Raw genomic sequence first — 53,350 nt, forward strand, 5'->3', positions numbered from 1 at the left:
GAACGCAGCGTCAGCTTGTTGCCGCTGGACCAGTTGATCTTGCCATTGGCGTTGAGATCGCCTTGGGTGCTGACCAGTTCGATATGGGTGTTGGCCAGGTTGCGCGAGACGGTGTCGCTGTAGAGGCCGCTGGACACCGGGGTGGAGGCGGCGGGGCTGAGGTCCAACTGCTCGGCGCTGACTTTCCAGGTGCCGGTACGGCCGTTGCTGGCGGCGGTGGTGACGTTGGCGGCCAGCGCCACGGTCACCGCCTTGCCTTTGACCTCGATCTGGCCGCCGTCGCCCAGGTAGCTGCCTTGGGCGCTGGCGTTGAGCGTGCCGGCCACGTTGACGCGCTGGTTGGCGCCGGCGTCCAGCACGATCTTGCCCGCGCGGTTTTGCAGGGTGCGGGCTTCAATCACGCCGGTGTTGTTGACCACGTTGCGCAGGAAGGTGTCGCTGGCGCGGGCGGTCATCAATACTTCCCCGCCGTCGGCGCGCATCAGGTTGCCGTTGCTCACCTGGGCGTTCACCGCGGCTTCGTCCACTTGCAGGTTCAAGAGGCCGGAGCCGTCGAAGTTCAAGGTGAAGGCCTTGCCGCCGGCCAGGGCCACTTTGCCCAGATTGGCCTGGATCACGCCGGTATTGCTGACGCGCGCGCCCAGCAGCGCCACCGCGCCGCCATTTTGGGCGACGAGGGCGCCCTGGTTGGAGACTTCGGCCGCGGAGCTGCCTTCAAAACGGAAGTTGCCGGCCATGAAGCGATCCACCGAGAGGTCCTGGGTGGAGGCGACCAGGCCGCCCACGTTGACTTGCGCGGTTTTGCCGAACAACACGCCATTGGGGTTGACCAGGAAGACGCGGCCGTTGGCGTTCAGCTGGCCCATGATATTGCTGCCGTCCACACCCACCACACGGTTGAGGGCGATGGAGCTGCTGTTGGGCTGATTGAAGGTGACTTTGTTGCCGTTGCCGATGTTGAAGCTGTTCCAGTCGATCGCCAGCTTGTCGCTGGACTGATTGACGGACATTTGCTTGCCGTTGTCGAACACCAGAATGTTGCCGTTGCCGGCCTTGATGCTGCCGCCGTCAGGCAAGCCGGCCGCCTGGACTTGCGCTGTCAGCAACAGAGCCAGAGCCGGCAGGCCGCGCGCCAGCAGGCGGCTGCCGCTGCCCGGCTTGCCGCGCGCGCGGCTCAGTTCGCTGCCAACGCTCCAGCACTGGCGCAGGGAATTCCAAATCAGGGCGTAATTCTTATTCATGACAACTCCATCTTGTTGTTTAGCGAAATGCAGGTTCCCTTGGTGGGAGGGTGTATCCAGCGCAGCGACGTTAAAGTTGCCAGGTCGTTTGCGCCCAGATGCCGGGGGTGCGCGTGTCCTGGCCGCCGTCGTCGCCGACGCGCCAGGCCGCGCTCACATTCAGTCTCAGGCTGCCGCGCAGCCAGTTCAGGCCCAGCCCGGCCGCGGCGCGGCTCAGGACGGGGTTGCGATAGCCCCAATCGCGCTTGTTGGCGCGGGTTTGGCCATAGTCGTAAAACAAGGCGGTTTCCACGCCGGGCCAGGCGGCGTAGCGCAGCTCCAGGTTGCCTATCCAGCCTTGGTCGCCGCTGGCGTCTCCAGCCGGATAGGCGCGCACCGCGTAGGGGCCGCCCAAGCTGATTTTTTCCGAGGAATCCAGATTGCGGTCCGCCCATTGGCCGTTGAATTGGGCGTAGAGGCTGAAGCGTTGGCTGAGCCGTTGCAGGCGGACGGCGCTGAGGCTGAGCTTGCCGAAATGGCCTTGGGTATCGGCGGTCAGCCGGTCGTGACGCCGCGCGTTTGGGTCGTCAATGCCGAGCCGGCCGTAGCCGTAGGCCAGCGAGGCCTGGCTGATGCCGCCGCCGCCCCAGCCGTCCTGGCCGTTGGCGCTGAGCATGGCGGTCCATGAGCGCACGCGTTTGGCGCTGCGGCTGCCTAGCCAGTCGATGTCGTCTTTGAGGCGTTTGTCCTCATACATCAGTTGGGCATGGGCGCTGGCGTTCCGGCCGCGCCACAGCGCTTGGGAGAGAAAACCGCTCTGGATGCGCGCGTTGCCATGGGCTTCCAGGTCGCTGAAGTCCCGGCCCAGCCGGTATTCCATATTGGAATAAGCGGCGCCCACCCGTGTCAGCCAGGGGCCGACCGGCAGTTGATAGGACAGGCGCTGGTATTGCTGACGGCCGTCGCTGCCCATCGCCCGCAGGCTGAGCTGGTCGCCCAGGCCCAGCGGGCTGTTGAGATTGAGGTTGCCGCCCAAGCGATATTCGCCGGTGTATTTGCCGCCGTAATTGTCGAGCTCGATGCCGCCGCTCAGCCGCTCTCCAGGCAGAGCCTGCACCAGCAGATCGGAGCTGCCGGCCTGAGTGCCGGGCCGCAGTGTGGAGCGCACGCTGACGCCGGGCAGGTCGTTCAAGCGCAATAGCGCGCTATCCAGCGCGTCGCGCTCCACCAGCTGGCCCTCCAGCGCGCGCAGCGGCGTTTGCAGCACGCTATCGCGGGTCTTGGATTCGTTGTCCAGCGTCACTTGGCCATAGCGGCCTTCCTGAATCTCGATGCGCACCCAGCCGTCTTCGATTTCCTGAGGCGGCAGATACGCCTGGGCCAACAGGTAGCCGTGCTGCTGATAGAAGCGCGCGATGCCGGCGGCGGCGGCGCGCAGTTCGGCCAGGCTGAGTTCCCGGCCTTACCAGTCTTGCAGCTGCCGGGTCAGGACGGCCTCGTTGAAAGCGGTATTGCCGTGCAAGCGAAAACCGACGACCGATAAGCGGGGGCCTTCGTCCGGCGCGGATGTCGGGGGCGGAGTGGCTGGCGTGGCCAGTTCCAGTTCCGGCCCGGCGGATGGCGCCAATTGCGGCCGCGTCGATTCGATATCGCGCAGGGATTGGCCGGCGTCCGGCCGTTGCGCCAGGCAGGGAACGCACCATGCCAGGCTCAGGCCGGCGAGCAGCAGGCTGTGGGCGCGCAAGCGCATGATGGGCGCGCGGGATCTGGGGCGGGGTTTGATGTTCATGCTTTTGTCATTATTGAGAGGAGGTGGCGGCCGCGGCCGGCGTTTGCGGCAGGCAAGGCGCTTGCAGCAGGTCATAGCGCTGTTGGCGTTTGGCGCCCGACGTCGGGAGTGTGTAATCGATACGGCATTGTTGCCCCGCCGCGGCGCCCCACTCGACGATGACCCAGCCGCTGGGCTCCAGGCCTTTGGCGAAGAGCCGGCCGCCCTGTCCCACCACGCCGACCTTGTCGCCCTGGGGGTTGCGCGCGGTGGCGCCGAAGGGCAGCGGCTTGTCGCCGGGCAAGCGGCTGTCGATCAGGGTGGCGCGCGCGACTTCGGTGGCGTAGGACAGCATCACCACGGCGCCGGCGCGCGGGGCCAGGCCTTTGCCGGCGGACTGTTTCAGTTCCACGTCCAGCGGCATGCCCTTGGGGTTCACTTCTATGGTGTTGAGGTGGTAAGGCGTCAGGCTGGGCACCACGGCGTAGCCGCGAGCGTCCACTCGCGAGCGGGTGGTGCCGACCAAGGCGCCTTCGGCGTCCGGCACCCGCACCACGGCCAGGGTTTCGCCCAGGGTCTGCGCCAGGGTCACGCCGCCGGGGTGAGCCACCAGTGCGCCGGCGGCGCTGGCGGAGTACTGACTGTAGCCGCGGCCGGCGCTGATGCTGGCGTTGACTTGCGCGTAAGGCAGTTGATAGCCGATGCCGGCGCTGCCGCTGCTCCCGCCGCGTTCGGAATGGCTGGCGGAAACGGAGTAGTTGCCGCGGTTGTCCGCATCCAGCACACCGGACAAGGTGGTCGTGGTTTGCCGCCCGCTGCTGGAGTCATCCGAGACAAAGCCGCTTAGCGTGGGCAGCCGCCGGCTGTCTCCCAGCGGCATGCTCAGTGTCAGCGCATAGGTGGTCCGGCTGCGTTCTTGAGCGCTTAGACCCTGAGCCAGGTTGCGCGAGCGCTGGATGGACAGGTTGTAGCTGGCGGCGCGCACATTGCCGCCGTAGCCAACCGAGAAGTTGACCTCCTTGCTGTCGCGCCCCCAGAACTGCTGCATGGAGCCATTGGCGTACAGGGAGCCGCCGGCCAGTTGTTGGTTGATGTTCACATCGAAGCGATGACGCTGTCGCACCACGGAGTCCAGCGGCTGCTGGCGCTTGAGCCGATCTTCCGCGGCGATGCGGTCGATCAGGCTCATGAAGCCGGAGGTGGAGTAACGGTAAGCCAGCAGGGAGAAGTTGGTGCCGGTGGACGTCAGGTTTTTGCTGAAGGATAGCCGCAGGCTGTTGCCCTGGATGCGTTGGTCGCCGAACAGGCGGCTTTCGGCCCGGGTCAGATCGGCGGCGAACGCGCCGGCGCGGGTGTTGGCCGCCACGCCCAGCAGCGCCGCCGCGTAGCCGTCGGACAGCACCGCGCCGGTATAAGCGGTCCACATGCCGTTCAGGCCGCGCTTGTAGATGGCTTGGGCAAACAGGGGGGTGTCGGTCACGCCGGGCTGTTTGATCTGGCCGGCGGTCAGGCTGTAGCGCTGGACCCCGCCGCGCAGCAGTTGCGGGGTAGAGGCATAGGGCACGACGCTGCTGTACTCCTGGCCGTCGGCCTCGGTGATCTTGACCAGCAGGTCGCCGCCATCGCCGCTGGCTTGCAGGTCGTTGATGGTGAACAGGCCGGGCGCCACCGTGGTTTCATAGATCAGGTAGCCGCGCTGGGTCACGCTGACTTTGGCGTTGGTCCTGGCGGTGCCCTGGATCACCGGCGCGTAATGACGCTGGGTGTCAGGCATCATGCGCTCGTCGCTGCTGAGCTGGAGGCCGCGGAAAGACAGGCTGTCGAACAGCTCGCCGCTGCTGGAGGCTTCGCCCAGCACCAGTTGCGAGCGCCAGGCCGGCACATCGGTTTGCAGATAGATTGATCCGCTTTGATAGCGGGCGGCGCGTCCTGTCCCCCAAGACAAGGAACCGTTGTGGCGCAGCCGCCACGCGCCCAGGTTGAGGCCGCCGTTGAGGCCAAGATAGCCGCTGGTGGAGCGCGCGCCCCGGCTCTCGCTGTTGTACAGGTTGGCGTTGTAGTTGATCAGGCCGGCGGTGACGCCGCTTTCCCACTTTTCCGGACCGACATAATTGCTAGGGGTGGCAAAGTGCACAAAGAGGGCCGGTACTTGCAGGGACAGCTTTTGCTCGGCCATATCCACATTGACGCTGGCGCCCTGGATATATTGCGCCAGATCCCCGCAGAACAGCGCTTCCGGCATGGCGTTGGGCTCGCCCTCGCCGCTTTGTCCGCGCGCGGCTTTGTCCATGTCGATGCCCAGGGCTTCCAATTGCGTTCTCCGGAAGCAGGGCCGAGCGCCCGTGCCGGGCGTGGCTTCGGAAAACTGGATGTCCTGCATGCCTTGCCAGCGGCCGTTGACGCTGATTTCGAGGCGGTAAGCGCCCGGCGGAATCTTGCCTTCCCCTTCAAAGCGGCTGAGGTCCGGCGGCGGTTCTCCCGCTCCGGTAAACAGATAGGTGGCGTCGAACACCAGGTCGCGGCCAGCGGCTGGGGCCAGTTGGCCGGCAGGCTGCCGCGTGGGCGGCTGGGCGGTGACAAGCGGGGGGCTGCGGGTCTCCGCGGTGTCGGACAAATCGGTGGCCGGCTTAGTCGACGCGTTGGCTGACGGGGCTGCGCCGGCCAGCACGCCGCCAAACACGCTCGCCACCCACCAAGCCAAGGGCTTGGCTTTGGGCGCACGCGCCCAGGCTTTGTCGCTTCCGCTTAAGCCATTCATGAATTGCCTCGCTGTGTGCTGTGACGCGGCGGCAAGGGCCTGCCCTTGTCGGCTGTCGGGAATGAAACGCTTGGGGCTGGATGCAAGCCGCGCTTATTGCAGCCGCGCCTCCGCATCTATGGTTCCGCCAAAATCGCTGACCGCCTGAAATTGCAGCAGAGCGCCGGCTTTGAAGGCCTGGGCTTGCTGTTTGACGGGAAAGCGCTCGGAGGAGAAAGGCTTGACCATGTTGACCGCCACCTCGACCGGCTTGCCGCCGTCGATCACCAGCCTTGCCTGGAACAGGGAGACGAAGAACGGCGTAGGATTACGCGCTTCCAGATACCGCTGTCCGCCTTCCGTCACCACCGCCCACTGCATTTTTTGCGGAGCGAGCCCGGGCTCGTCGGTCAGGGACTGAGGCCGGAAAAAGACTTTTAGCCGCGTGCGGTAAGTAAATTGCAGGTAGTTGGCGCCTGCCGCCTTGGGCGGCACTTCCAGGAAATTGATCCAGAACACTGACTCGCGGTCTTGCGGCAGCGCGTTGCCGCCATAAATCATGCGCATCACCTGACGCTTGTCTCCGTCCATGCGGAAAATCGGCGGCGAGAGGGTGAACGGCACTTGAATATCGCTGGGCGCGACGGAGGCGTCGCCCAGGTCTAGCCAGGACTGCACCAGAATCGGATCCTGGCCCTTGTTTTCCAGCGGAATGCTCACTTCCCGCTCCTGGGCGGGATAAATGATCCGCGTACCCCGGATCACGAGCCCCGCTTCCGCGACGCTCGTCCAGCAAAAAGCCGCCACCGCACACACAGCCGCCACTCCCGCATACTTGCGCGCCATCCATGCCATGGCCGCTCCTCCCTAGCTGACAGTCAGAAAAACACGCTGATTACTGGTAGGCCAGCACGTAGTCGATCTGGCTGAATACCGCACCGCTGCCCGGTACTGTGCCGGTGTTGACGCGCTGCAGCTTGGCCGACAAGGGGATATTGGCGGAACGTTCCACCACGGGGTCGCCCACTCCCGGCACTGGCAGATTAAAGTCGGCGCTCGGCATATGCGCGCTATTGGTGGAGCCCAGCGGGATCTTGACCGCGCTGCTGCCAGAGCCGTTGTACAGTTCGATTTCCAGGTTGGACGCCGCGCTCGGCCCGCTCAGCTTCAAGCGGCCGGTTTCCTTGTTCACGTTCTGGTTATTGGGGTTGAAGGCGATCTGCACGCGAGAGGCGTTGCACACATCGGACTGGCCGGAAACCTTCAGGCTGAACGGCACTTCAGGGCTGCCGGTGGCATCGATTTGATCCGGTGTCAGGTTGTTGAAGTCCACCACTTTGTAGCCGTCTTCCTGACCATCGATCAGGCAAGTGCTGGTAGCCACGCTGCCCTTGAATACGATTTCACCGCGGTTGGCGGCAAAAGCCTGGGATGCCACGCCTACCGCCAAGGCCAGAGAAACCATCATTGCCAGCTTATTCATAAAGTGCTCCACATTTAATTAAGTTAAACCCTTAGCCGTGACCATGTTTTTCTGACCACTGCCGACTAGACACGCCGCAGATCACGTCTTCACGGCCTGCCGCCAATGGCGAAAGCCTCCGCCAATCAGCTCAAGCATTATCAATGGCCGCTCCATTTCATTGAATAAGGTATTTCTTAAAACTTAGTAATAATTAGCAAATTAAGAAATTACTTAATAGAAAAATAATAAAATATTGAGATGAAGATTCAGGTATTACTTATAGCCGAAACTTAGCTATCGCGGTCGAGATGCTTGATGAGCAGGGTGCTGTGGTGGAGTTTGGGCGTGACGCGGGCTTTATCCGCTAGCTGCGTGGATGAAAGGGTGGGAGGACGCCGACATTCCAATGTACGAGCAGGCGGATAAACCGTGCGACCGTCTCATGCTGAGCGAGGCGCATGGGGGAGCTTGAGTGGTCTTGGCCTGAACTGGCGAGGCGGCCGGGGGAGGCATCGGAGCACTGGAGCCGCACGGCGCCAGTCCAGCGAGGCTTGCCGTATTGAGATGGAGCAGTGGAAGTCATGAGGCATGTTGAGAAGCGGTGCTAGCTCCTCAGGATCTGCTCAAAGCCTGCTGCGCTTCGCGAAACGCGACACGGTGAGTACCGCATTCAAATGATCATATACCGTATGTACATTCCGCTTCTTCAGCTGTTTTCGCCTAGTCTCGCCTTTGCTCGCGAGACTTTGAACAGATTATCTGGCGGGGGCCGTCATCGCCGGAATCATCAGTCCCACGGTTCTAAGCATTGGATAGACTTCAAACGTTTTCGGTCCACATATGGGGAATATCGCCTTGTCGAGTACTGATTTTGAATCGCGGGAAGGCTGATGCAGTGAACCATTTGGATGCCTAAATAAGAATTATGAAAATATAAACGTTCCTCAAGAAGCAAAACCTTAGATGTGCTTACTGAGGTTTTTACTTTGGGATGCGGTTTCAAAAAGCAGATGCTTTAGCGGAATAGTCCCGTTTCTAAGCATAGGGTAATCAACTCTTGATCGCTGCGGGCTCCCAGCTTTCGCATGCCGGAAACTTTCTGAGCACTGATGGTTTTTTCGCTTCGGCTCAGCATTTTTGCTATCTCATTTAATGACATCCCTGTTACGAAGTGACGTAAAACTTCAAACTCTCTAGCAGACAGTTTGTTGACCTTGCCTCCTATCTTACCCTCGGGGGCATGGCTTATATTGGGGAGGGGAAGAATAGTCTTTCTGTTCACCACCTGTTCTAGCGTTCGACGTAACTCTGATAGGGGTTGGTTTTTCAGTACCACTGCCGTGACGCCGAGATCTTGTAGACTTGAAATAATCAAGTGATTGGAAACCATTGTATAAATGATGAACCTCACATTGGTGAAATGACGCAGTAAATACTCCATTAGCTTCATTCCGTCGCCATAATTGGTGTCGCCTGGCATGCTGTAATCAGCGATCACGATATGAGGCAATTCATTTTTCTTCCGAAAATTAATCAGCATTTCTACCAATTCAGTGGAGTTGTGCGCTTCTCCTACTACTTCCAATAGCGTATTGCGCTCCACCTCTTCGCGAATGCCCATCAAAACAATAGGATGGTCGTCGGCTATCAGTACTTTTATCTTGCTCATGGTGTTTCCAGTCGATTTAATTTCAATGCCTATTGCTTGATCAGCGGATGGTTTATAGATTGAAGAACCCGTTGTTCTTTAATGGTTTGTCAGCGCTTGCAAGGAGCTTTCCAAGCGCATTTGGAATTTTTCCAATTTTAAAATATCTTCTTGATTTAATTCATGTAAACCTGTGAAATGTGTTTCTAATATCTGGCCGTCAACCATCAGCGTTTTTGCGTTGACCACAGCTAGAGCGCCATTAATGCGGTGCAATATGGTGGCGACTTTATGTGGGTTTCGAGTCTTTGACGCTGCGCATAGCACGTCTAGATCGGTTCGCATGGTGCGCAAAAAGAGTTCTCGCATGGAAATGGGCACCATCAATTCATCTTGGATAGGAAAAAATGGCGGAGAGTGGGGAGCGGGGCTTTTTAATACTTTGCTCGTAAACCGGGTTAATACGGCACGCAGGCCGTACAGGCTGATGGGTTTAACCAGCCAAGCATCCATGCCTGAGCGTAGACACGCCTCTTCCTCAACGCGCATGGCGTTGGCCGTGACGCCGATGATAGGTATGTCCACGCCTTGACCCCGGAGCGTCATGGCTAGTTCGTATCCATTCATCAACGGCATATTGACATCTGTCATTACCAGGTCGTATGGACGCATATTCCAGTGCTTCAAGGCTTCGTGGCCATTGTTCGCCACACAGGTGCGACAGCCTAGCATTTCCAACTGTTCCTTCAAGATCAGTTGGTTGATGGGGTTATCCTCTGCGATCAGCACACTCAGTCCAAGCGCCGAAGTGTCGGCAACCGGCTCCGTCTGAGTCTCCCCGGGAAGTCCGTGTTTTGCCAGCCATACCGCTTGCAGAATGCCTTTGATATGGTGAGCGTTCACTAACCAACGATCATTTTGTAGCTGCGCTTGCAGCGGTCCTTCTGGAATGGCGATTACATGGGTGCTGAGCGGGTTTCGCGGCCATGCTTCCGCGGGGTCCAGATCCAATAGAATGAGTTCGGGGTCTTCCGGCGCAGGTTCCGTCGGGCTTAGCCAGCGGGTGTTGGCGCCCTGCCGGGTCAGCCAGCGTATCAGACTCTCGCCTTGCTCCTTAAGATGGGCGCGCAACAACACCGTAGTCTGGCTTAGCGGATACTCCGTTATCGTGGAGGCCGGCATCTGTTGTGCCAGTTCCAACGATAGAGTGAAGCTGCTGCCCAGTCCCAGATCGCTGACGACGCGAAGCGAACCGCCCATTAATTGACTGAGCTGCCGGCAGATCGATAAGCCCAGCCCTGTTCCTGCAATCAAACCAGGCAGGGCTTGCGCCTGATAGAAGGGTTCAAACAACTTGGCTTGTTGCTCTTGAGTGATGCCAATACCCGTATCTGCCACCTGCCAGCTTAAATTGACGCTGCCGTTTGGCATGAGGGTGGTTTTCAGGCGCAGTACAATCCAGCCGGACTCGGTGAATTTGATGCTGTTGCTAAGTAGATTGTTTAAAATCTGTCGGATGCGCGTGGCATCCCCCAATACCTGTTCCGGGGCATTTTCATCCAGATTGGCATAGAGTCGCAGCTTCTTGTTTTTAGCCATGGCGGCAAAGGCTCGTATTACCTCCTCGGAAAGATCTATCGGCGAGAATGACTGAGATTCCAGCGCCATTTGCCTGGACTCGATTTTGGAAATATCCAGTACATTGCTGATCAACTGTAGCAATAGCGAGGAAGAGTCTTGCATGGTGCTGAGGTAGACACGTTGACGTGGGCTGAGTGGCGTCATGTCAAGCATTTCTACTGTGCCTAGCAGACCATACAGCGGCGTACGAATTTCATGGCTGATGGTGGTTAGAAAATGGGTTTTGGCCTCATTCGCGCTATCTGAGGCCCGCTTTGCCGCCTCCAGCGCCATTGCGCTCGCCTTGTAATGAGAAATATCGCTGAAAGAACATAAGACGGCGCTTTTTCCACGGTGACGGGCTGGCGCAAAGCTGGCTTGCAGATAGCGTTCTCCAACACGAAGACAAGCGGTGCGCTTAGAAACGTCTTTTTCGTCAATTATTTCGCGCCAGAATGAGATTAGCTGAGGATAGTCTCTCTCTTGGTCAAACCATTCCTGTGCCAGAGGGTTGACTACCAAGGGTTGGAGAAGCGGTAATTCAAGAACAAACAAGGCGGATGGCGCGGTTTGAGTGACGACGCGATTGAATGCCTCACTTTCCAGCACCGCCTGATGTGAAGCTTGCGCCGGAGCCAGCACTCGGCGCCGATACCAACGCACTGCCAGGATGCCGCTCAGCGCCAGCAAGAGCGCGCTGATCATGAAGACTTGCGCATGCCAGTTTGTCAGAGCCAGTAAACGGCTATATTTCACTAGATATACTGCGGACCACTTCTGGGTGTCTTGGGCTGGAAAATAAAATAGCAAGCCGCCTTGGCTGAAATTTAGCCCCGCCTTTAACGTGGGTAATAAATCGGTATCGCCTTGCAATATCCGTCCATCCGGCGAGATCAAACGGACATCGTCAAATATTCGATGTTTGCTAGCGCCTCCCCAGCAGACATTTTTTATATCCAGCGCAGAAACTGCCATAATTCTGGAGCGATTGCCATTTTTCCAAAATTTTTCACTGATATAAGCGGGTATGTATGCAAAAAGAGTTTTTGATTCTGGGCCGTTAATACTTTTTCCGCTTATCCAATGCACCTTGGTCGAGTCATACCTTTGCCGCAGCAATGACTGCCGGATGGCGGTGGCAGTCGTTTGAAGATTGGTATGCGTCAGTGTCATTTCGGCCGTGGTATTGTCCACGGTTGGTACAATGAGGCTGGTCTCATCATCCAATGCCAGCAGGAAGCTTTGAGGAGCATCCGTTTTCGCCAACGACCAGTAGGCGCTATAGTAATCTGCGCTCAAGGCTCCCAAGGCGAACAGGCTGCTTGGCGGTTCTGGCCATTGATCTGCACGATAGCCCAGAGTAAACGGCATGGAGTATGGTGAACTACGCCCTTCCACAATGATGTAATTGCCATTCCGCGCAATAGGAGCACGGGTCGTGTCCAATAATTTGCCTAGTCTTTTGCCCATGAGGTCGGAGTTGCGCCGCGCGCCACGGCTTAGAAAGGCTTCATGTTCACGGATACCATTGGCAATGCATCTGAAGTGCGCCTGAGCCATATTCTGTTTTTCATCCAGCAGTAGCGACGCGGCCCAATAGCCGGCGGTTAATGCAAGTAGAACCAAGGACAGGACCAAGATCAGGCTCACATTGAGCTGTAAAGATGTTCTGATCAACTTACCGATGGATTGCGTATTATTTTCCATGACTCCGTTTCATTTACACGCTTTGAGCGGGTCCATTCTTTGGAGTGGCACGTAATTCCTGGCACCGTTGCGCCGTAGAACAGCAAGCGGCCACTAAGTTTGCATTGTTGTCCGGGGTATCGTTGTGTCGCCTGAGGCGTGCCGCATCCCCGGGTAAGGGATTCAGGCTACGCATTTTGGTATTGGCCGCGCGCGAAGCTGCGGATACAGTTTTCGACAGGCTGGGCAGTTTGCCTGCACCTGCGTCAAATCTTCGCTCCTGAGTCGATGGGTCTGGCTGCGCTATTGGGAGAGAGAGACTCTGGGGAGGAAAGTTCGCCATGCGCCTTCCTCCGCGTCAACGAGCTTAAGCACTGAAACAGCTTGGACAGACTGACTGGTTTTATGATCACGGCGGCTAGCCCTGCCTCACGTGCTAGTTGAGCCTCTTCTTTTAACGTGCTCGCCGTGGTTCCCACAACCAGAAAGCTAGGTGCTTGCTGGTGAATTCTGCGAGTCAATTCTCGACCGTTCATCCGCGGCATGCTGATATCTGTCAGCACCAGATCAAAGTCGTGGACACTCCATCGCTGCAGCGCTTCCTGGCCATCGGTCGCCAACTGCACGCGGCAGCCCAAGGCTTCTAATTGTTCCTTCAAAACCAGCCGGTTGATGTCGTTGTCTTCCACCGCCAAGACGCTCAGGTTCAATCTGCCGAATGCCGCGGTTCCGCTCCCCGTCGCAGGATGTTTGGGGAGCCCTAAGGTTGAGAGCACCGCATTCAAGATTAGCGTTGGGGCGTATAGGGAGATCCATTCGGCGGTGGATCGCGACACTTCACCGCCATGCCATATTCGCACTCCGGGCCAGTTGGCGCGCTGGCGCGGGTCAATGTTCAAGCGTATCTCTAAGCACAGTTTGTCGCGCGGCAAGTCTTCTATTGCGCAGGCTAGCGCCCTGCCGCCGAGAAAGTTCAACCAGTCGCACAGGCTATCGGCCAGTTCCCGTGCAGGGGCACTGATGTAAATCGGCTCTTGAGTCAAAGGTCGCGGTTGCGAACGGCTGTCCGCTAACGGTTTCAGAGGCAGCCACAGAGTAAAACTGCTGCCCAAGCCCGGTTCGCTCACTACCGTGATGTCGCCTCCCATCAGGGCGGCGAGCTGTTGACAGATAGGCAGGCCCAGACCGGTGCCGTTCGCTCTGCGACGGCCTTCGCCCACCTGGAAAAACAGCTTGAACAAAGAAGCTTGGTCCTCCGGGGCAATACCGATGCCGGTATCGGCGATCTGGATGGAGGCCTGGGCGCTGCCATCGCGTCCGTTGACCAAGCCGCAACGCATGACGATACGTCCATTGTCGGTGAACTTCACCGCGTTGCTGAGGAGATTGCTCAGAATCTGTCGTACTTTGCGCGGATCGCCCTGTAGTGGCAGGCTCAAGCGCGGATCGACGCAGGCGTAGATCAAGACGCCTTTGTTTAGAGCGGAGGCAGCATAGCCATGGACGACTTCATGAGCGAGTTCAAACAGATTGAATGTCTCTATCTCCAACTGCAACTGGCCCGCTTCTATTCTGGAAAGATCCAGAGCGTCGTTGATCAGCCCCAATAGCGCGGTAGAGGAGCTTTGGATCGCCTGCACATAGCCTTGTTGCTGGGGATCGAGTTGGGTGTGTTTGAAGAGTTCCAGATTGCCGAACACTCCGTATAGAGGGGTGCGGATTTCGTGGCTCATCGTGGCGATAAACGCGGTCTTGGCTTCATTGGCGGCATCGGAGAGTTGTTTGGCATGCTTCAGCGCCAGCTCGGCCTGCTTGCGCAAACTAATATTGCTCAATGCGCACAGGAGTACTTCCTCCCCATGGTAACGAGTGGGCACCAAACTGGCGAAGAAGTGGCGACCATCGAGAGTGGCCAGCTCTTCAGTGATATCCCCGACTTGCTGTAAACGGGTTCGTAAAAAGACCCGCTCCACCCATTCCGCGGATCTCCAGTCCTGGTCGATTGCGGGCAGCCAGTCGCGAGCCAGCTGATTTTCCAATACCGCCTGACCATCCCTGCGTCGCAGGACACAAAGCGCCACTGGGGCCGCGTCGAATACCGAGCGTAGAAATATCTCTGCTTCGGCATGTTGCTGCAGCCGCTGCAGAGCGGGCCGCACAAATCTGCGCAGCACACAGAGGCCGCCTAGGAGCAAGCCGGCGATAACGCCGCTTAAGATGACCAGGCTCTTTAGCAAAGCATCGCGCATATCATTGAGGAGGGCCGATTCCGGGTAGCGATAGGTCAACATCCAGTCAGGGCCAACCGGGAACTGGGCTTGGGAACTGAGCACAATAGGTAAAATATTAAGAAACGGCTGCCACGTTTTTTGTAGTGCCTCCAGGGTGGGCGCCGATGAGGCCGTCACCGTGTTGCCGTCGGAGTCCTGCAAGGCAAACTCATAGCCCGCAAAGGGGGCCTGGCTGCTCAGTACATCCCGTCCCAGGAACTCGAGAGCGAGCCAAGCGGGCTGTCCCTTGTTTCGCTGAGTTGGAGAGAGGAAAGGCCGTGCCATGTAAATGCGGCGCTGCGGATCTTGGGGGTCGAACAACCATACCATCCTGCCCTGCCACATGAGGGCCGCACTGTCATTCAATTGCCGGAGCACGGTGGCGGGAACCTCCGTGGTGACTGGAAAGCCGTTCTCCAGTCTGCTGACGGTCAATTGAGTTTGTCCCTGCAACAACAGCACATTGGTACGTAAGTCGGTCGCCTGGCTTTGATCGTCCAAGGACAATGTCAGGCTGCGTTGCGGTGGCTGTTCGCGTATCTGGCGGAGAGGGCTTGACTGGGCGGGAGGACGACGTTGATTGGTCGCGACGAGCTTATCTATTTTTTTTAGAAAGTCCGCACGAAGATTGAAATAATTCTTTGCGGCATAGGCCGCTTCATTCATGGAGAGGCGTTGGATTGCAATATGGTGGTTTAGTTGGAGATTCAAATAAATAGTCAAAATGCATATGGCGCACAAAAGCAGCGTCCCAGCCAATAACCACACAACACTTGTGGCCACAGACCGCCGAAATGGCCAGGGGCGAAGCACTAAGCACTTGATATCCATTGGAATATCGTAATTGCGAGTGCGGCAAGAAAAAATAAGTAATTTCTGAAAGCAATAAAATTTTTTCTAGTGGAAAAAATCATAAGCAGAGGATATGACTCACATGTCATTCTTGTGTTATTAATAATGTAAATTATATCGGCGTTCCAATGTAAATCATTGATATTTCATCAGATGAAAGTTGCAATCCGGTCAGGAAAATTTGAGGGTCGTGCTCTATGATTTACATTTCATCAGAATTTTATTTGCTTAGAGAGTTTTAATTTCCAACTTTAAGAGGGTTCGTGAAGTGATTATTTTTATAGTAAGCAAAGTGGGCGCGATATTACGAAAGAAGCTAATCAATATTAACGTGCCAAGTGTGTTTTTCGCCTTTGACATCAAGAGGCGCTATTCACGAAAAGCGCTTAGCTAGCAGGCTGATTTCAAATGAGAAAGCCACAGACCAAGCCGTTGCAGGGTCACTAAAATGGTCAGGATAGTCCAGGCTTTTCAGTCTATTGATGCTTTACGCCGGGTTTGGAACTAAATAGCTCTGGAGAGTGTGTAAGCTCGCCTGCTGGTTTCAATACTGAGTTTGTAAATGTGGGGGCCTGCGGATAGCAGAGCTGCTCAGTATTGTGGATAAGGTCCGCGGCATCCGTGCGCATTCGAATGCATTACGTAATATCACAAACCGCATAGGCTTCCGGGCGCGGATGTCTCAATTATGCCACCCCCTGCCGTGCGAAAAATCGCGCCGGCGAATCGCCGAAAGCGCGTCGGAACATCGCGATGAAGTTGCTGGGCGAGGCATAGCCCAAGTCGTCGGCCACCACGGCCACGGCGACGCCGCGCGCCAGCATTTCCATGCCGCGTATCAGCAGCGCCTGTTGCCGCCATTGTCCAAAACTCATGCCGGTCTGCGCCTGAATGTGGCGGCGCAAGGTGCGCGGCGACATCGCCGCCGCGTCCGCGCAGTCGGCCAGCGCGTGTTTGCCGGCGGGCTCGGTCAGCAGGCGATGGGCCAGTTCCGCGAGGCGCGGATGTTCCGGTATCGGCAGGCAGAGCGCCTGCTGCGGCGCTTGCCGCAGCTCGTCCAGCAGCACCGCGGCGATGCGTTCCTGCTCCGGCCGCCATTGCGCGTAATCCGTCCAGGTCACCGCGCGGCGCACCGCGGCGCGCATCAGTTCGGTGATCGCCAGCACCTGCGGCTGCGGATTCAGCGTCCGGCTCCAGTCCGGGCTCAGCAGTAGGCTCCAGCCGGTCAGCGCGCCGCTGACGCGCACACGGTGCGGGACGCCGGGCGGAATCCAGCCGGCGCGGTGCGGCGGCAGCACCCAGGCGCCGCGCGGGGTGCGGATCTGGATCAGGCCGGTTTCCACGCATAGCAGCTGTCCGCGCGCATGGCTGTGCCAGTCGTATTCGCGGCTGCCCAGCCGGTAATCGCTGTCTTCCCGGTCGTTGCCGGGGACGGCGATCAGCGGCGGGCCGCCGGTCCATTCGCTGAGGTCCGGCGCGTCTTCCGGCGGCGTGACGTCGATCTTGGCCATTTTTCACCATTTGTTGGCAAAACAGCGTTATAGCAGCTTTGGCGGAGGCGCACACAATCGTCGGCAAGGGTCGGGATGGCCGCCGGCGCGGCGGCGGTCCTGACCGGGTTTCCTCCTGATGAGCAAAGGACAAGCTATGCAATCTCTACGCATTGGCATCGTCGGCGCCGGCCTGGGCGGGCTGTGCCTGGCCCAGGGCCTGGCGCGCGCCGGCGTCGCCGCCACGCTGTTTGAACGCGACCAGGCCGCCGACAGCCGCTGGCAGGGTTATCGGCTGCGCATCGACGGCGATGGTCAGCAGGCCTTGCGGCAGGTCTTGACGCCGCGGCTGTTCGAGTTGTTCCGGCAAAGCTGCTCGCTGGGCGGCGACGATTGTTTCGTCGATCCGCAACTGCGCGCCTGGTCGGAACGCAAGCCGGCGCATTGGCGGCCGTCGGCGCAGGACGAGGACGCGGCGGAGCGCGATCTCAGCGCCAACCGCCAGACACTGCGGGAAATCCTGAGCAGCGGCTTGGAGGACCGGATCCGCTGGGGGCACGCGCTGCGCGGTTTCAGGGAGACGTCCGGCGGCTTCTTGCTGGATTTCCAGGACCGGCCTGAGTTCGAGGTGGATGTGCTGATCGCCGCGGACGGGGTGGCGTCGACGGTGCGCCGGCAGTTGGCGCCGGACGGAGATCCGGCGGACGAGGGCGCGGTGGTGCTTTACGGCCTTACGCCGCGGGACGCGCTGCCGTCCGAGGTGTTGACGCCGGAGTTGGGTCAGGGCGTGTGCGTGGTGTTCGGCGACGGTCTGACGGCGGTCATTGAGGCGATGCGTTTTCGCGCGCCCTTGCCGGAGTTGGCGCGGCGGCTGGCGCCGGAGGCGGCGCTGAGCCCGATGCAGGATTACTGGTATTGGGCCTGCGTGGCGCGGGCCGAGGATTTGGGCGGGGCTTTGCAGGCGGAGCGTTTGAGCGGCGATGCGCTGCGGGCGCGGGTGTTGCGGGCGACGCGCGGCTGGCATCCGCGTTTGCAGGCCGTTTTCGCCCATGGCGATCCGCAGTGCCTGGGCGCGCGCGCCATCCGCATGGCGGCCGAGGTGCCGGCCTGGCGGGGCGAGCGGGTGGCCTTGCTGGGCGACGCGGCGCACGCGATGAGCCCGGCCGGCGGGCTGGGCGCCAATACCGCGCTCTGCGACGGCGCGGAACTGGCGCGGGCTTTGGCGCCGGCGGGCACGGCGGCCGAGGCGGCGGCGGCGCTGCGCGTTTGGGAGCGGGACATGCGGCGTCGAGCCGAGCGCGCGCTGCGGGCCTCGCGCGAGGGCAGCGCGCGCTTGCTGCAAAGAACGGCCTTGTGAGACGCGGCCGCCGCCATGGCTTGGCGGCGGCGGGCCTTACTTGCCGTTTTTGATGATGTGCTCGATATTGCGCTCGGCCAACGCGGAGATGGTCAAGGAGGGGTTGACCGCGCCGGCGCTGCCGGGGAGCAGCGCGCCGTCCATCACGTACAGGCCGGGATGGCCGATGACGCGGCCCCAGGCGTCGGTGGCCTTGCCTATCACCGCGCCGTCCAGCGGATGCGCGGTCCAGTTCATGCCGGTGACGCCGGCTATGATTCCTGGAAAGCCCGGGACGGTGCCGGTGGCCGCGGCCACGCTGTCGCGGTTGCCGTTCTTCGGCCAGCCCGGCCGCCGCAGCGGCGCGGACCGGCTCGCCAAACCGTTTAGGCCGTGGCTTCAAACGCCGGAGGGTAGCTGACGCTGCCGGAAGGCAGCGGCGCGCCCAAGCTTTGCGCCATGAAGTATTCGGCCGGCACGCCCGGCAAAATCAGGCCTGGCCGCGCTTGGAAGCCGAAGCGCGCGTAGTAGCCGGGATCGCCCAACACCACGCAGCCCGACGCGCCCAGCTCGCGCAGCGCGGCCAGCGCCTGTTTCATCAGCAGGCTGCCTATGCCCTGGCCCTGTCGCTCCGGATGCACGGACAGCGGGCCGATGCCGTGCCAGCCGGCGGCGCCGGAGGAGACGAGCACCGGCGAGGCGGCGATGTGGCCCAGCAGACGTTCGCCGTCCAGCGCCACGATGGAAAGCGTGAGCTGGCCGCTGCGGCGCAGCGCGTTGACGATGAAGTGCTCGGTGTGGCTGGAGTGTTCTTCGGCGAGGAAGGCGGCCCGGGTCAGTTCGAAAATGGCGTCGATGTCGCGGTCTTGTTCGTTTCTCAGCATGAGAGTCATAGCGTTCTCCTGGCGCGCCAGCGCGGCCGCCGCTTTTGCGCGGCTGCGCGGCGGCGGTGGTCATTGGTTGTCGAGTTGGCCGCGCACGGCGCGCAGGCCGGCCTTATTGATTTGGTAAGGCTGGCCGTTCTTGGAGCTGATCAGGCGTTTGGTCCTGAGCTTCTGGAACACGAGCAGGGTGCAGTCGGACAGCAGATACCCTTCACGGGTATAGCATTCCACGGTGAAGATACGGCCCGCGTCGTCGCGCAGGTGCGCGATGCGGCCGCCTTTGGCCAGGACGTGCAACGTCCTTTGCTCCGGCTTGGAGATATTCATATTGGATGATCGTTCGGCAATCAAATGCGAAAACGGGCAGCCGCCGCGATGCGGGCGCTACCAGCTAGGGGGCATTTTGATAACGGCCAGCCGGGAAACCGGGCGGCGTTATCGGATTGCTGCAATCTCCAACATGCAAAGCCTTTGCGAGGAAAAGAAGGGCGCTCATCAAGATGAGCAGGTCAAAATTCTAAGCGGATAGCTAAGTAAAATCAACAGTCTGCGCGCTCAGCGCCAATTCCAGCTGACAATCGAAAGGCTCCAGCGCCAGTTGCGGCGCGTGCAGCCAGCGAGCGGGCGCGCAGCCGCAGGCTTCGTAGAAGTCGACGGTTTCAACGGCGGAGTGCGAGGAGATGTAGAGCGCGTCCGCGCCCAGCGCCCGGCCGGCGGCGGCCGCCGCCGCCAGCAACGCCCGCCCCAGCCCTCGGCCGCGCCAGCGGCGGTCCACTTGCAGTTCTTTCAATTGCCGGTAGCCGCCGTCCGGGCCCAGCGCTTGCGGGTCGATGGCGGCGAAGCCGGCCAGGCCGCCGTCCATGTCCAGCGCCAACACCGCGCCGTCGGCGGCGATGCGCGCCAGTTCCCGCGTCAGCTCGCGTCGTTCCGCTGGGGACCAGTCGTCGATGAAGGGCTCGGCCACGCATTGCCGGCCATCGGCTCCGGCGCGATAGACCAGATCAACATCCTGACGGCGCTGGAAGGCGTCCAGCCAGTTGGCGGGGATGTCGCGCGGGCTCAGCCGGCGGATGGGCGGTGCAGACGGGCGGATGGACATGGCGCGGATGAGGGTGGCAAGAACGGAATTATCTCAGAAGCTGTTCAAAGTCCGCTGCGCTTTGTGAGATGCGGCGCGGCGAGCGCGCTGGGGCCGGATGGTTTTGGCGCCGGCTCCGGAAGCGCGGCGTGTAAGCCACTGATATTCTATTTGAATTTTATCTATCAATCATGCGTATTGATAGATAAAACGAATTAATCGATTCAATTATTTCAATTTTCACAGATATTAACAGAATGTTAGGATTCATAAAAATCAAAGGCATAGCGTAGACCAGCCGCGCCGAATAAGGGTTTGCAAGAGCTTGCCCTGTTCGAGCGCGGCGTGTCGCGAGCGGAGTGCCTGAATGCAGTGACAAGCCAGCGCCGCCGGCGGAGCCGCGTCGCGCCCCTGGACCGAACCGCGGCCGGCCATGGGTTTTCGGCGGGAATGCGCGTCTTCGCGTTTATCCCGCCCTAAGCCTGGAGCCGGCGGCGGGCTTGCCTGCAAAGACTTGCCTTACGTGAATTCCATCAATCTGAAGAATGTGGTCTGTGAAATGAGTAATAAAGCATCTGAAGCAAAGCGTTTGTCCTCGCCCTCTCTGGCCTTGAGCGCATTGAGCCTGGCCGTGGCCTGTTCCTGGTCCGCCTTGGCGAGCGCCGACACGATCTCCAGCGTCGGCAGCAATAATGTCTACGGCGCGGGTTCGGTGGACCCGGCGGTGGCGAGCAACAGCAATAACTCCATCTATGGCGTGGGCGCCGGCAGCAATATGAACGGCACCAACAACTCGGCCTTTGGCGCCGCCGCCGGCGTGAATGTGACGGGGAGTTACAACACCTCGATCGGTCAGAACGCGGGCACCAATGTGCAGGGCAACAATAACGCTTTCATGGGCAACGACTCCGGCTACAACGTGACCGGCGACGCCAACGTGGGCACCGGCATCAACACCATCCGCAACGTCACCGGCACCGGCAACACCGGCAGCGGGGCCAATGCGGCCCAAGACATCCAGGGCGATTTCAACGCCGGCCTGGGCAACAACTCCAACCGCAACGTCACCGGCAGCTACAACACCAGCAGCGGCACCTTCTCCGGCTGGAACATCAAGGGCAGCAACAATACCGCCAACGGCGCGAATGCCGGCAGCAATGTCACGGGGGACAACAATACCGCGGTGGGCAGCTATGCCGGGCGCGGCGTGACCGGCAGCGGCAACTTCGCCGCCGGCAACCAGGCCGGCCAGAATGTGTCCGGCAGCAATAATGTGGCCATCGGCAATCATGCCGGTTCCAACACCAATGCCAGCAATGCGGTGGCGGTGGGCGACAATGCCGCCGCCAACGCCAACAATGCGCTGGCGCTGGGCAGCAACGCCCAGGCCAGCAACGTCAACGACGTCGCCTTGGGCGCCAACAGCCGGACCGCGGCGGCCAATCCCACCGCCAGCGGCGTGGTGGACGGCGTAACCTACAGCTACGCCGGCGCGGCCCCTTCCAGCGTGGTGAGCGTGGGCAGCGCGGGCAATGAGCGTCAAATCAGCAATGTCGCCGCCGGCCGGGTGAGCGGGACCAGCACCGACGCGGTGAACGGCAGCCAGCTGAACGCGACCAACCTGGCGGTGCAGCGGGTGAGCGCCAAGGTGGACAACGCCGGCGCCGGAACCGCGGCGGCCTTGGGCGGCGGCGCGTCCTACAACGCTCAGACCGGCGCGGTGAACGGTCCGAACTACACCGTTTACGGCAATACCGTGAACAATGTCGGCGATGCGATCGACCGGCTGCAGAAAAGCGGGCCGGTGCAGTATTCCGATCCCAGCGGCCGGACGACGACGACAAGCGCCGGCAACGACGTCACCCTGGTGGGCGGGGACGGCGGCAGGCCGGTGACCATCCACAATGTGGCGGCGGGCGCGCAGGGCACGGACGCGGTGAACGTGGACCAGCTGAATGCGGCCAACTTCAACAATCAGCAGCAATTCAAGCAGCTCAGGTCCGATCTGTCCGATACGCGCCGCGACGCGCTGGGCGCGGCGGCCGGCGCGATGGCGATGGCCGGCCTGCCGCAGGCATTCCTGCCCGGCAAGAGCATGTTGGCCGTGGCCACGGCCACCACCGGCGGCGAGTCCGCCATCGCGGTGGGCTTGTCCTCGCTGTCCGACAACGGCCGCTGGGTGGTGAAGTTCTCCGGCTCCACCAATACCCGCGGTCAGGGCGGCGCCAGCCTGGGCGCGGGCTTTCAGTGGTAAGCGGCAGGCAAGATCAATCAGTTGATAGTGAATGAGAGAGATGATGAAACAAGCGATATTCGGCGGCGCTTTCCGCTGCCTGCTGCTGGCGGCCGCCGGCGCGGCCTTGATGGGTTGCGGCAGCAGCCGCCTGAGCAAGATCACCGACGACGGCCGTCTGGCCGAACAGGCCAGTCCGGTCTGGCCCGGCATTGAGGACAACCGCTGGCAGCCGGAAGGCAGCGTGCCCAATCCGGACAATCTGGCCAAGGTGCAGCCGGGCCTGAGCAAGGAACAGGTTTACGGCCTGATCGGCCGCCCGCATTTCGCCGAAGGGATGATCGATGTGCGGGAGTGGGATTATGTGCTGAATCTGAGCCCCAAGGACGGCGGGCAAGCCCGGGCTTGTCAGTACAAGCTGCTGTTCGACAAGCGGATGAAGCTGGCTTCGGTGATCTGGCGGCAGGAAGCCTGCGCCAAGATCGCATCCTAAAGTCTGATCCGACGCCGGAACCACGAAACGAAGCGCCTTGACCGGCGTTTCGTTTTTTTTTGCGCACAGTCCTTGCTGAGCGCGGCGCAAAAAAACGCGCGGCCCAGAGGCCGCGCGTTGCTTGCAGGGACGAACCGCGCTTATTTCAGATCGAAGCGGTCCAGATTCATCACCTTGTTCCAGGCGGCGACGAAGTCGCGGACAAACTTCTGCTGCGCATCGTTTTGAGCGTAGACCTCGGCCAGCGCCCGCAGCTGCGAGTTAGAGCCGAACACCAGGTCCACCCGGCTGCCGGTCCACTTGAGCGCGCCGGTTTTGCGGTCGCGGCCTTCGTACAGCTCATTGGCGCTGGAAGCCGGCTGCCAGGCCACGTTCATATCGAGCAGGTTGACGAAGAAGTCGTTGCTCAATACGCCCGGACGAGCGGTGAACACGCCGTGCGGCGCCTGATCCGCATTGGCGCCCAGCACGCGCAGGCCGCCCACCAGCACGGTCATTTCCGGCGCGCTCAGCGTCAGCAGCTGGGCTTTGTCCACCAGCAGCGCCTCCGCGGGCAAGGAATAAGCCTGTTTCTGATAATTGCGGAAACCGTCCGCCTGCGGCTCCAGCACGCTGAAGGATTCCACGTCGGTCTGTTCCTGGCTGGCGTCGGTCCGGCCCGGCGCAAACGGCACGCTGACCTTGTGGCCGCCGGCCTGGGCGGCCGCTTCCACCGCCGCGCCGCCGGCCAGTACGATCAGGTCGGCCAGCGACACTTGCTTGCCGCCGCTCTGCGCGGCGTTGAAGTCCTGGCGGATGGCTTCCAGCGCTTTCAGCACGCGGGCCAATTGCGCCGGCTGGTTCACCGCCCAGTCTTTTTGCGGGGCCAGGCGGATGCGGGCGCCGTTGGCGCCGCCGCGCTTGTCCGATCCGCGGAAGCTGGAGGCGGAGGCCCAGGCGGTGGCCACCAGTTCGCTGACCGACAGGCCGGAGGCCAACACCTTGGCCTTGAGCGCGGCGATGTCCGCGTCGTTGATCAGCGGTTGACAGGCCGCCGGCAGCGGGTCTTGCCAGATCAGGTCTTCGGCCGGCACTTCCGGCCCCAGGTAGCGGGCCTTGGGGCCCATGTCGCGGTGGGTCAGCTTGAACCAGGCGCGGGCGAAGGCGTCGGCGAAGGCGGCCGGGTTTTGATGGAAGCGGCGGGCGATGGGCTCGTAGATCGGGTCGAAGCGCAGCGACAGATCGGCGGTGGTCATCATCGGCGGGTGTTTCTTCGCCGGGTTGTGAGCGTCCGGGATCAGGTGTTCCGGTTTGACGTTCTTGGCCACCCACTGATGGGCGCCGGCCGGGCTCTTGGTCAGCTCCCAGTCGTAGCCGAACAAGGTGTCGAAATAGCCGTTGTCCCACTGCGTCGGATTGGGTTTCCATGCGCCCTCGATGCCGCTGGTGGTGGTGTATTCGCCCTTGCCGTCGCCCAAGCGGTTGATCCAGCCCAGGCCTTGCGCTTCCAGCGGCGCGGCCTCCGGCTCCGGGCCCACCAAGGCCGGATCGCCGGCGCCGTGGGCTTTACCGAAGGTATGGCCGCCGGCCACCAGGGCCACGGTTTCTTCATCGTTCATCGCCATGCGGGCGAAGGTTTCGCGCACGTCGCGGCCGGAAGCCAGCGGATCCGGATTGCCGTCCGGGCCTTCCGGGTTCACGTAGATCAAGCCCATCTGCACCGCGGCCAGCGGGTTGTCCAGCTGGCGGTCGCCGGAGTAGCGGCTGTTGGCCTCGGCGCTGGTGGCCAGCCATTTGGTTTCCGCGCCCCAGTAAACGTCTTCTTCCGGCTGCCAGATGTCCTGACGGCCGCCGCCGAAACCAAAGGTTTTGAAGCCCATGGATTCCAGCGCCACGTTGCCGGCCAGGATCATCAGGTCGGCCCAGGAAATTTGCTTGCCGTATTTTTGCTTGATCGGCCACAGCAGACGGCGCGCCTTGTCCAGGTTGCCGTTGTCCGGCCAGCTGTTGAGCGGAGCGAAGCGCTGATTGCCGGTGCCGGCGCCGCCGCGGCCGTCGGCGGTGCGGTAGGTGCCGGCGTCGTGCCAGGCCATGCGGATGAACAGGCCGCCGTAATGGCCCCAGTCGGCCGGCCACCAGTCCTGAGAGGTGGTCATCAGCGCCTTGAGGTCGTTTTTCAGCGTGGGGTAGTCCAGCTGTTGGAAGGCGGTGGGGTAGTCGAAGTCCGGGTCCAGCGGATTGGAGGCCGGGGCGTGCTGGTGCAGGATGTTGAGGTTGAGCTGGTTGGGCCACCAGTCGCGGTTGGATTGGGCGTTGACCACGGCCGGATTGCCGGTGGCGTGATGGAACGGGCACTTGGACGCGCTGCTCATGACAGACTCCTTAGGTCAAGGTGTTCAATGACTTGCTGGGATCAGCTTAGTGAAGCTTGCCGCGGGAAGCCATTGAGCAATTTCAATCAGCTCTATGGCTTCCGTCAATCAATCATGCTTTGGCGATAGTTAGTTCATTGGGCGCGCCGCATAGTTCCTGGGCTTGGGAATTAAGGCGCGGCTTCAACGCCCTTGTCTACAATCCCGCGGAAGTACAGCGGACCCTGAGCAGGCTCTCCGAGCCTGTTTAAAGTCTCGCGAGCAAGGGCGAGACAAGGCGAAAACAGCTGAGGAAGCGGAATGTACGCGTGGTACATGAGCATTTCGAAGGTGTTTTCAACGTCGAATCGCTGAAGCGCAGCAGACTTTGAACAGGTTCTAAGGGTGTGAAAGGCGTGGGCGGATGGTTAGAGGACGCGCTCGCGCTCGTGCGCCAGGAGCCAGGCCTTGCGCTCCAGCCCCCCGCCGTAGCCGGTGAGCGCGCCGTCTTTGCCCAGCACGCGGTGGCAGGGGACGATGATGGAGAGGCGGTTGGCGCCGTTGGCGGCGGCCACGGCGCGGACGGATTGCGGGCGGCCCAGCCTTGCGGCCTGTTCCTGATAGCTGCGGGTGCGGCCGTAGGGCACGCTCAGCAGCAATCGCCAGACCGCCTGCTGGAAGGCGGTGCCGGGCAGGTGCAGCGCCACGTCGAAATCGCGGCGCGAGCCGGCGAAGTACTCGCCGATCTCGCGTTCGGCCTGGCGCAATAGCGGGCTGTCGCCGTCGGCGATCTCGGCGGACAGCAGGCGGCGCAGCGCCGCCAGCTCCGCGTCCACGATGGGCCGGTCGGTGAATTCCAGCAGGCACAGGCCATCCTGGCTGGCGCAGGCGATCATGGCGCCGAGCGGGGTGTCGAAGCGGCGCAAGAGCAGCGGCCCGGCCTGGCGGGCGGCATGGACGTGAATCGCTTGGGGCATGGTTAAGCCGGCTTACTCGCCGTTGCCGGCCGCGTCCGGCTCGGCCGGCACCAGCTGCAGCAAGTCGCCCGGCTGGCAGTCCAGATACAGACAGATCGCCTCCAGGGTGGAGAGCCGGAAGCCCTTGACCTTGCCTTGCTTCAGCAGCGACAGGTTTTGCTCGGTGATGCCGATGGCCTGGGCCAGGTCCTTGGATTTGACCTTGCGCTGGACGAGCAGCATGTCCAGATGGATTTTGATGGGCATGTGTCGCTTTCAGATGAATTGCTTATTTTCGCACGCCAGCGCAATGCCTTCTCGCTGAATGCGCGCAATGATCATGACCACGGCGGCAATGAACAGGCTTTCCAGGTTTTCGGTGTGGAAGCTGACGGCGATCAGCCGCTGTCCCTCCGGCCGCATCATGGTCAGCCAGGCGCTGATCATCGGTTGGGAGACGAGGTCCGCCAGCACCCAGAGCGCCACGCTGGAGCCCACCTTGGATAATAAGGACGCGGAGCGTTCCGTAAAGTATTCCCTGCGCGCATAGAGCTTGAACAAGCGGTGCAAGGCATACAGGCCTTGGGCCAGGATCAGCAGCGGGATGCAAGACAGGACCGCGCCGCCGGCGCGTTGCCACAGCGGCAAGCTAGGGAGATCGAACTCGCTTGAGCCGTAAAACCCTCTGACGGTGTCAACCGTGACGGTCAAGCCGGCGTCGATGATGGACTTGGGAAAGAGCCAGAACAGGATGTCCAGCAGCAGCATGGCGCCAATGCCCAAGACGGTGATGTAGGCCATGGCGGCGCAATAGCGGCTCAATCGCGTGGAGTTCATGAGGGTTCCTTGTGACGGGTTGGAAAGACAATGAGGGCGGAATTGCGAAAGTATCGCGAAACAATTATTTTTTATTGTAAAACGATCATTTTTTGCTGTGCAAGTTTGATTTGCATGCTGTTGCGGCAAGCACACGGCTCGGGCCCGCCGCCGTGCGGCGCGCGGTGAGCCCTCAAGCCTGGCTGGGCGCGGCTTTTGGATTGTTTGGAGGCGTGTTGCGTAGCAGATACATATGGAACGACAAATTATTATCGTTTAACAATAATTAGTTTATGTAATACAGTCATCGTCTTTTGCGCGGAGGCGGACCGCCCTCGCGCGCTGTCTCAAACCCTGCCCAGCGTGTTTAGGCGCCGGAGCAAAGAAAGAGCCTGGACGATGAGCGATGCAAATCAAGCGAGCGGCGCGCCGGAGCCCCCGCCTGGGCGGGCGGCCGCATGGCCGGCGCCGGCCCGTGTTTAAGACCTTGGGCCGCGGCCGGCGCGCGCGCCTGCTGTGCGTCTTGCTGGTGTGGGGGCTGGCGGCCTGCAGAGGAGAGGGCGCCGGCTTGAGAGCGGCGATGTCGCGGCCGTTTCAGGCCTTGACCGCGCTGGCGCGCGGGCCGGCGGGTTCAGCGGTCTATCCGCGTGGTCATCAGGATGGCGGTGCTGGTGCGCTCCACGCCGTCCAGCGCGCCGATGCGGTCGATCAGCCCGTCCAGCTCGGCCACGCCGGCGGCCTCCACGCCGGCGATGAAGTCGTGGACGCCGCTGACCGAGTGCAGGGTGCGGACCTGGGGCAGCCGGCGCAAGGCGCTTTCAATCGACGGGCTCAGCCGCGGCTCGGCGGCGATCATCACCAGCGCGCGCACTTGGGCGGCGTCGTGAGCGGCGCTGGTGCGCACGCTGTAGCCCAGGATCACGCCGCCGCGCTCCAGTCTTTCGATGCGGCTTTGCACCGTGGTGCGGGACAGGCCCAGCCGGCGCGCCAGCTCCGCGGTGGGCGCGCGGGCGTTTTCGCGCAGCAGCGCGAGCAATTGCTGATCGGTGGCGTCCATGGCGGCTCCGTGCGGGGTGGGCGATTTGGCGCTATGCCGGACTTTTCGTCAATCCGATCAATAATATCCGACAGTTCGTCGCTATGCGCGCTGCAATTTGCCGAACTTGATTCGAGAATGAGGCTTCCCCTGAGACGAGGAGCGAAGCGATGCGGGATGCGATCATTGTGGGCGGCGGCCACAACGGCCTGGTGTGCGCCCATTACCTGGCGCGGGCCGGGCTGAAGGTGACAGTGCTGGAACGGCGCGGCGTGGTGGGCGGCGCGGCGGTGACCGAGGAATTCCATCCCGGCTTCCGCAACTCGGTGGCCGCCTACACGGTGTCGCTGCTCAATCCCAAGGTGAGCCGCGACATGGAGCTGGCGCGTCACGGCCTGAAGGTGGTGGAGCGGCCCTTGTCCAACTTCCTGCCGCTGGACGACGGGGGCTATCTGAAAGTGGGGCCGGGCCGCACCGCGGCCGAAGTGGCGCGTTTCTCGCGCCGCGACGCCGAGCGGTTGGACGATTACGCGCGGCATCTGGACGCCGCCGCCGAGCTGCTGCGCGAGCTGGTGCTGCAAACGCCGCCCAATGCGGTGGCGGGCGGCTGGCTGAACGCCTTGCCGGAGCTGCTCAAGGCCGGCCGGCTGGGGCGGCGGCTGGGCAAGCTGGAACTGGCGCAGCAACGCGAATTGCTGGACCTGTTCACCAAGTCCGCCGGCGATTATCTGGACGGCTGGTTCGACAGCGATCCGATCAAGGCGGTTTACGGCTTCGACAGCGTGGTGGGCAACTACGCCAGCCCGTACGCGCCGGGTTCGGCCTATGTCCTGCTGCACCATGTGTTCGGCGAGGTCAACGGTCGCAAAGGCGCGTGGGGCCACGCGCTGGGCGGCATGGGCGCCATCACCCAGGCCATGGCCCGCTCGGCGCGCGAGCGCGGCGCGGAGATCCGCACCGACAGCGCGGTGCGCGAAGTGCTGCTGGACAAGGGCCGGGCGGTGGGCGTGGTGACGGACCGCGGCGAGCGGCTGGACGCGCGCGTGGTGGTGTCCAATCTCAATCCGCGGCTGCTCTACACCCAGCTGCTGGACCCGGCGGCGCTGCCGGCGGATTTCCTGCGCCGGATGCAGAGCTGGCGCTGCGGCTCCGGCACCTTCCGCATGAACGTAGCCCTATCCGAGCTGCCGGATTTCAGCTGTCTGCCGGGCAAGGCGCAGGCGGAGCACCATGGCAGCGGCATCATCATCGCGCCCAGCCTGGCCTATATGGAGCGCGCTTATCACGACGCGCGCGAACGCGGCTGGTCCGGCCGGCCCATCGTGGAAGTGCTGATCCCGTCCACGCTGGACCCGTCCTTGGCGCCGCCGGGCCAACACGTGGCCAGCCTGTTTTGCCAGCACGTGGCGCCGCAATTGCCGGACGGCGCCATCTGGGACGATCACCGCGAAGAAGTGGCGGACCTGATGATAGACACCGTCGCCCGCTACGCGCCCAATTTCAAGGGCGCTGTGCTGGGGCGGCAGATCATGAGCCCGCTGGATCTGGAGCGCACCTTCGGCCTGGTGGGCGGCGACATTTTCCACGGCGCGCTGGGCCTGGATCAGCTGTTCTCGGCGCGGCCCATGCTGGGTCACGCCGATTACCGCGGCCCCATTCCCGGCCTGTACACCTGCGGCGCCGGCGCTCACCCCGGCGGCGGCGTCACCGGCGCGCCCGGCCACAACGCGGCGCGCGAGGTGCTGCGCGATCTGGGGCGCCGCATGGCCTGAGCGCCAGGCAAAAAAAGCCCGCGGCGCGAGCCGACGGGCCAAAGGGCTATCAAGAGGGAATCAGTAGAAGCGGTAATCCAGGGTCAGGCCGACGGTGCGCGGCGCGCCGACCACGCCCAGATTGTTGCCGCGCGCCGGCAGCTGCGCGTACAGCACGCCCTGGTTGCCCAGATTGTTGATGTAGCCGCGCACCGTCCAGGCGGCGCTTTCGTAGCCGGCGTTGAGGTTGGCCACGGTGTAGTCGCCGGCGGTGCGGCTGCGTTCATTGTTGATGTCGGAGTAGTAAGACCCCACGCGGTTCAGGCTGCCGCCGACGAACAGGCCGTGATCCAGCCGCTGTTTGAAGCCCAGGTTCACCGTCAGGTGGGGCGCGTAGTTGAATTGATTGCCCTGGATGCCGGGGTTGGCGGCGTCGCTCTGAGTCACCTTGGTGTTCAGCAGACCCAGGCCGGCGCTCAGCGTCAGCCGCGGCGTGGCCCGCGCCTTGGTTTCCAGCTCCAGGCCGTAGCTTTCGCCCTTGGGAATATTGGTGAAGCGCGAGCCCAGGATGGCCTGGTAGCCGGTGTACTGGTTGAAGAAGGCGTTGACGTTGAGGCTGAGACGCTGCTCCAGGAAGCTGGAGCGGCTGCTGGCCTCGTAAGCGGTGACTTCTTCCTTGTTGTAGGTGTAGTACTCGTTGTTGTTGTCCAGGCCGGAGCCGCCGGCGTTGTAGCCTTTGCGCACCGAGAAGCCCAGCGTGGTGTCCGGGCTGTATTTGTAGCTGAGGCCGGCCTTGGGCAGGAACAGCGTTTCGCCGATATCGAAGTCGGCGCGGGCCTGCTTGGGCATGCCCGGCTGCAGCGTGGTGTTGCGGCGCTGCGTCTCCCGCTCCACGCGGCTGCCCAGATTGAGGCTCCAGCGTTCGTTCAGCGCCAGCGTGGCCTCGCCGTAGACGGCCAGGGTTTTCAGCTTGTCCTTGGCCGCCACGCGCGGCGCCGCGTTCATGTCCTGATCCCTATCGTAGTAATACGCGCCCACCACGCCGCTGAGCGCGCCGTTTTGCGGCGCATAGCTCAGCCGCGCCTCAGCGGTATTGCTCTTCTCATCCAGCCGCATGCGGAAATCGCTGCTGTCCACGAAGGCGCTGACGTTGTCGGCGTGGCCCAGCAGCAACTGGGCGCTCCAGGCGTCGTTGAACTGGTATTGCAGATCGGTGCTGACGGTGTTGTTGAAGGAATCCTGATAACGCGCCTCGGTGGACAGGCGGTGGTATTGGTAATCGAAGTAATTGCCGTCCACATAGTTCAGGTATTCGCCCTTGTTCTTGCGGTGCGACACCGTCAGCTTGGCGCTGAAGCCGGGCAGGGCGCCGGGCTTCCACAGCAGTTTGCCGCGCGCGCTGCTGTGCTTGAGGTCGGACGGATCCCACGGCGTGTTGCCGCCCGGATAATTGACGTAGCTGTGGCCGTTCAGGCCTTCGGCGGCGATGCGGAAGGCCAGCTCCTCGGTGATCGGCCCGGACACCATGCCGGCCAGCGTGGCCTTGCCGTTCTTGTTTTCGTAGCCGGCGCGCAGCGCGCCCTCCCAATCGAAGCTGGGGTCCTTGGTGTTGATCACCACGGCGCCGGCCAGCGTGTTGCGGCCCTGAGTGGTGGACTGCGGGCCGCGCAGCACTTCTATCTGTTCCACGTCCCAGGGGCTGGCGTCCACGTAACGCTGGCCGTTCCAGCTTTCCGGCATGCCGTCCACCGTGGTGCTGACCCGCGGGCGGGAGCCGGAAACCAGGGTGTTGTAGCCGGTGCCGGGGCCGGTGCCTTCCACGCCGCGGATATTGACGATGCCGGCGCCGTTGCTGCTGGCGTTGGGCGTGGCGGCCACGCTGTCGTACACCGATTTGTCGCCGCCGTGATCCATGTCGCGGATCACCGTCACCGCGGTGCTGGTGTCCTTCAGCGAGCGTTTGAGCTTTTCACCGGTGACGGTGACCGTGGGCAGCGCGGTTTGCTGGTCCTGAGCGTCGGGCGCCGCCAGCGCCGCGTGCGAGAGCGTCAGGCCGCCGATGCCGGCCAGCGCCAGCCGGGCGGACAGGGCAAGGGGAAGGCGTTTCAGATTGTGTTCCATCGTGCTGCGATTCCTGTTTTTTTTGTGCGTGACTCGAGATCGGCGCGCTTCTGAAGTTCGGCGGCGTCGTCTGGCTGGCGAGGAGTCGTTGGCTACTGCGGCGAGGGGAACGAGGAGCGCGGACGGCCCTTGCGGGTCGTTGCGATCACCAGGGGCAAATGATAGTATTTCTCATTCGCATTATGCAAATAAGGTGCGAATATTCTTGCTCAAGCACCGCGGAAAACGCCAGGAAACAAGATGCAGACAATGGAAGAAACGGCGTGGAATCAACACGCTGCGCGCAGTGCGGCTTGCTTGCAACACCCCGAGGCGGGCCAGCCGGCCTGGTGGGAGCGTCTGGCCACCGTGGGCGCGCCGCTCACCGAACGCCTGCCGGACGGCAGCGTATGCGTGACCTTCCTCTGGCGGGACCCTAACGGACCCGCCGCCCGTTCTCCGCTGGCCCGCGTCTACGTGGACGTCAATTCCGTCACCGATCACCATCGCGCCCAGCCGCAGTCGCTGGCGCGGCTGGGCGACACCGACGTCTGGTGGTGGCAGACCGAGCTGCCGGCCAACTGGCGCGGCAGCTACGCCTATATTCCGGTCACCGCCGAGCAGGCCCCGCCGGCGCCGGACGCCGACGCGCGCGCCAGCCGGCTGCGCCACCGCCAATGGTGGCTGGACATCATGAGCCGGGCGGCGGCGGACCCGCTCAACCCCCGCGCCGGCTATGTCAGCAGCTGGGGCGCGCCCTTGTCCGCGCTGCACCTGGACGCGGCGCCGGACCAGCATGCCTGGCAAGCCTGGGATCTGCGCCGCCAGGGCGCGGACCCGGCGCGGCTGAGCGTGATCCAGTGGGACAGCGCGCGGCTGGGCAAGACGCGCAGGGTCTGGCTGTACCAAACCGGCGCGCTGCCGGCCAAGGAGCGCGGCGAGCGGCCGCTGGCCATTTTGCTGGACGGCCAGCACTGGGCCGAGCGCATGCCGGTGTTCGCCGCGCTGGACGCGGACACCCGGCGCGGCCGGCTGCCGCCGGCGGTTTATCTCTTGGTGGACGTTATCGACAACCGGCATCGGGAGCAGGACCTGCCCTGCAACGCCGATTTCTGGCTGGCGCTGCAACAGGAACTGCTGCCGCAGGCGGAGTGCGTCGCGCCGTTCAGTGCGCGGCCGGAACGCACGGCGGTGGCGGGGCAGAGCTACGGCGGCCTGGCGGCGATGTTCGCCGGCCTGCGCTGGCCGGAGCGCTTCGGCTGCGTGCTCAGCCAGTCCGGCTCCTTCTGGTGGCCTTACGTGGAACTGCACGAACGCGCCCGCGCCGCCAGCGAACGACGGCTGCCCGGCAGCCGCGGCCGGCTGACGGAACAACTGGAGGCCGGCGAACTGCCGCCGGGACGGCTGCGGGTATATCAGGAAGTGGGCAGCCGCGAAGAAGTGATGCTGGACGTCAACGCCAGCCAGCGCGCGGCGCTGGAGCGCGCCGGCCATTGCGTGCGCTACCAGGCGTTCGAAGGCGGCCACGACTGGCTGTGCTGGCGCGGCGGCCTGTTGGACGGACTGGCCTGGCTGTGGCGGGAGCCGGCGGAAGGTTGAGCCGGCGGGAGGGGGCTGAACTCCGGTTCTCAAGCCCCGCGCGGAATCACCATCGGCGTATGGCTGACCGGATCGTCGATGATCAGGCAGCGCAGGCCGAACACCTGTTCGATCAAATCCGCGGTGACGATGTCGCGCGGCGCGCCCTCGGCCACGATGCGGCCGTCGCGCATCGCGATCAGATGGCTGGCGTAGCGACAGGCGTGGTTGATGTCGTGCAGCACCGCCACCAGCGTGCGGCCGCCGTCGCGGTTCAAGCGGCGGAACAACTCCAACAGCTCGATCTGATGCGCGATGTCCAGATAGGTGGTCGGCTCGTCCAGCAGCAGCAGCGGCGTTTGCTGCGCCAGCGCCATCGCCACCCACACCCGCTGGCGCTGGCCGCCGGACAATTCGTCCACCAGCCGGTCCGCCAGCGCGTCGGTGCCGGTGGCCGCCAGCGCCAGGCTCACCGCCTCCTCGTCCTCCCGGCTCCATTGCCGCAACAGGCTCTGATGCGGGTAGCGCCCGCGCGCCACCAGGTCCGCCACGGCGATGCCGTCCGGCGCCACCGCGCTTTGCGGCAGCAAGCCCAGCTGCCGCGCCACCGTCTTGGCCGGGAAACTGTGGATGTCGCGGCCGTCCAGGCACACCTGGCCGGACAGCGGCTTCAACAGCCGGCTCAGGCTGCGCAGCAAGGTGGATTTGCCGCAGCCGTTGGGGCCGATGATCACGCTGAAGGAGCCGTCGGGGATCCGCACGTCCAACTGCTCGCAAATGGTGCGCTGGCGGTAGCCCAGCCGCAGGCGCTCGCCGCGCAGCCGCGGCAGGTCCGCGCCGGCCGCCGGCGCGGCGTCCAGTTTCAAATTCAGGGAAGTCACGGTTTTCGGGCTCCGGTTTGACGCAGCAACAGCCACAGCAGATACAGGCCGCCAATGCAGATGGTGACGACGCCCACCGGCAGCTGACGGGGATAGAAGAACTGCTGGGCGCCGTAATCCGCGGCCAGCAGCAAGAGCGCGCCGGTCCAGGCCGCGGTCAGCGGGCTGGTGGCCTGGGTGCGGCGCAGGCGCAGCGCGATTTGCGGCGCGGCCAGCGCGATGAAGGAAATCGGCCCGGCCGCGGCGGTGGCGGAAGCGATCAGCGCCACCCCCAGGCCCATCAGCCACAGCCGGGTGCGCTCCGCCGGCACGCCCAGCGCGCTGGCGCAGTCGTCGCCCATCTCCAGCAGGCGCATGCGCCGCTGCAGCGTCAGCGCCGCCGCCATCGCCAGCAGGCAGCACAGCGCGGAGGGCAGGCCCTTGTTCCAGGTCATGCCGTTGAGCGTGCCCGCCCCCCAGGTGGCCGCGCTCATCGCCGCCTCCAGGCTGGCGTTGATCAGCAGCCAGTGATTGAGCGCGCTCAGCATGGCGCTGACGGCGATGCCGACGATGATCAGGCGGAAGCCGTGCGCGCCTTGCCGCCAGGCCAGCAGATACACCAGGCCGGCGGACAGCAGGCCGCCGGCCAGCGCGCCGCCGGCGATCTGGAAATGGCCGCCGTTGAATAGGGTGATCACCACCAGCGCGCCGGTATAGGCGCCGGTGTTGAAGCCCACCACGTCCGGGCTGCCCAGCGGGTTGCGGATCAAGGACTGGAAAATCGCGCCGCTCATGCCCAGCGCCGCGCCCACCACCAAGGCCATCAACACCCGCGGCAGCCGCCATTGCTGCACCACCGCCACCTCCAGCCGGCCGCCCTGGCCCTGCAAGGCCTGCCACACTTGTTCCAGGCTCATGGGCAAGGCGCCGGCGCGCAAGCTCATCGCCGCCAGCGCCGCGCAGGCGGCGGCCAACAGCAAACAGGTCCACAGCCCGCCCAGCGCCAGCCGGCCGTTGCAGCGGCCGTCCGGGCTGCCCCAGCTCAACACCGCCGGCTTCACGAGCGGCCTCCGGGCGCGGCGTGGCGGCGCGCCAGCCAGATCAAGGCCGGCGCGCCGATGAAGGCGGTGACGATGGAGACCCGCAGCTCGCCCGGCGTCAGCAGGCGGCCGACGATGTCCGAGCTCAACAGCAGAATGGGGGCCAGCAGCAAGGTGAAGGGCAGGGTCCAGCGCAGATCGGCGCCGCCCAGCCAGCGGGCCAGATGGGGAATCATCAGGCCGATGAAGGCGATGGGGCCGGCCACGGCGGTGCTGGCGCCGCACAGCAGGGTGATGGCCAGCACCGCGCCGGCCTGGATCAGCAGCGGCCGGCCGCCCAGGCTCACCGCCAGATCGCTGCCCATGCCCAAAGTGTTCAAGGGCCGCGCCAGCAGCAGCGCCAGCAGGCCGGCGGCGGCGATGACCGGAGCCACCAGCGCCACCGGGGTCATGCTGCGCACGTCCAGCGTGCCGGCGTTCCAGTAGCGCAGCTGATTGAAGGCCAGCGGGTCCAGCAGGGTGATGGCGGTGGACAAGCCCATCAGCACCGCGCTGACGGCCACGCCGGCCAGCACGAAGCGCAGCGGGTCCATGCGGCGCCCGCGCGCGCCCACCGCGTACACCAGCAAGGTGGCGCCCAGCGCTCCGGCGGCGGCGCAGCCCAGATAGCCCAGCTGGCTGTCCACGCCCCAGGCTGCCACGCCCAGCACCATGGCGAAGCTGGCGCCGGCGTTGACGCCCAGCACGCCGGGGTCCGCCAGCGGATTGCGCGACAGCGCCTGGATCAGCGCGCCGGACAGGCCCAGCGCCGCGCCGGCCAGCAGGCCCAGCAGGGTGCGGGGCAAGCGGCCTTGCAGCACGATCACGCTGTCCGGATCGCCGCCGCCGTGCAGTAGGCTGCGCCATACGACGGAGGCCGGAATCGATTTGGCGCCCAGCATCAGGCTTAACAGGGCAATGGCCGCCAGCGCGGCCAGGCAGCACAGCAACAGGGTCAGGCGGCGGCTTGGCGGCGCCGTGGGCGCGAGCAGGGCCGAGGCGGGACGGATTGACATGATCAAATGCAAATGATTCCTAATACAGACTGCTGATGTTACCATGCGGCATCCATAACGGAACACCATCTTGCCGGGCGCGCGCGGGAAGCAAACCACGCCGTCCGCCGGGCGCGCCGGCGCATGCCAAGCGGCCTCCACCCCTGTCGAGATAAAACTTTGTCATGAAAAAGTCGCCTATCTTCGTTGATTTCAGCCTGCTCAGGCTCAACCCGCATTTCCGCTCCATCTTCATCGCCCGCATGATCTCGGTGTTCGCCTTCGGCATCCTGATGGTGGCGGTGCCGGTGCAAATCCATCAGCTCACCGGCTCCACGCTGCAAGTGGGCGCGGCGATGGCGCTGGACGGCGTCGGCATGTTCGCCGGCCTGATGTGCGGCGGCGTGCTGGCGGACCGCATGGACCGCCGCCGGCTGATTCTGCTGGGCCGCTCGCTGTGCGGTCTGGGCTTTCTGGCGCTGGCGCTCAACGGCTTCATGACCAACCCCTCGGTGCTGGCGCTCTACGTGGTGTCGGCCTGGGACGGTTTTTTCAGCGGCATCGGCATCACCTCGCTGATGGCGTCCATCCCGGTGCTGGTCGGCCGTGAAAACCTGCCGGCCGCCGGCGCGCTGAGCATGCTGACCATGCGCATCGGCGGCGTGCTGTCGCCCTTGTTGGGCGGCTTGATCATCGCCGCCGTCGGGGTCAACTGGAACTATCTGCTGGCCGGCGTCGGCACGCTGGCCACCCTGATCCCGCTGACGCGTTTGCCGTCCTTGAAGCCGCAGGGCGGGGAGCCGGCGCACCCGCTGCGTTCCTTGCTGGAGGGTTTCCAGTTCCTGTGGCAGAACAAGGTGGTGGGCGCGGTGGTGGCGGTGGGCACGCTGCAAACCCTGCTCAGCGCGGTGCGGGTGTTGTATCCCTCGCTGGCGGAGGACGGTTACGGCGGCGGCGCTTTCGAGGTGGGCCTGATGTATTCGGCGGTGCCCTTGGGCGCGATGATAGGCGCGTTCACCAGCGGTTGGGTGGGCGGTTTGAGCCGCCCCGGCGCGGTGATGTTGAGCTGCGTGCTGGCTTCGTCGCTGAGCATCGCCTCCTTGGGTCTGGTTCATCATCTGGCTTACGGCCTGCTGGCCTTGGCCTTGCTGGGTTATTTCGGTTCCATCGCGTCCTTGTTGCAGTTCACCTTGGTGCAGGGCAATACGCCGGATCATTTGCTGGGCCGGGTGAACAGCCTGTGGAACGCGCAGGATGTGGTGGGCGACGGTCTGGGCGCTTTGGGGCTGGGCGCGTTGGCGCGGGCTTTGGCGCCGTTGACGGCGGTGGGCTGGTTCGGCGCGGCGGCCGCGGCGGCCAGCCTGGCGATGTGCGGGGCTTTTGGGTCTTTGCGGCGTTTGGCCGGCGGCGCGGCCGCCGAGGCGGAGGCGGCCGGGGAGCCGGCGCGGCAGGGTGCGGGGTCCTAGCGCCAAGGGTTTGTTAGAACGGATGTTGTCGCAGGGCGGAAACCTCGGTTGGGGTTTTCGCCTTTTTTCATCCTCTGATGATTTTGACTGCCGGGGCTGCCCGGCGAGCAGGGAGAGGATATTTTCTTGGCCAAATATTACAAATATTAAAGGCCACCTTGTCACCCGACAGCAGGCTTGAAGGAGCCTGGGGCGCGTCAGATACATGGTTTCTTTTGGGGAATAATGCTTATCCACAGGTAAGGGCAATGTAGCCTAGTTACCCACAGAGCGAGCTAGGCAGCAAATCAACACTCCCTGGTTTAGAGAATTGGCCCCCTCGTGTAGCGCCCAGGTGTCCCCTCGGGGCGCGCCGGAGAAAAAGAGGTCTGCAAGGTTTAGGCAGGCACGAAGCAGGATTGGCGTACCGGAACAAACTAACCGGCGAGTGCAGGCACTCTCCCACAACGCACCTACCAATCAGGTACTGCCTGGAGGGATGACGAATATACGCGCAGAGGCCTATATCCGAGTTTGTTAATGAGACCCCAATCCCGTGTGCCGTATGTGGGCGATAACGTGGGGATTGTTGTCGAGGGGGCGGTTGGGGGTCAAGGTGGGGTGGTTGCTGTGATTGAGCGTAGTTTACTTGTTGAGTGATCTAGTTTTGAATCCGCTTCGCGGATATTGATTTAGGTGCCGCTTTCCGCGCTGACCGAGCGAGGCAAGCGCAGCGTCGCGAGGGAATAAGACGGGGACGGGCCGCCGCCCCCTTTCATCCCCCCCTCGTCCCCCAGGACGCGAAACCCCGAAGAAAAAGGGGCCTGCAAGGCGCAGCTGAACTCTCTACGTGCAAATCTTTGATTCGCTCAGTGATAATTTGCTAGCGTCAAATTGCTCAAGCAAAGCAACCACCCTACCTTGACCCCAAGCGTCCCCTCGGCAACAATCCCCCCGTTGCCGCCCACATGCGGCACACGGGATTGGCGTCCCGTTCGTGTGTACCACCAGCCTACGCAGCATACTGCGCGGGCTGTTTCACCATGGCTGTGCCGTTTGGCAGGCGCATGGTGGACGATAAGTCGGCACTGACAACGATTTGATTGATTTAGACGCCAATCCTGTTCCCTCTTAACTTGGGATCAGGTGCTTCATCTTGTGTCATTACAGGAGAAACACCATGCAACAGCCTCAAAACTTTCCCCCGCGCCGTCGCTACAAACTGAACGCTCTTGGACAACAGGAAGCCCTGCTCCCCTTCGTCCGCTTCTGCCCCGGCCGCACCTACCCGCATTACTGGCAAATGCCTACGCCCAGCAAGGATCTCCTCGCCGACCACGCCTACGGCCGCGAATGCGCGGCTCACCTGTTGCAATGGCTGAAGGACAATCGGGAATACGTCGGTAAAGGCCTGCTCAGCCGCGTGGCGCGCGACATCGATTTTGACGACCGCGCCGGACGCGGCCAGTGGATGGGCTTTTTCAACTATCTGGAAATCATGATGCTGCTGGGCGCCGACCGGGTCCGGGTTTACCGCCATGTAGACAGCCAACACCAGATCTACCTGGCGCTGGGACAACGCTTCAGCCTGGAAGCGCGCTTCCGCCGCATCCGCCTGCGAAACCGCTAAGCGTCTTGCGGTGGGTATCGCTGCGCTCCACCCACCCTACGGCGGATGGTTTGGTCGGGGGTATTTGTAGGGTGGGTGGAGCCGTAGGCGATACCCACCAAACCCCGCCATTGAGACCCAAGCATTGATCCCATCGCGTTTCCGCGTGGGTATCGCTGCGTCCCACTCACCCTACGGCGGATGGTCTTGTAGGGTGGGTGGAGCCGCTAGGCGATACCCACCGACACCGTTTGCCGCCGAGCCGGCGCACGCAAAAAAGCGGGGCAGCCCAAAGCGGCCCCGCTTGATTCCTGCTTGCTTGAATGTCAGCCGAGGCTCCAATGCCTCTTGCCGATGTGGCAGGCACTGTCGCGCGGCTTACTGGCCGTGCTTCTCCTCGCCCAGCTTGTCCAGATAGCGCAGGATGCGGCCGCTGTCCTGCTCCAGCTTCTGCATCCGCTCGACGATCTCCTGCTCGTCCAGCGGGCCTTCCTGGCCAAACACCGCCAGCGCGGCGCCGATGTGCTGGCTGGCCTGCTGCTCGGTGGCCGCCAGCTCGCTCCAGGAGCGGGTCTGGCCAAAAGACTGCTGGCCTTGCAGTTGCAGCCAGCCTTGCAGCTCGCTGCCCTGCTCCAGCGGCTTGGCCTCCTCTATCGAGTGATAGGCGGTCTGCTTGAAGATCACGTGACCCACCTTTTGCAGGCTGAGCTGGGATTTGTCGTGCACGCGGTTCACCTGCGCCATCACCTGCTGCGACTGCTCCACCTGGCTGCTGAAGCGCTGGCGGAAGGTTTCCACCGAGTCCTTGACCTGGCTGGCCACATTGCCGGCGGCGCTGGCCTGGGTCTGCATATTGCCGATGCGCAGCGACAGGTTTTCCAGCACGTCCTGCACATTGTTGGCGGTGCTCTTGCTGCGTTCGGCCAGCTTGCGCACTTCATCGGCCACCACGGCGAAGCCGCGGCCGGTTTCGCCGGCGCGGGCGGCTTCAATGGCGGCGTTCAGCGCCAGCAGATTGGTTTGGTCGGCGATGGCGGAGATGTCGGCCAGCGAGGTTTCTATGCCCTGCCATTCCTGGGCCAGCGCGGTGCTGGCGGTGTCCATGCTGCTGACGCTGTCGGCGATGGTGTCCAGGTGGCCGGACAGGTGCTGGGCGGTTTCCAGGCTGACGCGCGCGCCGTCGGCGGTGTCCTGGGTGATGGCGGCCACGTCGGCCATGGCCTGGCTGATGTCTTCCAGATCGCTCTGATTGCTGGCCAGGTCCTTGCGCAGATGCGGGTTGTTCAGCGCGGCCAGCTGCGAGGACAGGCGGTTGCGGCGGATGTAGCCGTCGTTGTCGGCCATGGTCTGGATCGCGCGGTTGACGCTGCCCAGCGAGCTGGCCAGGATGCCCGGCAGGCCCTGGCTCAGCGGGCGGCGGCTATAGTCGCCGGCGCTGATGGCCTTGAAGCAGGTGTTGATTTCCTTGAAATAGGTTTCGATCAGGTCCAGGAAATCGTTGAGCTGCCAGGCGAGCTTGCCCACTTCGCCCAGGTTGCGGGTGCCGGTGGCGCGGTGGTGCAGTTCGCCGGAGCTGGCGTAGCCCAGTTGTTCGTGCAGGGTGTTGAGCAGGCCGAAGATGCGGCCGCTGTGGCGCCACAGCAGCAGGGACAGGGCGATGGAGACGGCCAGCAGCAGCGCGTCCACGATGTGGCCGACGATTTCCGGGAACAGGAAGCCGTCCAGCAGCGAGAAGGCGACCAGCAGGTTGAAGCTGATGATGCACCAGCCCAGCTGGGTGCGCAGGAAGGGCGGTTTTTTGTCGTGGTTCATGCGGCGACTCCCGGCGCTTGCAGCACCTGGGCGTTGAGGGACAGGATGAAGTCCTGATAGCTGACGCCTTTTTCCGCCAGCACTTGCAGCAGCCAGGCCACGGAGGCGTCAGGCGCGGTGGCCTTGTTGTGGCTGGCTTCGATCTGGCGCATCTGGGCGTAGACGGGTTCTATGGCCTTGATCGCTTCCTGGCTGGGCGGCCGGCGCACGGAGTAATAGCCTTGCAGTTGGCCGCGCAGATCGTAGTCCGGGGTGACGTTGGCCAGCACCCAGTAGTAGTCGCCGTTTTTGCTGTGGTTTTTCACCACGGCGAAGAATTCCTGGCCCTGTTGCAGGGTTTTCCACATCAGCCGGTAGGCGCCGCGCGGCATGTCGGGATGGCGGATCAGATTATGCGGTTTGCCCAGCAGTTCGTGCTCGGCGTAGCCGGCGATGCGCATGAACACGCGGTTGGCGTAGGTGATGTGGCCGGTGGGGTCGGTCTTGGTGATGATCAGTTCATGAGGAGCGAGCCGGATTTCCTTGCTGGCCGGGCCGGCGGCGGGGTGCGTCATGGTCTGTTTCTCTCTTATTTGTCGATTGCATAACCTCTAAATGTTCATTTTCGGCCACTGGCCCAGTAGGGGCAAGCGTTTATTTATTTGTACTGCCCATGCTTGACAGGGTGCTGCTTAAATTACTTCTTAATAATCCAGTTCTTACAAAAACAAAAGGATGCCTTCGGCATCCTTTGCGGCGCGGGTGGGCAGGGAGTCAGAGCCGGTTCAACATCTTGGGGCGCGCCGCTGGCATGGAAGCGGTTTTCAGAGTTTGACGATCTGGCGGATCTGGGACACGCAGGCGCGGGCATCGTCTATCAGCTTGGCGAATTCCGGGCTGTTGATCTCGGCGTGGCTGAGCCAGCGCACCTTATTGCTGATCCGGTACTGGACGCGGATGCCGGCCGGGGTTTGCTGCTGCTTGGCGTTGACCTCGTACCAGGGAGAGCTGACCTTGCACTCGAAGGCCGGCTGGATGGCCTTGGCGCCCTTGAGCAGCACGTCGGACTGCATGGCGCTGGCGTCGCCCAGGTAGACGTCGGCCAGGTTGCCGTTGCGCTTGTAGCTGTCGAAGCTGTCCCACACGCCCTTGAAGTGGGAGTCGTAGAGAAACAGGCCGGAGATCTTCTCCAGCATGCGCGGGTCGCGCACGCTCATGCGCAACGGGTAGACGGACGGCACCATGAAGGAGGTCTTGTCGCGCTGGACCTTGCAGCCTTCCGGTTGATTGCTCAGCCGGTTGCACAGGCTTTGGTCGGTGGCGCTGACGCCCTGGTAACGGTCTTGCAGAATGGTGTCGATCAGCGTGGAGTTGCCCAGTTCGATATCGGCGCGGACGTCGGCGCTGCCGTCGGCTTGCAGCGCGTTTTCGCGCTTGATGTTCAGATCGGTGCGCGCCGGCTCCATCGGCACCTGGGTCTGGCTGACCACGCCGTCCTTGCCGATGATGAAGGCCCAGCGGTCTTGCAGGTCAGACATGATGCGGCCGGGCTGGAAGAAGGGGTTGGTCGGGTCCAGCCACCAGGTCTGTCCGGCGATGTCGGCGCGGACGATCATGTGGTTGGGCGCGCCGATGCCGGGCAGCAGCAGCGGCGGGGCGAACTTGCCGCGGTAGATCAGCGCCGGCTCGGCGGCGACGCCGGAGCGGCGCAGCATGGCGGTCAGCAGGGTGGAGAGGTCTTTGCAGTCGCCGTAGCCGTGCTTTTCGATTTCCGCCAGCGTGAACGGCACCAGGCCGCGTTCCGCCAGACGGGTGTCGTTGAGGTAGCGGTAGTTGCGGTTGATGTGCTGCATGAAGGCGGCCGCCTGCTCCGCGGCCGGCTTGCCCTGGTTGGCGGCCACCACGGCGGCGGCGGCCGGCGGCAGCGGCGCGGCCAGGATTTCGTTGTAACGGCGGGCGTGAGCGCCGAAGTGGTCTTGCGGCTGGTCCGAGGTGGCGATCACCAGCTGAGGCCATTCGCGCAGCGCGCTGTTGTTCCACTCGTTGATGTAGTTGAGGTAGCGCGGCCGGCGCAGCGAGACCTTGATGCGTTTGCGGTCCGCGCTGGCGTCCACCGCGTAATCGTCCAGCATCATGCCGCGCCAGATCAGCGGGCGCGTGGACTGGATGTCGAAGTTGAAGCTGTCTTCGCGCGCTTTTTGCGGGCCCAGGTCCAGTTGGTAGCGCAGCTGGCGCACCAAGGGCTGCGCCACGCTGTGGGTCTTGATGCGGTAGGACACGGTGCTGCCCACCGACAATTCCGGGAAGGCCATCCAGGTTTGCATGTCGCGGCTGACGCCGGCGTCCGGATTGGGCGCGGCGCGGGTTTCGATCTGGGATTTGCCCAGTTTGATCACTTTGCCGTTGGGCTGGATCACTTCGGCCTGCTCCACCCGCAGGCGGTCTTCGGCCGGGTAGGTGAAGTCGATGCGGGACAGCTGTTCGCGGCCTGAGGGGTGCAGGATGGTGAATTGCTTGCTGGTGACGCAGTCCAGGCTGTTGTCTTTATTGTGCTGGCAGCTGACGGCGGTTTTGACCGCCAGCGGCGCTTCGCTGACCGGTTGCAGCGCGGCGGCGCTGAAGCTGCTGTAGAGGCCGGCGGCCAGCCCGAGAGTGAGTGTACGCATAGTGGAATCGAAAAGTGTGATGTTGCGGTGATGATTATACGGCGCGAGGGCGGAGAAAACGCGCATCCGGCGTCCGCGCCGCCGGATGGGGTCAAGCGTTCCATGTTCGCATATTAGCGCTTGCGAATGTGTGTGCTTTTTGTGTCGCTGTTGAGCTTGTCCGCGATCCCGCGTGCAAGTGCGGGACAAGATGGCGGATGGTCAACGGGCGTTCACGGCGCGGCCCACATCCGCAGCAGGTTATGGTAGTTGGCGGTCAGCGCCACCAGGGCTTCGTTGTCGCCCAATTGCTGGCGCAGGCTGGAGATCGCCGCGTCCATGTCGAACAGCAGCCGGCGTTTGCCGTCGTCGCCGATCATGCTTTGCACCCAGAAGAAGGACGCCAGCCGCGCGCCGGCGGTGACCGGTTCCACCCGGTGCAGGCTGGTGGACGGATAGAGCACCATGTCGCCGGCGTCCAGCTTGACGCTATGGCTGCCGTAAGTGTCTTCAATCACCAGTTCGCCGCCTTCGTATTCGTCCGGGCGGCTGAAGAACAGGGTGCAGGACACGTCGGTGCGCACCCAGCCGTTGTCGAAGGGGTGGCGGCGCACGGCGTTGTCCACGTGGTTGCCGAAGTCCATGCCGGCTTGGTAGCAGTTGAACAGCGGCGGGAAGATTTTGGCCGGCAGCGCGGCGGAGAAGAACAGGCCGTTGCGTTGCAGCGCGCCTTCCACCATGGCCTGCAGTTGTTGGGCTTCCGGTAGTTGCTGCGGCAGCTGCAGATTGCGTTTGACCTGGGCGGACTGGCTGCCGGCGGTGATGCGGCCGTCCGCCCAGTCGGCGCGGGCCAGCAGTTCGCGGCCCAGCGCCAGTTCTTCGGCGCTCAGCACCGCGGGGATGTGCAATAACATGGGGTCTCCGTAATGGGGCCAAGCCCCCGGCGAACCGGGGGCCGGAGCCGGCTTGCAAGCGGTTTACGATCCGCTGCGCGCCGGTAGGGACATTGCGCGATGAGCGCCGGCTTCGAAGCGCTCATGCGCCATCGGCGCAGGCCGCTTTCTCAGCCGCTTGCGCCTGGTCTCGTTCTGGCTCGCGAGATCGTAATCACCTGCTTAGTACTTGAAGCTGACCGTCAGTTGCGCTTCGCGAGGGTTGCCCAGCGTGGCGTGCGCCGGGTAGCCGCCGTCGAAGTAGGTCTTGTTGGCCAGGTTGTTCACATTCAGCTGCACCTTGTACTTGCGGGTCTCGTAAGCCAGCATCGCGTTGGCCACGGTGTAGGCCGGCAGGTAGTTGGTGTTGGCTTCATGCGCGTAGCGCTTGCCCACATGGGTCAGGCCGAAACCGCCGATCACTTCTTCGGTGAACTTGTAGGTGGTCCACAGGTTGGCGGTGACCTTGGGCGTGTAACGCGGCATATTGCCTTCGGTGCCGGAGGCGCCCAAGGCCGGCGGCGCGGCCTTGTCGATGCGGGACTTCATCAGGGTGAGGCCGGCGAAGACATCCCAACGCTCGGTCAAGCGCCCGGCGCCTTCCACTTCCACGCCGTCGGTGTGGCGCTTGCCGGACAGCAGCACGGTATTGGGGTCGTTGGCATCCGTATTTCGTTCGTTGGTCTTCTCGATGCGGAACAGCGCCGCGCGCAGGCTGGCGTCGCCGTCGAACAGATCCCACTTGGCACCCAGTTCAATGTTGCGGTTTTTTTCCGGATCCACTTTGGCGGTGGCCTTGTCCAGCGCGTAGGCCTCGCCCGAGGGGTTGAACGAGGTGCCGTAGCTCAGATAGTAGGACTGGGCGCTGCTGGGCTGCCAGATCAGGCCGCCGCGCCAGCTCCACACATTGTCGGTGCGGCTGACGTCGTAGCTGCGGCTGGGGTCCTGGCTGACGGAGCTGTCACGATTACCGGCGCGGATCTTGTAGTCGCCGCTGAAACGGTCGAAGCGGGCGCCCACCACGGCCTTCCATTGCGGGTTCAGCTCCAGCGTGTCCATCGCGTACAAGCCGATATTGCTGGCGTCGAACTGGGTGTTGCTGCTGCGGTAGCGGCTGAGGTCGACGGGCACGCCAGGGTCCGGCGCGCCCACGGAGGTGCTAGGCGGAGTGTTGAGCAGAGCGTAGCGGCTGGTGTCGGATTTCTCTTTGCTCAGCTCCACGCCGGTCAGCAAGGTGTGGCGCACGCTGCCGGTGTCGAACTTGCTGATCAGGTCGGTTTAGTTGTTCCACGACCAGTCGATGCCGTCGCGCATGGGTTTGCTGCGGTTGATGCGGGAGCTGTCCATGACCGGGTTGCTGGGGGTGATGCCCGGGATGCGCGGCGCGGTCGGCGACACATCGCGCCAGAAGCGGTTGAAACGCAATTGGTTGCTCAGCACCAAGTCGTCGCTGAAGCGGTGGGTGAGCTTGGCGGTGAGGATGTCGGTCTGGGTTTTCTCGAAGTCGCTGTTCAGGCCGTAGAAGCGGTCGCGCGGCACGTCGATGGGCTGCTGGGTGTTGGCGTTGAACGGGATGCCGTAGTCCGGAACATTGTCTTCCTTCTGGTGGAAGTAGGACAGCACCAAGGTGGTGGGTTCGCCCAGGCCGAAGGCCAGGGACGGCGCGACGCCGAAGCGCTGGTTCTTCACCGGGCCGCGGTCGCTGCCGTCGTCGGTGGCCATCAGGTTGACGCGCATCGCGGCGCTGTCGCTGAACGCCTGGTTGATGTCGAAGGTGGAGCGAGCGAAGCGATTGCTGCCGACGCTCATGTCACCCGCCACCAGAGAGCCGGCGAACGGCGTCTTGCTGGCCTGGTTGACCACGCCGCCGGTGGAGCCGCGGCCAAACAGCATGGAGCTGGCGCCCTTCAGCACTTCCACTTTTTCCAGGTTGAAGGTGTCGCGGTTGTACTGGCCGATGTCGCGCATGCCGTCCAGATAGGTGTCGGTGAAGGCGGAAAAGCCGCGGATCACCACCTGGTCGCCGGTGCGGCCGCCTTCGCCGGCGGCGAAGGTGATGCCGGGCACGTTGCGCAGCGCGTCCTTCAAATTGGAGACGGCCTGATCTTCCAGCAATTGCTTGCTGAGCACGGTGACCGATTGCGGGATGTCCTTCAGCTTCTGGTTCAGCTTGCCGATGGCGCTGGACTCGGTCTTCAGGCTGCCGCGCACCGGCGTTTCGCCTTCCACGCGCACGGTTTCCAGTTTGGTGGGCGCGTCGGCGGCCAGGGCCAGTCCGGGGGAGAGGGCGGCGGCGAGCATGCCGGCGCCGATTTTCGCGGGCAACTTGCGCGCGACGATGCCGCTGCCGCGGCTTGGGGTGGGCAGATGTTCCATCAGGGTTCTCATTTTGTTTGTGTCGTTATAATCGCCGGCCGGCTAAGGCCGGCTCTGCTCTTCTTTGCCTGACTGCGCGCTTCTCCGGCCTGGTCCGGGCAAGGAGCGGACGAAGGCCCTCCTGGTCTGCGCGGCGGCAGTCCGTGGAGTGGGTGGAGAGGGGTGAGGAACCGGCGCGAAATAGCGGCTGGATAAGCGGCTGCGCGCTGGCGGGTACGGGACGCGGATCTCGCGTCTACTGCGGCTCAGGCCCTTAGAACCTGTTTACGATCTGCTGCGCGTCGGCGACACAGCGTTAAAAACGGTTTCGAAATGCTCATGTACCGCGCGTACATTCCGCTTTCTCAGCCATTTTCGCCTTGTCTCGCCTTAGCTCGCGAGATCGTAAACACGTTCTTAGGGGCCGGCTGGCAGAGTCCTCAAGCAAACCAATGGCGTGGGCTTGCGTGACGGCTCTGCGCGAGCGGCCGGCGGGCGCCGGCCTGCTCGCAGGCGGTTTTTACGGCGCTTCGGTGGCGAAGCCGATCTTGCTGATGCCGCCTTGTTGGGCGCTGGCCAGGGTTTTGGCCACGGTTTCGTAACGCACGCTCTTGTCGGCGAACAAGTGCAGCTCCACTTGCGGGTTGTCGCGGGCGGCGGCGGCGAAACGGGCGTCCAGCTCGCCTTCCGGCACTTTGACGTCGTTCCAGAACACCGCGCCGGCGGCGTCTATGGCCAGGCGGATTTCCTTGGGCTGGCTCTGCTGCGCGGCGGCGCTGGCCTGCGGCAGATCCAACTTGACGGTATTGGTCAGCAGCGGGGTGGTGATGATGAACACCACCAGCAGCACCAACATCACATCCACCAGCGGGGTGGTGTTGATGTCGGCCATCGGGGCGGAGCCGCCCTTGTCGAAACTACCGAAGGCCATCGATCTCTCCGGACTGAGTCAGCAGCTGGGCGTGCAGATCGTGGGCGAAGTAGTCCATGTCCTGAGCCATGATGCGCTGCATGCGGGTCAGGGCGTTGTAGGCCAGCACCGCGGGGATGGCGGCGGCCAGGCCGGCGGCGGTGGCCACCAGGGCCTCGCCGATGGGGCCGGCCACGGCGGCGATGGTGACCTGGCCGGCCGCGCCGATGTTCACCAGCGCGTGGTAAATGCCCCATACCGTGCCGAACAAGCCGATGAAGGGCGCGGTGGAGCCCACCGAGGCCAGCACGGTCATGCCGGTTTCCTGCTTGCCGTTTTCCTGGGCCAGGCCCTTGCGGATGGCGCGGGTCAGGAATTCGTCCAGATCGCAGCTCTGGCCCAGCGGGCGCTCAGCCTGGCTGCGGTAGTGGCGCAGCGCGGCCAGGCCCTGGCGGGTGAGGTTGGCGAAGGGCGCGCGGGAATCCTGCAGCTGGGTTTCCGCCTGTTTCCAGTTGGGGGCGTCCCACAGCGCGGCCTCGGCCTGCTTGTTGGCGCGGCGGATATGCCAGGTGCTGACGCCGCGAACCAGGATCAGGTACCAGGTCAGCACCGACATCAGGACCAGGATCATGAACACCGCGACCAGCACGGCGTCCCCTTGTTGGAATACAGTCATTAGATTCATGATTTGGCAGACTTCAAAGAAAATTCAACGGGAACGATAAAGGTGTAGGCGATGGCTTCATTGCCGCGTTTGGCCGGGGTGAAGGTCCATTTCTTCACCGCCGCCAGGGCGGCGCGGTCCAAGCGCGGGAAGCCGCTGGTGTTGGCCAGCGCCACGTCCAGCGGCTGGCCTTGGGCGGATACGTGCACCCGCAGCTGCACGGTGCCGGTTTCGCCTTCCTCGATGGACAGCGCCGGGTAGGCCGGCTTGGGATTGTTCAGATAGCCGCCCCGGTACATCGGCTCGGTGATCGAGGGCTTGGCGTCGGCGGACTGGCCGCGCGAGCTGCCGCCCTCGGCGGAGCTGGTGGCCGCGCTGGGCTTGCTTTCCGCCGCGGGGGCGGCGGTGGGCACGCTGATGGCCTTGGCGCTAGGCGCGGCCGGCGTGGGCGTGGCCATTACCTTGGGTTTGACCGGAGTCGGCTTCGGCGTCGGGGTGGGCTTGACCTGCGGCGTCGGCTTTTTCTCGGGCTTGGGCTGCTGCTTGGGCGCAGCCGGCGCGGCGGCCTTGCTGGGTGCGGCCAGGCTGATCATTTCCATGCTGGCGACGCGCGGCAGCGTGATCGGCGCCTGCATCGCCACTGCGCCGCCCATCAGCACGAAGACCAGGGCATGCAGGCCCACGGTGCTGGAGAGCGCCGAGTATTGAAGAATTCGCTGGTTCATGACGGTGATGATAATACAAACTATTCTCATTATCCAAGCTGGAAAACGCGTATATTCTCACGTCATTGATATGGGTAAATAAATGACGGGAAAAGGATTTTGCCAAGCGTCGCGTCCGCCGGCGCGCCGGAGCGGCCCGGCGCTTGCAATCCATGGTTTTGCCTGCATATTTTGCAGCATTGGCCACGGCGGAGTGCCGGTGGCGACATTATTGGAATACAAAACATGCAACAGTTCGACGGAACCACCATCGTGTCCATTCGCCGCGGCAATCGCGTGGCGCTGGGCGGGGATGGCCAGGTCACCCTGGGCAACATCGTGATCAAGGCCTCGGCGCGCAAGGTGCGCAAGCTGCATGGCGGCAAGGTGCTGGCGGGCTTTGCCGGCGGCACCGCCGACGCCTTCACCCTGATCGAGCGTTTTGAAGCCAAGCTGCAAAAACATCAGGGCAATCTGCTGGTGTCGGCGGTGGAACTGGCCAAGGACTGGCGCACCGACCGCATGCTGCGCCGGCTGGAGGCGATGCTGATCGTCGCCGACAAGAACAGCACCCTGATCATCACCGGCAACGGCGACGTGCTGGAACCGGAGCAAGGCATCGCCGCCATCGGCTCCGGCGGCGCCTACGCCCAGTCCGCGGCGCGCGCGCTGTTTGAAAACACCGATCTGGCGCCGGAAGTGGTAGTGAAGAAATCGCTGGAGATCGCCGGCGACATCTGCATCTACACCAACCACAACCATGTGATCGAGCTGTTGGACGACGCCGAAGAGCCGGAAGGCAAAGAGCCGGCAGCCAACTGAGCCGCCCGATTCAAGAATCAAATCGCCGGGAGCGCCGCTTCCGGCTGGAGAACGTCATGACGCAAATGACCCCGCAGGAAATCGTCCACGAGCTGGACCAACACATCATCGGCCAGAACGCCGCCAAGCGCGCGGTGGCGGTGGCCTTGCGCAACCGCTGGCGCCGTCAGCAGGTGGCCGAGCCGCTGCGCAGCGAAATCACCCCCAAGAATATCCTGATGATAGGCCCCACCGGCGTGGGCAAGACCGAGATCGCCCGCCGCCTGGCCAAGCTGTCCGGCGCGCCCTTCATCAAGATAGAAGCCACCAAGTTCACCGAGGTGGGCTATGTCGGCCGCGATGTGGACACCATCATCCGCGACCTGGTGGAAGTGGCGATCAAAGAGACCCGCGACGCCGCCATCAAGCGCAACCGCCCGCGCGCGGAAGACGCGGCGGAAGACCGCATTCTGGACGTGCTGCTGCCGCGTCCGCGTCAGCAGGCGGGTTTCTTCGGCGGCGAGCCGGAAGCGGAGGCCAAGCCGGAAGACGGCGCCACCCGCCAGAAATTCCGCAAGATGCTGCGGGAAGGGGCGCTGGACGATAAAGAGATCGAAATCGAAATCGCCGCGCCGGCGGCGCAGATGAATGTGATGGCCCCGCCGGGGATGGAGGATTTCGCCAGCCAGCTGCAAGGCATGTTCCAGGGCATGGGCTCCGGCAAGAAACAGACGGCCAAGATGAAGGTGACGGAGGCGCGCAAGCAGTTGATCGACGAGGAAGCCGCCAAGCTGGTCAACGACGAGGAACTGCGCGCCGAAGCGCTGAAGAACGTCGAGCAGAACGGCATCGTGTTCCTGGACGAGATCGACAAGGTCACCAGCCGCAGCGAAGGCCAGGGCGGCGCCGACGTCTCGCGCGCCGGCGTGCAGCGCGACCTGCTGCCGCTGGTGGAAGGCACCACCGTGTCCACCAAGTACGGCATGGTTAAGACCGACCACATCCTGTTCATCGCCTCCGGCGCCTTCCAGCTGTCCAAGCCGTCGGACCTGATTCCGGAACTGCAAGGCCGTCTGCCCATCCGCGTTGAACTCTCCTCGCTGACCGTGGACGACTTCAAGGCCATCCTCACCAGCACCAACGCCTGCCTGACCCGTCAGTACCAGGCGTTGATGGCCACCGAGGGCGTGGAACTGGAGTTTGCCGAATCCGGCATCCAGCACTTGGCCGAGATCGCCTGGCGGGTCAACGAGAAAACCGAGAACATCGGCGCGCGCCGTCTCTACACCGTGATGGAAAAGCTGCTGGAAGAAGTGGCGTTCGACGCCAAGGCCGGCCGCTGCGAGATCGACGCCGCCTATGTCGACAGCAAGCTGGAGCAGGTGGCCGAGCGCGAAGATCTGGCGCGTTACGTGCTCTGATCCACTCCTTATATATAGAAACGCGAACGGCGGCCGATGGCCGCCGTTTTTGCATCCGTCTCAGCGCGTCTCACAGGTCGGCTTGGCGGCGGCTGGCATGGCCGCCAAATCGCGGAACGCCTCCGGGTGATGCCGCCAATACCAATCCTTCACCTCCTCGTGGTCCAGCTCCAGGAAAGCCTTCAAGCCCGGCAACAGCAGCATGGGCAGCACGGTGGCCAAATGCAGCAACGCGAAGATCAGATAAACCCGGTCCAGCGGCAGCACATGCAGCAGCGCTCCGGCCAGCGCCGGCCCCAGCATCGAGCCTATCTTCACCAGCATCACATTGATGGCGGAAAAGCGCGCGCGGTAATTCTCCGGCACCGCCAGCGTGCGGTGGGTCTGGCCTATCAGCTGGTTCAGCGCGAACATCAGCCCCATCACCGCGAAACAGGCCAGGATCAGCCAAGGGTTGTCGCTGAGCGCCACCACCAGCATCAATATGCCGCAGACCAGCATGCCGAGGGTGCGCGCTTGGTAACGGCTGAAGCGGCGCAGCAGCACATGGGTGAACCATAGCGAACCCAGCAGCATGCCGGCGCTGATCGCCGCCTCGCAACCGCCCAGCCAGGCGGCGGACAAACCCAGCGCATGCAGCTTGACCGGCAGCAGGGTGGTCACCAGCGGCATGAAGGCCACCAGGGTGATGAATACCGCCAAGGTCCAATAGCGTTCCAGCGGAATGCGCCAGCGCGCGTACAAGCCGCTGCGGATATCTTCCAGCCAGGGGCTGCGGACGGCGCCTGCCGCGCGCGGCGGCACGCGCACATATAAGGAAGCCGCGGCGGCCACCACCAGCAAGAAGGCATAGGCCAGCAGGGTCAGGGTGGGCGAGGTCGCCGCCATCAGGCCGCCGCCCAAGACCGGGCCGATCAGATTGCCCGCCGACTGCGAGCTTTTCTGCAAGGACAGCGCATCGCCCAGTCTGGCCGCCGGCACCATCTCGGCGGCGATGCTCAGCATGGACGGCAGCACGATGGACCAGGCCAGCATGGCCAGCGACTCCACCGCAATCACCCAGCCGATGCGATACCAGCCCATGGCCGCCATCAGCGCCAACAGCAGGGCGCTCAACATCGCCAACAGCATGCCGCCGCCTATCAGCCGGTTCTTGGGCAGGCGGTCGCCCAAGGGCGCGGTCAGCGGCAGCGACAGCAACATCACCAGCGCGGTGATCGAGCCGAACCACGCCATATCGCGCGCGCCGCCGGATTGCACCACCCACCAGCTGATGGCGACGTAACCGGCGCCCATCGCCAGCCCGCTCAGCACGTCGCTCAGCATCAAGGCGTAAAACGGCGCGGGCAGGCCCTCCAATCGTTGACGCAAGGTTTGCTGCATGAGGAGGGCTCCTGGGCGGTGGGGATGCGCTTAGCTTAACAATTAATGACTAAGGCATAAAGTCTGCGTCGAATAATTTGCCGGAAAGCGGGTTTTTCGGAAAAAACGGGGAAAATCTACCCGCTTTCGCAGCTTATCTGCCGACGACAACAAGCTGGGAAGCCTTTTTTTCCGGCTTGCCCAAAAGTTCTTGTAAAATTCTTTATGGATGATATTCATTTAAATCATTGACTTAGGTGTTGATATCTTAAAAATCCTCTCTTTTTTCAAAATAGGTGTTGACGGAGCGGGGGCTGTAACGTATATTTCACCTCCTCAGCAGACAACGCAGCGGCGGAAACGAAGCGCAGCGATCTGCACCGATCTTTAACAGAACGAATAACCGATAGGTGTAAGTGCTCGGTCGATG

At 63.2% G+C, this 53,350-nt stretch carries 42 protein-coding genes and 1 pseudogene (1 of these 43 only partly in view); 9 read left to right on the plus strand and 34 right to left on the minus strand.

What is annotated here, in order from left to right:
* The 11 genes and pseudogenes from ACODSD_RS03380 to ACODSD_RS03430 all read right to left on the minus strand — a co-directional run.
* Positions 1-1,241, minus strand: partial view of a two-partner secretion domain-containing protein gene (locus tag ACODSD_RS03380; protein WP_488876779.1) — the 5' end (the start) only. The gene continues 1,822 nt to the left of window position 1, outside the view; 1,241 of the gene's 3,063 nt are visible here — the first part of the coding sequence; it begins with the start codon at positions 1,239-1,241; its stop codon lies beyond the left edge, outside the window.
* A 70-nt stretch (positions 1,242-1,311) separates the two neighbouring features.
* On the minus strand, positions 1,312-2,559 hold the full coding sequence (locus ACODSD_RS03385; RefSeq protein ID WP_488876803.1) for a ShlB/FhaC/HecB family hemolysin secretion/activation protein: 1,248 nt from the start codon (positions 2,557-2,559) through the stop codon (positions 1,312-1,314).
* Positions 2,548-2,670 (minus strand): annotated as a pseudogene (locus ACODSD_RS03390) (POTRA domain-containing protein); the annotation flags it as partial. The gene ACODSD_RS03385 and the pseudogene ACODSD_RS03390, both read right to left, overlap by 12 nt.
* 12 nt (positions 2,671-2,682) lie before the next feature.
* The gene (locus ACODSD_RS03395) at positions 2,683-3,009 is read right to left on the minus strand and encodes a hypothetical protein (protein WP_488876780.1); all 327 of its coding nucleotides are present in this window, start codon (positions 3,007-3,009) and stop codon (positions 2,683-2,685) included.
* 10 nt (positions 3,010-3,019) lie between these two features.
* Positions 3,020-5,746: a fimbria/pilus outer membrane usher protein gene (locus ACODSD_RS03400; RefSeq protein WP_488876781.1), complete on the minus strand. Its 2,727-nt coding sequence runs from the start codon at positions 5,744-5,746 to the stop codon at positions 3,020-3,022.
* Positions 5,747-5,839: 93 nt separating this feature from the next.
* Positions 5,840-6,580 carry a fimbria/pilus periplasmic chaperone gene (locus ACODSD_RS03405; RefSeq protein ID WP_488876782.1) on the minus strand — a complete coding sequence of 247 codons (741 nt, stop codon included), beginning with the start codon at positions 6,578-6,580 and terminating at the stop codon, positions 5,840-5,842.
* A 40-nt stretch (positions 6,581-6,620) separates the two neighbouring features.
* Positions 6,621-7,208, minus strand: a complete 588-nt coding sequence (locus ACODSD_RS03410; RefSeq protein ID WP_488876783.1) for a fimbrial protein — start codon at positions 7,206-7,208, stop codon at positions 6,621-6,623.
* A 997-nt stretch (positions 7,209-8,205) separates the two neighbouring features.
* Positions 8,206-8,859, minus strand: coding sequence for a response regulator (locus ACODSD_RS03415; RefSeq protein WP_488876784.1), 654 nt, complete (start codon positions 8,857-8,859; stop codon positions 8,206-8,208).
* A 78-nt stretch (positions 8,860-8,937) separates the two neighbouring features.
* The gene (locus tag ACODSD_RS03420) at positions 8,938-12,165 is read right to left on the minus strand and encodes an ATP-binding protein (RefSeq protein ID WP_488876785.1); all 3,228 of its coding nucleotides are present in this window, start codon (positions 12,163-12,165) and stop codon (positions 8,938-8,940) included.
* 245 nt (positions 12,166-12,410) lie between these two features.
* A complete protein-coding gene (locus ACODSD_RS03425; protein WP_488876786.1) occupies positions 12,411-15,080 on the minus strand; it encodes an ATP-binding protein in 2,670 nt (889 codons plus the stop codon).
* An 872-nt stretch (positions 15,081-15,952) separates the two neighbouring features.
* On the minus strand, positions 15,953-16,777 hold the full coding sequence (locus tag ACODSD_RS03430; RefSeq protein WP_488876787.1) for an AraC family transcriptional regulator: 825 nt from the start codon (positions 16,775-16,777) through the stop codon (positions 15,953-15,955).
* A 136-nt stretch (positions 16,778-16,913) separates the two neighbouring features.
* Here ACODSD_RS03430 and ACODSD_RS03435 point away from each other — a divergent pair, with 136 nt between their 5' ends.
* Entirely contained in the window at positions 16,914-18,113 is a 1,200-nt protein-coding gene (locus tag ACODSD_RS03435; protein WP_488876788.1) for an FAD-dependent oxidoreductase, read from the plus strand.
* Positions 18,114-18,149: 36 nt separating this feature from the next.
* Here ACODSD_RS03435 and ACODSD_RS03440 read toward each other — a convergent pair whose 3' ends face one another.
* From ACODSD_RS03440 to ACODSD_RS03455, 4 genes are all read right to left on the minus strand, one after another.
* Positions 18,150-18,473 (minus strand): GMC oxidoreductase, encoded by a 324-nt coding sequence (locus ACODSD_RS03440; protein WP_488876789.1) that lies wholly within the window; start codon positions 18,471-18,473, stop codon positions 18,150-18,152.
* 5 nt (positions 18,474-18,478) lie between these two features.
* The gene (locus ACODSD_RS03445; RefSeq protein ID WP_488876790.1) at positions 18,479-18,985 is read right to left on the minus strand and encodes a GNAT family N-acetyltransferase; all 507 of its coding nucleotides are present in this window, start codon (positions 18,983-18,985) and stop codon (positions 18,479-18,481) included.
* Between the two features lie 60 nt (positions 18,986-19,045).
* Positions 19,046-19,303 (minus strand): YjhX family toxin, encoded by a 258-nt coding sequence (locus tag ACODSD_RS03450; RefSeq protein ID WP_107801397.1) that lies wholly within the window; start codon positions 19,301-19,303, stop codon positions 19,046-19,048.
* Positions 19,304-19,505: 202 nt separating this feature from the next.
* On the minus strand, positions 19,506-20,075 hold the full coding sequence (locus ACODSD_RS03455) for a GNAT family N-acetyltransferase (RefSeq protein WP_227105983.1): 570 nt from the start codon (positions 20,073-20,075) through the stop codon (positions 19,506-19,508).
* Positions 20,076-20,643: 568 nt separating this feature from the next.
* Here ACODSD_RS03455 and ACODSD_RS03460 point away from each other — a divergent pair.
* Both ACODSD_RS03460 and ACODSD_RS03465 read left to right on the plus strand, forming a co-directional pair.
* Positions 20,644-22,308, plus strand: coding sequence for a YadA family autotransporter adhesin (locus tag ACODSD_RS03460; protein ID WP_488876791.1), 1,665 nt, complete (start codon positions 20,644-20,646; stop codon positions 22,306-22,308).
* A gap of 43 nt (positions 22,309-22,351) precedes the next feature.
* Entirely contained in the window at positions 22,352-22,780 is a 429-nt protein-coding gene (locus ACODSD_RS03465; RefSeq protein ID WP_253314792.1) for an outer membrane protein assembly factor BamE, read from the plus strand.
* Positions 22,781-22,920: 140 nt separating this feature from the next.
* On the opposite strand, the gene katG is transcribed toward ACODSD_RS03465, so the two are convergent.
* From katG to ACODSD_RS03490, 5 genes are all read right to left on the minus strand, one after another.
* Positions 22,921-25,131: a catalase/peroxidase HPI gene (gene katG, locus ACODSD_RS03470; protein ID WP_488876792.1), complete on the minus strand. Its 2,211-nt coding sequence runs from the start codon at positions 25,129-25,131 to the stop codon at positions 22,921-22,923.
* A gap of 407 nt (positions 25,132-25,538) precedes the next feature.
* Entirely contained in the window at positions 25,539-26,087 is a 549-nt protein-coding gene (locus ACODSD_RS03475) for a methylated-DNA--[protein]-cysteine S-methyltransferase (RefSeq protein ID WP_227105991.1), read from the minus strand.
* A gap of 12 nt (positions 26,088-26,099) precedes the next feature.
* Positions 26,100-26,333 (minus strand): helix-turn-helix domain-containing protein, encoded by a 234-nt coding sequence (locus ACODSD_RS03480; protein ID WP_107801404.1) that lies wholly within the window; start codon positions 26,331-26,333, stop codon positions 26,100-26,102.
* A 9-nt stretch (positions 26,334-26,342) separates the two neighbouring features.
* On the minus strand, positions 26,343-26,903 hold the full coding sequence (locus tag ACODSD_RS03485; RefSeq protein WP_048415378.1) for a DUF2975 domain-containing protein: 561 nt from the start codon (positions 26,901-26,903) through the stop codon (positions 26,343-26,345).
* A gap of 610 nt (positions 26,904-27,513) precedes the next feature.
* On the minus strand, positions 27,514-27,939 hold the full coding sequence (locus ACODSD_RS03490) for an Lrp/AsnC family transcriptional regulator (protein ID WP_048415377.1): 426 nt from the start codon (positions 27,937-27,939) through the stop codon (positions 27,514-27,516).
* 149 nt (positions 27,940-28,088) lie between these two features.
* On the opposite strand from ACODSD_RS03490, the gene ACODSD_RS03495 reads away from it, so the two are divergent.
* Positions 28,089-29,690, plus strand: a complete 1,602-nt coding sequence (locus ACODSD_RS03495) for a phytoene desaturase family protein (RefSeq protein WP_488876793.1) — start codon at positions 28,089-28,091, stop codon at positions 29,688-29,690.
* Between the two features lie 60 nt (positions 29,691-29,750).
* Here ACODSD_RS03495 and ACODSD_RS03500 read toward each other — a convergent pair whose 3' ends face one another.
* Positions 29,751-31,790, minus strand: coding sequence for a TonB-dependent receptor (locus ACODSD_RS03500; RefSeq protein WP_486636225.1), 2,040 nt, complete (start codon positions 31,788-31,790; stop codon positions 29,751-29,753).
* 240 nt (positions 31,791-32,030) lie between these two features.
* Here ACODSD_RS03500 and fes point away from each other — a divergent pair, with 240 nt between their 5' ends.
* Positions 32,031-33,368 carry an enterochelin esterase gene (fes, locus tag ACODSD_RS03505; RefSeq protein WP_488876794.1) on the plus strand — a complete coding sequence of 446 codons (1,338 nt, stop codon included), beginning with the start codon at positions 32,031-32,033 and terminating at the stop codon, positions 33,366-33,368.
* Positions 33,369-33,397: 29 nt separating this feature from the next.
* Here fes and ACODSD_RS03510 read toward each other — a convergent pair whose 3' ends face one another.
* The 3 genes from ACODSD_RS03510 to fepD are packed head-to-tail and all read right to left on the minus strand — an operon-like array spanning position 33,398 to position 36,302.
* Entirely contained in the window at positions 33,398-34,228 is an 831-nt protein-coding gene (locus ACODSD_RS03510; protein ID WP_227106000.1) for an ABC transporter ATP-binding protein, read from the minus strand.
* Positions 34,225-35,268 (minus strand): iron-enterobactin ABC transporter permease, encoded by a 1,044-nt coding sequence (gene fepG, locus ACODSD_RS03515; RefSeq protein WP_227106002.1) that lies wholly within the window; start codon positions 35,266-35,268, stop codon positions 34,225-34,227. Before fepG ends, ACODSD_RS03510 begins: the two co-directional genes overlap by 4 nt.
* Positions 35,265-36,302: a Fe(3+)-siderophore ABC transporter permease gene (gene fepD / locus ACODSD_RS03520; RefSeq protein WP_488876795.1), complete on the minus strand. Its 1,038-nt coding sequence runs from the start codon at positions 36,300-36,302 to the stop codon at positions 35,265-35,267. The genes fepG and fepD overlap by 4 nt, the downstream gene beginning before the upstream one ends.
* Before the next feature lie 164 nt (positions 36,303-36,466).
* Here fepD and entS point away from each other — a divergent pair, with 164 nt between their 5' ends.
* Positions 36,467-37,747, plus strand: coding sequence for an enterobactin transporter EntS (gene entS, locus ACODSD_RS03525; protein ID WP_253314799.1), 1,281 nt, complete (start codon positions 36,467-36,469; stop codon positions 37,745-37,747).
* 1,159 nt (positions 37,748-38,906) lie between these two features.
* Entirely contained in the window at positions 38,907-39,356 is a 450-nt protein-coding gene (locus tag ACODSD_RS03530) for a hypothetical protein (protein ID WP_253313556.1), read from the plus strand.
* Between the two features lie 357 nt (positions 39,357-39,713).
* On the opposite strand, the gene ACODSD_RS03535 is transcribed toward ACODSD_RS03530, so the two are convergent.
* The 9 genes from ACODSD_RS03535 to ACODSD_RS03575 all read right to left on the minus strand — a co-directional run bounded on the left by ACODSD_RS03535 (position 39,714) and on the right by ACODSD_RS03575 (position 49,357).
* The gene (locus tag ACODSD_RS03535; RefSeq protein ID WP_486636227.1) at positions 39,714-41,147 is read right to left on the minus strand and encodes a methyl-accepting chemotaxis protein; all 1,434 of its coding nucleotides are present in this window, start codon (positions 41,145-41,147) and stop codon (positions 39,714-39,716) included.
* Positions 41,144-41,701 carry a PAS domain-containing protein gene (locus ACODSD_RS03540; protein ID WP_107801413.1) on the minus strand — a complete coding sequence of 186 codons (558 nt, stop codon included), beginning with the start codon at positions 41,699-41,701 and terminating at the stop codon, positions 41,144-41,146. The genes ACODSD_RS03535 and ACODSD_RS03540 overlap by 4 nt, the downstream gene beginning before the upstream one ends.
* Positions 41,702-41,950: 249 nt before the next feature.
* Positions 41,951-43,792 carry a DUF3857 domain-containing transglutaminase family protein gene (locus tag ACODSD_RS03545; RefSeq protein ID WP_488876796.1) on the minus strand — a complete coding sequence of 614 codons (1,842 nt, stop codon included), beginning with the start codon at positions 43,790-43,792 and terminating at the stop codon, positions 41,951-41,953.
* A 212-nt stretch (positions 43,793-44,004) separates the two neighbouring features.
* Positions 44,005-44,685: a Fe2+-dependent dioxygenase gene (locus tag ACODSD_RS03550; RefSeq protein WP_107801415.1), complete on the minus strand. Its 681-nt coding sequence runs from the start codon at positions 44,683-44,685 to the stop codon at positions 44,005-44,007.
* 201 nt (positions 44,686-44,886) lie between these two features.
* Complete coding sequence (locus tag ACODSD_RS03555) at positions 44,887-45,948, minus strand: TonB-dependent receptor (RefSeq protein ID WP_488876797.1); 1,062 nt, start codon at positions 45,946-45,948, stop codon at positions 44,887-44,889.
* Between the two features lie 33 nt (positions 45,949-45,981).
* On the minus strand, positions 45,982-47,079 hold the full coding sequence (locus ACODSD_RS03560; protein WP_488876798.1) for a TonB-dependent receptor: 1,098 nt from the start codon (positions 47,077-47,079) through the stop codon (positions 45,982-45,984).
* A gap of 499 nt (positions 47,080-47,578) precedes the next feature.
* Positions 47,579-47,989, minus strand: a complete 411-nt coding sequence (locus ACODSD_RS03565; protein ID WP_048415369.1) for an ExbD/TolR family protein — start codon at positions 47,987-47,989, stop codon at positions 47,579-47,581.
* The gene (locus tag ACODSD_RS03570) at positions 47,976-48,653 is read right to left on the minus strand and encodes a MotA/TolQ/ExbB proton channel family protein (RefSeq protein WP_107801417.1); all 678 of its coding nucleotides are present in this window, start codon (positions 48,651-48,653) and stop codon (positions 47,976-47,978) included. The genes ACODSD_RS03565 and ACODSD_RS03570 overlap by 14 nt, the downstream gene beginning before the upstream one ends.
* Complete coding sequence (locus ACODSD_RS03575) at positions 48,650-49,357, minus strand: energy transducer TonB (protein WP_107801418.1); 708 nt, start codon at positions 49,355-49,357, stop codon at positions 48,650-48,652. The genes ACODSD_RS03570 and ACODSD_RS03575 overlap by 4 nt, the downstream gene beginning before the upstream one ends.
* 225 nt (positions 49,358-49,582) lie before the next feature.
* Between ACODSD_RS03575 and hslV the strand changes: the two genes are divergently transcribed.
* Both hslV and hslU read left to right on the plus strand, forming a co-directional pair.
* Positions 49,583-50,158: an ATP-dependent protease subunit HslV gene (gene hslV, locus ACODSD_RS03580; protein ID WP_107801419.1), complete on the plus strand. Its 576-nt coding sequence runs from the start codon at positions 49,583-49,585 to the stop codon at positions 50,156-50,158.
* 56 nt (positions 50,159-50,214) lie between these two features.
* The gene (hslU, locus tag ACODSD_RS03585) at positions 50,215-51,558 is read left to right on the plus strand and encodes an ATP-dependent protease ATPase subunit HslU (protein ID WP_488876799.1); all 1,344 of its coding nucleotides are present in this window, start codon (positions 50,215-50,217) and stop codon (positions 51,556-51,558) included.
* A 60-nt stretch (positions 51,559-51,618) separates the two neighbouring features.
* On the opposite strand, the gene ACODSD_RS03590 is transcribed toward hslU, so the two are convergent.
* The gene (locus ACODSD_RS03590; RefSeq protein WP_488876800.1) at positions 51,619-52,941 is read right to left on the minus strand and encodes an MFS transporter; all 1,323 of its coding nucleotides are present in this window, start codon (positions 52,939-52,941) and stop codon (positions 51,619-51,621) included.
* Positions 52,942-53,350 lie beyond the last annotated feature (409 nt).

The sequence above is a fragment of the Chromobacterium sp. FG22 genome (assembly GCF_057809415.1).

Coding starts and splice junctions, on each gene's coding strand:
- ACODSD_RS03395 (WP_488876780.1), bottom strand. CDS start 3,009: ATGAACATCAAACCCCGCCCCAGATCCCGCGCGCCCATCATGCGCTTG.
- ACODSD_RS03400 (WP_488876781.1), bottom strand. CDS start 5,746: ATGAATGGCTTAAGCGGAAGCGACAAAGCCTGGGCGCGTGCGCCCAAA.
- ACODSD_RS03405 (WP_488876782.1), bottom strand. CDS start 6,580: ATGGCATGGATGGCGCGCAAGTATGCGGGAGTGGCGGCTGTGTGTGCG.
- ACODSD_RS03410 (WP_488876783.1), bottom strand. CDS start 7,208: ATGAATAAGCTGGCAATGATGGTTTCTCTGGCCTTGGCGGTAGGCGTG.
- ACODSD_RS03415 (WP_488876784.1), bottom strand. CDS start 8,859: ATGAGCAAGATAAAAGTACTGATAGCCGACGACCATCCTATTGTTTTG.
- ACODSD_RS03420 (WP_488876785.1), bottom strand. CDS start 12,165: ATGGAAAATAATACGCAATCCATCGGTAAGTTGATCAGAACATCTTTA.
- ACODSD_RS03425 (WP_488876786.1), bottom strand. CDS start 15,080: ATGAATGAAGCGGCCTATGCCGCAAAGAATTATTTCAATCTTCGTGCG.
- ACODSD_RS03430 (WP_488876787.1), bottom strand. CDS start 16,777: ATGGCCAAGATCGACGTCACGCCGCCGGAAGACGCGCCGGACCTCAGC.
- ACODSD_RS03435 (WP_488876788.1), top strand. CDS start 16,914: ATGCAATCTCTACGCATTGGCATCGTCGGCGCCGGCCTGGGCGGGCTG.
- ACODSD_RS03445 (WP_488876790.1), bottom strand. CDS start 18,985: ATGACTCTCATGCTGAGAAACGAACAAGACCGCGACATCGACGCCATT.
- ACODSD_RS03450 (WP_107801397.1), bottom strand. CDS start 19,303: ATGAATATCTCCAAGCCGGAGCAAAGGACGTTGCACGTCCTGGCCAAA.
- ACODSD_RS03455 (WP_227105983.1), bottom strand. CDS start 20,075: ATGTCCATCCGCCCGTCTGCACCGCCCATCCGCCGGCTGAGCCCGCGC.
- ACODSD_RS03465 (WP_253314792.1), top strand. CDS start 22,352: ATGAAACAAGCGATATTCGGCGGCGCTTTCCGCTGCCTGCTGCTGGCG.
- katG (WP_488876792.1), bottom strand. CDS start 25,131: ATGAGCAGCGCGTCCAAGTGCCCGTTCCATCACGCCACCGGCAATCCG.
- ACODSD_RS03475 (WP_227105991.1), bottom strand. CDS start 26,087: ATGCCCCAAGCGATTCACGTCCATGCCGCCCGCCAGGCCGGGCCGCTG.
- ACODSD_RS03480 (WP_107801404.1), bottom strand. CDS start 26,333: ATGCCCATCAAAATCCATCTGGACATGCTGCTCGTCCAGCGCAAGGTC.
- ACODSD_RS03485 (WP_048415378.1), bottom strand. CDS start 26,903: ATGAACTCCACGCGATTGAGCCGCTATTGCGCCGCCATGGCCTACATC.
- ACODSD_RS03490 (WP_048415377.1), bottom strand. CDS start 27,939: ATGGACGCCACCGATCAGCAATTGCTCGCGCTGCTGCGCGAAAACGCC.
- ACODSD_RS03495 (WP_488876793.1), top strand. CDS start 28,089: ATGCGGGATGCGATCATTGTGGGCGGCGGCCACAACGGCCTGGTGTGC.
- ACODSD_RS03500 (WP_486636225.1), bottom strand. CDS start 31,790: ATGGAACACAATCTGAAACGCCTTCCCCTTGCCCTGTCCGCCCGGCTG.
- fes (WP_488876794.1), top strand. CDS start 32,031: ATGCAGACAATGGAAGAAACGGCGTGGAATCAACACGCTGCGCGCAGT.
- fepD (WP_488876795.1), bottom strand. CDS start 36,302: ATGTCAATCCGTCCCGCCTCGGCCCTGCTCGCGCCCACGGCGCCGCCA.
- entS (WP_253314799.1), top strand. CDS start 36,467: ATGAAAAAGTCGCCTATCTTCGTTGATTTCAGCCTGCTCAGGCTCAAC.
- ACODSD_RS03530 (WP_253313556.1), top strand. CDS start 38,907: ATGCAACAGCCTCAAAACTTTCCCCCGCGCCGTCGCTACAAACTGAAC.
- ACODSD_RS03535 (WP_486636227.1), bottom strand. CDS start 41,147: ATGAACCACGACAAAAAACCGCCCTTCCTGCGCACCCAGCTGGGCTGG.
- ACODSD_RS03540 (WP_107801413.1), bottom strand. CDS start 41,701: ATGACGCACCCCGCCGCCGGCCCGGCCAGCAAGGAAATCCGGCTCGCT.
- ACODSD_RS03545 (WP_488876796.1), bottom strand. CDS start 43,792: ATGCGTACACTCACTCTCGGGCTGGCCGCCGGCCTCTACAGCAGCTTC.
- ACODSD_RS03550 (WP_107801415.1), bottom strand. CDS start 44,685: ATGTTATTGCACATCCCCGCGGTGCTGAGCGCCGAAGAACTGGCGCTG.
- ACODSD_RS03560 (WP_488876798.1), bottom strand. CDS start 47,079: ATGGAACATCTGCCCACCCCAAGCCGCGGCAGCGGCATCGTCGCGCGC.
- ACODSD_RS03565 (WP_048415369.1), bottom strand. CDS start 47,989: ATGGCCTTCGGTAGTTTCGACAAGGGCGGCTCCGCCCCGATGGCCGAC.
- ACODSD_RS03570 (WP_107801417.1), bottom strand. CDS start 48,653: ATGAATCTAATGACTGTATTCCAACAAGGGGACGCCGTGCTGGTCGCG.
- ACODSD_RS03575 (WP_107801418.1), bottom strand. CDS start 49,357: ATGAACCAGCGAATTCTTCAATACTCGGCGCTCTCCAGCACCGTGGGC.
- hslV (WP_107801419.1), top strand. CDS start 49,583: ATGCAACAGTTCGACGGAACCACCATCGTGTCCATTCGCCGCGGCAAT.
- hslU (WP_488876799.1), top strand. CDS start 50,215: ATGACGCAAATGACCCCGCAGGAAATCGTCCACGAGCTGGACCAACAC.
- ACODSD_RS03590 (WP_488876800.1), bottom strand. CDS start 52,941: ATGCAGCAAACCTTGCGTCAACGATTGGAGGGCCTGCCCGCGCCGTTT.